The 56676-nt window shown below is 69.1% G+C and carries 53 protein-coding genes, 1 tRNA gene and 1 pseudogene (2 of these 55 running past the window's edge); 32 read left to right on the forward strand and 23 right to left on the reverse strand.

Features of this window, described 5'->3' with window-relative positions; all coding sequences use genetic code 11:
- The 4 genes and pseudogenes from cobF to MTAB308_RS22140 all read left to right on the forward strand — a co-directional run.
- A protein-coding gene (gene cobF, locus MTAB308_RS22130; protein WP_077102178.1) for a precorrin-6A synthase (deacetylating) crosses the window boundary here: on the forward strand, window positions 1-279 show its final stretch. It extends 465 nt beyond the left edge of the window; the window shows 279 of its 744 coding nt (coding positions 466-744); its start codon lies beyond the left edge, outside the window; its stop codon occupies window positions 277-279.
- 5 nt (window positions 280-284) lie between these two features.
- Window positions 285-527, forward strand: a pseudogene (locus MTAB308_RS29945) (DNA-formamidopyrimidine glycosylase family protein); the annotation flags it as partial.
- 150 nt (window positions 528-677) lie between these two features.
- Window positions 678-1148: a zinc finger domain-containing protein gene (locus MTAB308_RS29950; protein WP_245831543.1), complete on the forward strand. Its 471-nt coding sequence runs from the start codon at window positions 678-680 to the stop codon at window positions 1146-1148.
- Window positions 1149-1261: 113 nt separating this feature from the next.
- The gene (locus tag MTAB308_RS22140) at window positions 1262-2035 is read left to right on the forward strand and encodes an SDR family oxidoreductase (RefSeq protein WP_077102182.1); all 774 of its coding nucleotides are present in this window, start codon (window positions 1262-1264) and stop codon (window positions 2033-2035) included.
- A 9-nt stretch (window positions 2036-2044) separates the two neighbouring features.
- Here the strand turns inward: MTAB308_RS22140 and MTAB308_RS22145 are convergent, their stop codons facing one another.
- Window positions 2045-3370, reverse strand: a complete 1326-nt coding sequence (locus MTAB308_RS22145) for an oxygenase MpaB family protein (protein WP_077102183.1) — start codon at window positions 3368-3370, stop codon at window positions 2045-2047.
- Window positions 3371-3484: 114 nt separating this feature from the next.
- On the opposite strand from MTAB308_RS22145, the gene MTAB308_RS22150 reads away from it, so the two are divergent.
- On the forward strand, window positions 3485-4060 hold the full coding sequence (locus MTAB308_RS22150) for a TetR/AcrR family transcriptional regulator (protein ID WP_077104655.1): 576 nt from the start codon (window positions 3485-3487) through the stop codon (window positions 4058-4060).
- Window positions 4061-4076: 16 nt separating this feature from the next.
- On the opposite strand, the gene pgi is transcribed toward MTAB308_RS22150, so the two are convergent.
- Both pgi and MTAB308_RS22160 read right to left on the reverse strand, forming a co-directional pair.
- Window positions 4077-5741 (reverse strand): glucose-6-phosphate isomerase, encoded by a 1665-nt coding sequence (gene pgi / locus MTAB308_RS22155; protein WP_077102185.1) that lies wholly within the window; start codon window positions 5739-5741, stop codon window positions 4077-4079.
- A 164-nt stretch (window positions 5742-5905) separates the two neighbouring features.
- A complete protein-coding gene (locus MTAB308_RS22160; RefSeq protein WP_077102187.1) occupies window positions 5906-6223 on the reverse strand; it encodes a chorismate mutase in 318 nt (105 codons plus the stop codon).
- A gap of 271 nt (window positions 6224-6494) precedes the next feature.
- On the opposite strand from MTAB308_RS22160, the gene pcrA reads away from it, so the two are divergent.
- On the forward strand, window positions 6495-8819 hold the full coding sequence (gene pcrA / locus MTAB308_RS22165) for a DNA helicase PcrA (RefSeq protein WP_077102189.1): 2325 nt from the start codon (window positions 6495-6497) through the stop codon (window positions 8817-8819).
- A 94-nt stretch (window positions 8820-8913) separates the two neighbouring features.
- Here pcrA and MTAB308_RS29370 read toward each other — a convergent pair whose 3' ends face one another.
- Window positions 8914-9495, reverse strand: coding sequence for a hypothetical protein (locus tag MTAB308_RS29370; RefSeq protein ID WP_077102191.1), 582 nt, complete (start codon window positions 9493-9495; stop codon window positions 8914-8916).
- Window position 9496: 1 nt separating this feature from the next.
- Window positions 9497-10603 carry a M23 family metallopeptidase gene (locus MTAB308_RS22175; RefSeq protein WP_077104657.1) on the reverse strand — a complete coding sequence of 369 codons (1107 nt, stop codon included), beginning with the start codon at window positions 10601-10603 and terminating at the stop codon, window positions 9497-9499.
- A gap of 287 nt (window positions 10604-10890) precedes the next feature.
- Here MTAB308_RS22175 and sucC point away from each other — a divergent pair, with 287 nt between their 5' ends.
- The 3 genes from sucC (at window position 10891) to MTAB308_RS22190 (ending at window position 14587) form a co-directional block, all read left to right on the forward strand.
- Window positions 10891-12072 carry an ADP-forming succinate--CoA ligase subunit beta gene (gene sucC, locus MTAB308_RS22180; protein ID WP_077102193.1) on the forward strand — a complete coding sequence of 394 codons (1182 nt, stop codon included), beginning with the start codon at window positions 10891-10893 and terminating at the stop codon, window positions 12070-12072.
- A 16-nt stretch (window positions 12073-12088) separates the two neighbouring features.
- On the forward strand, window positions 12089-12991 hold the full coding sequence (gene sucD, locus MTAB308_RS22185; RefSeq protein ID WP_066915447.1) for a succinate--CoA ligase subunit alpha: 903 nt from the start codon (window positions 12089-12091) through the stop codon (window positions 12989-12991).
- 66 nt (window positions 12992-13057) lie between these two features.
- Window positions 13058-14587: an acetyl-CoA acetyltransferase gene (locus MTAB308_RS22190; RefSeq protein WP_077102195.1), complete on the forward strand. Its 1530-nt coding sequence runs from the start codon at window positions 13058-13060 to the stop codon at window positions 14585-14587.
- A 10-nt stretch (window positions 14588-14597) separates the two neighbouring features.
- Here the strand turns inward: MTAB308_RS22190 and MTAB308_RS22195 are convergent, their stop codons facing one another.
- Window positions 14598-15446: an LLM class F420-dependent oxidoreductase gene (locus MTAB308_RS22195; RefSeq protein ID WP_077102197.1), complete on the reverse strand. Its 849-nt coding sequence runs from the start codon at window positions 15444-15446 to the stop codon at window positions 14598-14600.
- A 222-nt stretch (window positions 15447-15668) separates the two neighbouring features.
- On the opposite strand from MTAB308_RS22195, the gene MTAB308_RS22200 reads away from it, so the two are divergent.
- The 7 genes from MTAB308_RS22200 to MTAB308_RS22230 all read left to right on the forward strand — a co-directional run bounded on the left by MTAB308_RS22200 (window position 15669) and on the right by MTAB308_RS22230 (window position 24687).
- Complete coding sequence (locus MTAB308_RS22200) at window positions 15669-16613, forward strand: DUF5336 domain-containing protein (protein WP_077102199.1); 945 nt, start codon at window positions 15669-15671, stop codon at window positions 16611-16613.
- Window positions 16614-16652: 39 nt separating this feature from the next.
- Window positions 16653-18029, forward strand: a complete 1377-nt coding sequence (locus tag MTAB308_RS22205) for a cell division protein PerM (protein WP_077102201.1) — start codon at window positions 16653-16655, stop codon at window positions 18027-18029.
- 144 nt (window positions 18030-18173) lie between these two features.
- A complete protein-coding gene (purN, locus tag MTAB308_RS22210; RefSeq protein ID WP_077102203.1) occupies window positions 18174-18803 on the forward strand; it encodes a phosphoribosylglycinamide formyltransferase in 630 nt (209 codons plus the stop codon).
- The gene (gene purH / locus MTAB308_RS22215) at window positions 18800-20368 is read left to right on the forward strand and encodes a bifunctional phosphoribosylaminoimidazolecarboxamide formyltransferase/IMP cyclohydrolase (RefSeq protein ID WP_077102205.1); all 1569 of its coding nucleotides are present in this window, start codon (window positions 18800-18802) and stop codon (window positions 20366-20368) included. Before purN ends, purH begins: the two co-directional genes overlap by 4 nt.
- Window positions 20369-20409: 41 nt before the next feature.
- Entirely contained in the window at window positions 20410-21804 is a 1395-nt protein-coding gene (locus MTAB308_RS22220) for a sigma 54-interacting transcriptional regulator (protein WP_077102207.1), read from the forward strand.
- Window positions 21797-23779, forward strand: a complete 1983-nt coding sequence (locus MTAB308_RS22225; RefSeq protein WP_077102209.1) for a vWA domain-containing protein — start codon at window positions 21797-21799, stop codon at window positions 23777-23779. Before MTAB308_RS22220 ends, MTAB308_RS22225 begins: the two co-directional genes overlap by 8 nt.
- A 59-nt stretch (window positions 23780-23838) precedes the next feature.
- Window positions 23839-24687 carry an aldo/keto reductase gene (locus tag MTAB308_RS22230; RefSeq protein WP_077102211.1) on the forward strand — a complete coding sequence of 283 codons (849 nt, stop codon included), beginning with the start codon at window positions 23839-23841 and terminating at the stop codon, window positions 24685-24687.
- A 45-nt stretch (window positions 24688-24732) separates the two neighbouring features.
- Here MTAB308_RS22230 and MTAB308_RS22235 read toward each other — a convergent pair whose 3' ends face one another.
- The 7 genes from MTAB308_RS22235 to MTAB308_RS22265 all read right to left on the reverse strand — a co-directional run bounded on the left by MTAB308_RS22235 (window position 24733) and on the right by MTAB308_RS22265 (window position 34004).
- Window positions 24733-25344, reverse strand: coding sequence for a DUF1707 SHOCT-like domain-containing protein (locus MTAB308_RS22235; protein WP_173842216.1), 612 nt, complete (start codon window positions 25342-25344; stop codon window positions 24733-24735).
- A 113-nt stretch (window positions 25345-25457) separates the two neighbouring features.
- Window positions 25458-26390 (reverse strand): enoyl-CoA hydratase family protein, encoded by a 933-nt coding sequence (locus MTAB308_RS22240; RefSeq protein WP_077102213.1) that lies wholly within the window; start codon window positions 26388-26390, stop codon window positions 25458-25460.
- A gap of 10 nt (window positions 26391-26400) precedes the next feature.
- Entirely contained in the window at window positions 26401-27576 is a 1176-nt protein-coding gene (locus MTAB308_RS22245; RefSeq protein WP_077102215.1) for an acyl-CoA dehydrogenase family protein, read from the reverse strand.
- Complete coding sequence (locus MTAB308_RS22250) at window positions 27573-29552, reverse strand: acetyl/propionyl/methylcrotonyl-CoA carboxylase subunit alpha (RefSeq protein WP_077102218.1); 1980 nt, start codon at window positions 29550-29552, stop codon at window positions 27573-27575. Before MTAB308_RS22250 ends, MTAB308_RS22245 begins: the two co-directional genes overlap by 4 nt.
- A 5-nt stretch (window positions 29553-29557) precedes the next feature.
- Window positions 29558-31153, reverse strand: coding sequence for an acyl-CoA carboxylase subunit beta (locus MTAB308_RS22255; protein ID WP_077102220.1), 1596 nt, complete (start codon window positions 31151-31153; stop codon window positions 29558-29560).
- Window positions 31150-32298: an acyl-CoA dehydrogenase family protein gene (locus tag MTAB308_RS22260; RefSeq protein ID WP_077102222.1), complete on the reverse strand. Its 1149-nt coding sequence runs from the start codon at window positions 32296-32298 to the stop codon at window positions 31150-31152. The genes MTAB308_RS22255 and MTAB308_RS22260 overlap by 4 nt, the downstream gene beginning before the upstream one ends.
- Window positions 32295-34004, reverse strand: a complete 1710-nt coding sequence (locus tag MTAB308_RS22265; protein ID WP_077102224.1) for an acyclic terpene utilization AtuA family protein — start codon at window positions 34002-34004, stop codon at window positions 32295-32297. Before MTAB308_RS22265 ends, MTAB308_RS22260 begins: the two co-directional genes overlap by 4 nt.
- 222 nt (window positions 34005-34226) lie before the next feature.
- Between MTAB308_RS22265 and rpmF the strand changes: the two genes are divergently transcribed.
- The 5 genes from rpmF to MTAB308_RS22295 all read left to right on the forward strand — a co-directional run bounded on the left by rpmF (window position 34227) and on the right by MTAB308_RS22295 (window position 38858).
- Window positions 34227-34400: a 50S ribosomal protein L32 gene (gene rpmF, locus MTAB308_RS22270; protein WP_007168835.1), complete on the forward strand. Its 174-nt coding sequence runs from the start codon at window positions 34227-34229 to the stop codon at window positions 34398-34400.
- 111 nt (window positions 34401-34511) lie between these two features.
- Window positions 34512-35198, forward strand: coding sequence for a two-component system response regulator MprA (gene mprA / locus MTAB308_RS22275; protein ID WP_083746725.1), 687 nt, complete (start codon window positions 34512-34514; stop codon window positions 35196-35198).
- Window positions 35198-36745 (forward strand): HAMP domain-containing sensor histidine kinase, encoded by a 1548-nt coding sequence (locus MTAB308_RS22280; protein WP_077102228.1) that lies wholly within the window; start codon window positions 35198-35200, stop codon window positions 36743-36745. The genes mprA and MTAB308_RS22280 overlap by 1 nt, the downstream gene beginning before the upstream one ends.
- A gap of 71 nt (window positions 36746-36816) precedes the next feature.
- Window positions 36817-38301 carry a S1C family serine protease gene (locus MTAB308_RS22290; RefSeq protein WP_077102230.1) on the forward strand — a complete coding sequence of 495 codons (1485 nt, stop codon included), beginning with the start codon at window positions 36817-36819 and terminating at the stop codon, window positions 38299-38301.
- Complete coding sequence (locus MTAB308_RS22295) at window positions 38301-38858, forward strand: MogA/MoaB family molybdenum cofactor biosynthesis protein (RefSeq protein WP_077102232.1); 558 nt, start codon at window positions 38301-38303, stop codon at window positions 38856-38858. The genes MTAB308_RS22290 and MTAB308_RS22295 overlap by 1 nt, the downstream gene beginning before the upstream one ends.
- 7 nt (window positions 38859-38865) lie before the next feature.
- Here MTAB308_RS22295 and mscL read toward each other — a convergent pair whose 3' ends face one another.
- The 4 genes from mscL to MTAB308_RS22315 form a co-directional block, all read right to left on the reverse strand.
- Window positions 38866-39330 (reverse strand): large-conductance mechanosensitive channel protein MscL, encoded by a 465-nt coding sequence (gene mscL, locus MTAB308_RS22300; RefSeq protein WP_077102234.1) that lies wholly within the window; start codon window positions 39328-39330, stop codon window positions 38866-38868.
- 65 nt (window positions 39331-39395) lie between these two features.
- Complete coding sequence (locus tag MTAB308_RS22305) at window positions 39396-40079, reverse strand: SAF domain-containing protein (RefSeq protein WP_077102236.1); 684 nt, start codon at window positions 40077-40079, stop codon at window positions 39396-39398.
- Window positions 40080-40144: 65 nt separating this feature from the next.
- Window positions 40145-40483, reverse strand: a complete 339-nt coding sequence (locus MTAB308_RS22310) for an FmdB family zinc ribbon protein (RefSeq protein WP_077102238.1) — start codon at window positions 40481-40483, stop codon at window positions 40145-40147.
- Between the two features lie 74 nt (window positions 40484-40557).
- The gene (locus MTAB308_RS22315) at window positions 40558-41151 is read right to left on the reverse strand and encodes a 5-formyltetrahydrofolate cyclo-ligase (RefSeq protein ID WP_077104661.1); all 594 of its coding nucleotides are present in this window, start codon (window positions 41149-41151) and stop codon (window positions 40558-40560) included.
- 77 nt (window positions 41152-41228) lie between these two features.
- Here MTAB308_RS22315 and MTAB308_RS22320 point away from each other — a divergent pair, with 77 nt between their 5' ends.
- The 5 genes from MTAB308_RS22320 (at window position 41229) to MTAB308_RS22340 (ending at window position 45515) form a co-directional block, all read left to right on the forward strand.
- The gene (locus tag MTAB308_RS22320; RefSeq protein WP_077102240.1) at window positions 41229-42140 is read left to right on the forward strand and encodes a UTP--glucose-1-phosphate uridylyltransferase; all 912 of its coding nucleotides are present in this window, start codon (window positions 41229-41231) and stop codon (window positions 42138-42140) included.
- Window positions 42141-42207: 67 nt separating this feature from the next.
- Complete coding sequence (gene glp / locus MTAB308_RS22325) at window positions 42208-43500, forward strand: molybdotransferase-like divisome protein Glp (RefSeq protein WP_077102242.1); 1293 nt, start codon at window positions 42208-42210, stop codon at window positions 43498-43500.
- A 21-nt stretch (window positions 43501-43521) separates the two neighbouring features.
- Window positions 43522-44175, forward strand: a complete 654-nt coding sequence (locus tag MTAB308_RS22330; RefSeq protein ID WP_077104663.1) for a GNAT family N-acetyltransferase — start codon at window positions 43522-43524, stop codon at window positions 44173-44175.
- 174 nt (window positions 44176-44349) lie between these two features.
- A complete protein-coding gene (gene sepX / locus MTAB308_RS22335) occupies window positions 44350-45390 on the forward strand; it encodes a divisome protein SepX/GlpR (protein WP_108637463.1) in 1041 nt (346 codons plus the stop codon).
- A 49-nt stretch (window positions 45391-45439) separates the two neighbouring features.
- Window positions 45440-45515 (forward strand) — tRNA-Ala (locus MTAB308_RS22340).
- 61 nt (window positions 45516-45576) lie between these two features.
- On the opposite strand, the gene MTAB308_RS22345 is transcribed toward MTAB308_RS22340, so the two are convergent.
- Window positions 45577-45951 (reverse strand): DUF732 domain-containing protein, encoded by a 375-nt coding sequence (locus MTAB308_RS22345; protein ID WP_077102246.1) that lies wholly within the window; start codon window positions 45949-45951, stop codon window positions 45577-45579.
- A 379-nt stretch (window positions 45952-46330) separates the two neighbouring features.
- Between MTAB308_RS22345 and MTAB308_RS22350 the strand changes: the two genes are divergently transcribed.
- Window positions 46331-47461: a M42 family metallopeptidase gene (locus MTAB308_RS22350; protein WP_077102247.1), complete on the forward strand. Its 1131-nt coding sequence runs from the start codon at window positions 46331-46333 to the stop codon at window positions 47459-47461.
- A gap of 10 nt (window positions 47462-47471) precedes the next feature.
- Here MTAB308_RS22350 and MTAB308_RS22355 read toward each other — a convergent pair whose 3' ends face one another.
- Window positions 47472-48212 carry a class I SAM-dependent methyltransferase gene (locus tag MTAB308_RS22355; RefSeq protein ID WP_077102249.1) on the reverse strand — a complete coding sequence of 247 codons (741 nt, stop codon included), beginning with the start codon at window positions 48210-48212 and terminating at the stop codon, window positions 47472-47474.
- A gap of 103 nt (window positions 48213-48315) precedes the next feature.
- Here MTAB308_RS22355 and MTAB308_RS22360 point away from each other — a divergent pair, with 103 nt between their 5' ends.
- Genes MTAB308_RS22360 through MTAB308_RS22370 form a run of 3 tightly spaced genes read left to right on the forward strand, consistent with a single transcriptional unit; the run spans window position 48316 to window position 50688 of the window.
- Entirely contained in the window at window positions 48316-49332 is a 1017-nt protein-coding gene (locus tag MTAB308_RS22360; RefSeq protein ID WP_108637381.1) for a GNAT family N-acetyltransferase, read from the forward strand.
- A gap of 6 nt (window positions 49333-49338) precedes the next feature.
- Window positions 49339-50007: a DUF5642 family protein gene (locus tag MTAB308_RS22365; protein ID WP_077102251.1), complete on the forward strand. Its 669-nt coding sequence runs from the start codon at window positions 49339-49341 to the stop codon at window positions 50005-50007.
- 27 nt (window positions 50008-50034) lie between these two features.
- Window positions 50035-50688, forward strand: a complete 654-nt coding sequence (locus tag MTAB308_RS22370) for a DUF5642 family protein (protein WP_077102253.1) — start codon at window positions 50035-50037, stop codon at window positions 50686-50688.
- A 106-nt stretch (window positions 50689-50794) separates the two neighbouring features.
- Here the strand turns inward: MTAB308_RS22370 and MTAB308_RS22375 are convergent, their stop codons facing one another.
- The gene (locus MTAB308_RS22375) at window positions 50795-51391 is read right to left on the reverse strand and encodes an alpha-ketoglutarate-dependent dioxygenase AlkB (RefSeq protein ID WP_216823690.1); all 597 of its coding nucleotides are present in this window, start codon (window positions 51389-51391) and stop codon (window positions 50795-50797) included.
- Between the two features lie 69 nt (window positions 51392-51460).
- Between MTAB308_RS22375 and arcA the strand changes: the two genes are divergently transcribed.
- A complete protein-coding gene (gene arcA, locus MTAB308_RS22380; RefSeq protein WP_077102257.1) occupies window positions 51461-52672 on the forward strand; it encodes an arginine deiminase in 1212 nt (403 codons plus the stop codon).
- A gap of 80 nt (window positions 52673-52752) precedes the next feature.
- Here the strand turns inward: arcA and MTAB308_RS22385 are convergent, their stop codons facing one another.
- Window positions 52753-54318, reverse strand: coding sequence for a dolichyl-phosphate-mannose--protein mannosyltransferase (locus MTAB308_RS22385; RefSeq protein ID WP_077102259.1), 1566 nt, complete (start codon window positions 54316-54318; stop codon window positions 52753-52755).
- Between the two features lie 25 nt (window positions 54319-54343).
- Between MTAB308_RS22385 and rsmI the strand changes: the two genes are divergently transcribed.
- Window positions 54344-55180 carry a 16S rRNA (cytidine(1402)-2'-O)-methyltransferase gene (gene rsmI / locus MTAB308_RS22390; protein ID WP_077102261.1) on the forward strand — a complete coding sequence of 279 codons (837 nt, stop codon included), beginning with the start codon at window positions 54344-54346 and terminating at the stop codon, window positions 55178-55180.
- Between the two features lie 13 nt (window positions 55181-55193).
- Here rsmI and MTAB308_RS29955 read toward each other — a convergent pair whose 3' ends face one another.
- Both MTAB308_RS29955 and MTAB308_RS22400 read right to left on the reverse strand, forming a co-directional pair.
- Window positions 55194-55841 carry a hypothetical protein gene (locus MTAB308_RS29955; RefSeq protein WP_245831472.1) on the reverse strand — a complete coding sequence of 216 codons (648 nt, stop codon included), beginning with the start codon at window positions 55839-55841 and terminating at the stop codon, window positions 55194-55196.
- A gap of 527 nt (window positions 55842-56368) precedes the next feature.
- Window positions 56369-56676 carry the final stretch of an aminodeoxychorismate synthase component I gene (locus MTAB308_RS22400; RefSeq protein ID WP_077102266.1) on the reverse strand. It continues 946 nt past the right edge of the window, so only the last 308 of its 1254 coding nucleotides appear in the window; its start codon lies off the right edge, out of view — the gene reads right to left on this strand; its stop codon occupies window positions 56369-56371.

The raw sequence follows: 56676 nt of genomic DNA on the forward strand, positions 1-56676 counted from the left end.
AACGAGGTGGGCGAGCCGGTCCTGATCACCACCGGCAGGCGGCTGCGCGAGCATGGGTTGGCGGGCTCGGCGGTCGTGATGCTGGACGGGGACTGTTCGTTTCAGGCGTGCCCGCCCGACACGAAGATCTGGTGGGGCGCCTACCTGGGCACCACCGACGAGCTGCTGGTGGCCGGCACCGTCGGCGAGGTCGGGCCGCGCATCGCGGCGCTGCGGGCCGACGCCCGCGCCCGGCACGGCTGGATCATGGACACCTATTTGCTCAGACCGGCAGACTGAAGGGCGTGCCCGAACTGCCCGAGGTCGAAGCGCTGGTCGACCATCTGCGGCGCCGCGCCGTCGGTTCGACGATCGGTCGCGTCGACGTCGGCGCGCTGTCGGTGCTCAAGACCTTCGACCCGCCGACGACCGCGCTGCACGGCCAGCCCGTGACGGGCGCCCAGCGGTGGGGCAAGTACCTGGGATTGCAGGCCGGGCAGCTGTTCCTGATCGCCCACCTGTCGCGCGCGGGCTGGCTGCGGTGGTCCGACAAGCTGGCCGCGGCGCCGCTGCGACCCGGCAAGGGGCCGATCGCGTTGCGCGTGCACCTGGGCACCCCGGGCGAGGCGCCCGGCTTTGACCTCACCGAGGCGGGCACCCAGAAGCGGCTGGCGGTGTGGCTCGTTGACGACCCGAAGGTGGTGCCCGGCATCGCGGCCCTCGGCCCCGACGCGCTGGAGCTCGGACCCGAGGACCTGGCCGGGGTGCTGGCCGGTAACACGGGCCGGATCAAGACCGTCATCACCGACCAGAAGGTGATCGCCGGCATCGGCAACGCCTACAGCGACGAAATCCTGCACGTCGCAAAGATCTCGCCGTTCGCGACCGCGGGCAAGCTGTCCGACGGACAGCTGACCGCCCTGCACGACGCGATGATCTCGGTGCTGACCGACGCGGTGAGCCGCTCCGTCGGCCAGGGGGCCGCGACGCTCAAGGGGGAGAAGCGCTCCGGATTACGGGTTCATGCCCGCACCGGCCTGCCCTGCCCGGTGTGCGGGGACACCGTGCGCGAAGTGTCGTTCGCGGACAAGTCTTTTCAGTATTGCCCGACGTGCCAGACCGGTGGCAAGGTGCTGGCCGACCGGCGCTTGTCGCGGCTGCTCAAGTAGCGCCCACCCCCGGTCGCTGCTCGAATAGCGGTCGAGCGTCGACTTGTTGTGCGGAAAACCGCCTATCGAGCCCAACAACTCGACGTTGGGCGGGCACTAGCTATGCTGCCGGGGTGACTCGTCAGAAGATTCTCATCACTGGCGCGAGTTCCGGCCTGGGTGCCGGGATGGCGCGATCCTTCGCCGCCAAGGGCCGCGACCTGGGGTTGTGCGCCCGTCGCACCGAGCGGCTCGATGAGCTGAAAGCCGAACTGACGCAAAGGTATCCGGGCATCAAAGTCGCCGTCGCCGCGTTGGACGTCAACGACCACGAGCAGGTGCCGAAGGTGTTCGCCGAGCTCAACGACGAACTGGGCGGCATCGACCGCGTCGTCGTCAACGCCGGGATCGGCAAGGGCGCCAAGCTCGGCTCCGGCAAGCTCTGGGCGAACAAGGCGACCATCGAGACCAACCTGGTGGCCGCACTCGTACAGATCGAAGCGGCGCTGGAGATGTTCGCCAAGAGTCCCCCGCAAGCGGGAGGTGCCCCCAGTTCGGGCCACCTGGTGCTCATCTCGTCGGTGCTCGGTAACAAGGGTGTGCCGGGCGTCAAGGCGGCCTACTGCGCGAGCAAGGCCGGGTTGACCTCCCTGGGCGAATCGCTGCGCGCCGAATACCCCAGCGGCCCGATCAAGGTTTCGGTGATCGAGCCGGGCTATATCGAGTCGGAGATGACCGCCAAATCCTCCAGCACAATGTTGATGGTGGACAACGAGACTGGCGTCAAGGCGCTCGTTGCCGCGATCGAGCGCGAGCCGGGCCGGGCGGTGGTGCCCTGGTGGCCCTGGGCGCCGCTGGTGCAGCTCTTGCGGGTCCTGCCGCCCCGGCTGACGAAGCTGTTCGCCTAGCGAGAAGAGTCAGTGGGGGACCGGTGTGTAATGCGCTGAGTCGGTGGTGAATTCGGGTTTGCCGTAGGTCGCTAGCCGGAGCTTCAGCAGCGCGATGACATACGCGTCGGTGACGTCCCTGAGCACCGGGATGCGGCTGGCGTGGCTGACCGCGGTGAAGCGCCCGATGATGAAGGGCGCGGTGAGGGCTACCCGCAAGAGGTCCGTCGAGCCGAGCGAGACGCCCATGGCCTCGGCCACGTCGCGGTCACCACCGCAGAAAGTGCGGACGAAAGTGAGCTTGCTGAAACTCTTTTCGACCGCTTCGGCGCACCGGTCGAACAGGGTGGTGTCGGGGCGCAGATAGGCCGCCATGGTGCCGCGGACGAGTTCGGCACAGATGCTGTCGAACCCGTGTCGCAGCAGTGCCGAGCGCGCGTGCATGACATGGATGATGTCGGCGGGTTCCGCGGGCAGCAGTTCCTCGGGCAGGCCGAGCAGAAAGCAGCGATACCTGGCGAATTCGATGACGGCACGCTCTTCTTTGGTGAACTCCGTCCGCCCCTGTTGGCGCGCCTTGCGAGCCAACAGGTACTGGCCGATCATTCCCGCGGGCATCTGGTCAACCTGTGGCACCGGCATGCCGTAGACGGCCGTGTCCCATTTGTCCGATTTCTTCAAAGCGTTGTAGCGGACCATCGAGTGCATCAGCCGCACCATGGCGGCGGCCTCAAACCCCGGGCCGTACCGGTCCAGCGCCCCGGGCAGCGTCGTGACGGCGAAGAAACTGGCCGTTTCGTTGACGCGCCGGGCGGCCCGCTTGCCCGAGAGCGCGCCGGTCAGAGCCATCGGCAGCGCGGCGTAGGTGTTGGTGAAGGTCGCGATGAAGGCTCCCCGGGTGATGAAAGGGACCAGCAGCGCCGCGGGAATCCGCTCTTGGCGAGCGCCCTCACGCACCAGGTCGAAATCGATCCACTCCGGGGTGGCCTCCATCGCCGCGATGAACGCGACGAGTTCGGGGGGTGCCTCGGGCACGGCCTCGATTCCGTGCCGGCAGGCCCTGGTGAGCATGTCGATCAGCTGCGTGACGCTGTGTGTGGCCATCAGCGCCGCGTAGGGATCGGCGACGACGTCGCCGAGCAGGGTGGCCGTGCTGATCAATTCGAGGACGCGGTCGTCTTCCAGGATCGGCGCGCGGTCGGCGACCCAGGTCGGCAGGGCGGAGTCGACGTCCGGCTCGGTGGCCAGCCGATCCGGCGCCCGGTCGAAGTCGAAGTCCCCGTAGAGATCGGGCTGCAACTCGCGCTGACTGCGGACACGTTGGGCGAGTTCGGGGTAGTACGTGGCCCTGGACATGACAAGCTGCCTCCCGGTAACTAACAGTTCGTGAGTAATACTCACAAGGTGTTAGTTATGCTGTCAAGCGTGACCACGTCATTGCCGTCGATGTCGTCGGGCGCCAAGCGCCGCATGACCGCCGAGGGCCGGCGCGAGCAGATCCTCGACGTCACGCACGCGATCGTCGACGCCGACGGGTTCCACGCGGCAACACCGAACCGCATCGCGGAGCAGGCCGGCATCAATCGGTCGTTGATCTATCAGAAGTTCGGCGACTTGGCGGGACTGTTCGTCGAACTGATCGACCGGGAGGCGGCCCGGGCGGGTGCGCAGTTCGCCGAAGCGATCTCGGGTTTGGATGCCGCCGCGCAAGATCAGTCGCTGGTGCTCGCCTTCGACGGCGTGCTGGCGGCCGTCGATGCCCACCCGGCGACGTGGCGGTTGTTCCTGTTCCCGCCGCAGGGCGCTCCGCCGGAGTTGTATGCCCGCCTGGCTCAATCGGAGGCGGCCGTCATTGACTTCTTCGTCCGTGAGCTACTGCGCACCAATCAGCAGCTGCACGATCCCGAATACACCGCCCGAGTCCTGCACGCCGCCGGTCGCGAGTTGCTGCGGCTGCACCTCAGTGATCCGCAGACCGCGACCGTGGAGCGCTTGCGCACGTTTGTGCGGCGATTCGGCTCCGAACCCGTGGTTCCGACCGGCTGAGGGTCGCCGTGAAACGTCAGCTGGTGCGCCCTCTTTCGGTGCGGTAGCGACGCACCAGCGCGTCGGTCGAGCTGTCCGACTGTGGCGCGGGCGAGGAGTCGGCGGTGATCACCGGCAGCAGCGCCTTGGCTTGCGTTTTGCCCAGTTCCACGCCCCACTGGTCGAAGGAGTCGATGCCCCAGATCACGCCCTCGGTGAAGACCTGGTGCTCGTAGAGCGCGATCAGCTGGCCCAGCACCGACGGCGTGAGCCGGTCGGCCAGGATCGAGGTGGACGGCCGGTTGCCCGGCATCACCTTGTGCGGTACGACGTGGGCGGGCGTGCCCTCGGCGGCGATCTCCTCGGCCGTCTTGCCGAACGCCAGCACCTGCGTCTGGGCGAAGAAGTTGCTCATCAGCAGGTCGTGCATGCTGCCGGTGCCGTCGGCGGTGGCGAGGTCGTCGAGGGGTTGGCTGAAGCCGATGAAATCGGCCGGCACCAGCCGGGTGCCCTGATGCAGCAGTTGGTAGAAGGCGTGCTGGCCATTGGTTCCCGGTTCGCCCCAAAAGATTTCGCCCGTGTCGGTGGTGACGGGTGTGCCGTCGGCGCGCGTCGACTTGCCGTTGGATTCCATAGTCAGCTGTTGCAGGTACGCCGCAAAGCGGGACAGGTCGTTCGAATACGGCAGCACCGCGCGCGATTGCGCGCCCATGAAGTTGGAGTACCACAGCCCGATCAGGCCGAGCAGGACGGGCGCGTTGGACTCCAGCGGGGCCGTCTTGAAATGCCGGTCAACGATGTGGAATCCGGACAGAAAGTCGGCGAATGCTTCCTTGCCGACGGCGGCCATCACCGACAGGCCGATCGCCGAATCGACCGAGTAACGCCCGCCCACCCAATCCCAGAACCCGAACATGTTGTCGGTGTTGATGCCGAAGTCGTCGACCAGGCGTTTGTTGGTGGAGACGGCGACGAAATGCTTGGCCACCGCGGAGTCCCCGAGCGCGTCGGTCAACCAGCGGCGCGCGGCGGTCGCGTTGGTCAGCGTCTCCAGCGTGGAGAAGGTCTTCGACGCCACGATGAAAAGCGTTGTGGCCGGGTCCAAGTCGGCCAGCTTCGCGATCAGATCGGCGGGGTCGACGTTGGAGACGAAGCGTGCCGATATTCCCGCGTCGGCGTAGTGGCGCAGCGCCTGGTACACCATGACCGGTCCGAGGTCCGACCCCCCGATGCCGATGTTGACCACGGTGCTGATTCTTTTCCCGGTGGCCCCGACCCATTCACCGCTGCGTAACCGGTCGGTGAACTCTCCCATCGCATCCAGCACGGCGTGCACGTCCTCGACGACGTTCTGGCCGTCGACGGTTAGCTCGGCGTCCCGGGGCAGCCGTAGCGCGGTGTGCAACACGGCGCGGTCCTCAGAGGTGTTGATGTGCACGCCGGAGAACATCTGGTCGCGCCGCTCTTCGAGGTTAGCCGTCCGGGCCAAGTCGATCAGCAGCCGCAGCGTCTCTCGGGTGACGCGGTGTTTGCTGTAGTCGATGTAGAGGTCGCCGACCGTGACGGTCAGCTCGCGGCCGCGGTCGGGATCGTCGTCGAAGAACTTGCGTAGATGGGTATCGCCGATTTGTTCGTGATGACTGCGCAGGGCGTCCCACGCCGGGGTGGCGGTGATGTCGGGGATGGTGTGCACGGAGGTCATGATTCGACCCTAGTGACGGTCGCAAGCGCGGCGTAGCCGGGCGCGGCGGGCCGTCACGGTGGCTAATGCTGTGACGGTCGCAAGCGCGGCGTAGCCGGGCGCGGCGGGCCGTCACCATGCGTATGCGGTCGGACAGCGCCGGGCCGGGCCGGGATGCGGGGCTGTCAGTGCCCGAGCCGGCCCCGGCCCAGCCGCAACAGCAACATCGCCAGGTCCTTACCCTCGGGACCGAGCTCGCTGTAGCGTTCGATGACCTTCATCTCGCGGCTGTGCACCAGCCGGGTGCCGCCGGACGCCATGCGCACCTTGCCGATCGCCTGGGACACCTCGGCGCGCCGCTTTACCGCGGCGAGGATCTCGGCGTCCAATCGGTCGATCTCTTGGCGCAACTGCTCAATGTCGGTGGCCTCTGGGGACTCGACGGTCTCGATGTTCATTTCGGCTAACTCCGCGTTCTCTTGATGTGGGGGGTCTGGTCTCATCCGTTATCGGGCCTCACAAAAGAGACGAGCCCCGAATCCGGAAGCGGACCACGGGGCTCTGCGAAAGCAGCTACACCACGGGCACCGCTGGCCGGTACCCGTAGAAAAATCGGCCGATCCACTCCCGGGTCGGGAGCTGCCGATGTTGCCGCGCGTTGAGCACTCACCGAGTGTGCCACTAAGGGGCGTGACCACGCAAAAATGATTGGGCGTCGGTCCCCAGTGCCGGGCCGGCGAAGTAGTCGGCGGTCGGCGGTAAGTTTGGACCGACATGAGTGTGCACGCGACCAGTAACTCCGATGCCAAGTCCGCCTCCGAAGCACAGGAGCTGCTCGACGGGCTCAACCCGCAACAACGCCAGGCGGTGGTGCACGAGGGCTCGCCGCTGCTGATCGTCGCGGGCGCGGGCTCGGGCAAGACGGCGGTCCTGACGCGGCGCATCGCCTATCTGATCGCGGCGCGCGGCGTCGGCGTCGGACAGATCCTGGCGATCACGTTCACCAACAAGGCCGCCGCGGAGATGCGCGAACGCGTGGTGCGCCTGGTGGGCAATCGCGCCCGCGCGATGTGGGTGTCCACGTTCCACTCGACCTGCGTGCGCATCCTGCGCAACCAGGCATCGCTGATCGAGGGGCTCAATTCCAACTTCTCGATCTACGACGCCGACGATTCGCGACGCCTGCTGCAGATGATCGGCCGCGACATGGGGCTGGACATCAAGCGCTACTCGCCGCGCCTGCTGGCCAACGCCATCTCCAACCTGAAGAACGAGTTGATAGATCCCGGCGAGGCGGTGGCCAACCTGTCGGACGACTCCGATGAGTTGAGCCGGACGGTGGCCTCCGTCTACGGCGAATACCAGCGGCGGCTGCGCGCGGCCAACGCGTTGGACTTCGACGACCTGATCGGCGAGACCGTCGCGGTGCTGCAGACGTTCCCCCAAATCGCGCAGTATTACCGCCGGCGGTTCCGGCATGTGCTGGTCGACGAATACCAGGACACCAACCACGCCCAGTACGTGCTGGTGCGCGAACTGGTGGGCACCGACACCGAGGGCGACGTGCCGCCGGCGGAATTGTGCGTGGTCGGTGACGCCGATCAATCGATTTATGCGTTCCGCGGCGCGACCATCCGCAACATCGAGGACTTCGAGCGCGACTATCCCGACGCGAGAACCATTCTGCTGGAACAGAATTACCGCTCCACGCAGAACATCCTGTCGGCGGCCAACTCGGTGATCGCCCGCAACACGGGACGCCGTGAGAAGCGCCTGTGGACCGACGCCGGCGCGGGCGAGCTGATCGTCGGCTACGTCGCCGACAACGAGCACGACGAGGCCCGGTTCGTGGCCGAGGAGATCGACGCGCTCGCCGAGCGGGGCGAGATCACCTACAACGACGTGGCGGTGTTCTATCGCACCAACAACTCGTCGCGGTCCCTGGAAGAGGTCTTCATCCGCGCCGGCATCCCCTACAAGGTCGTTGGGGGAGTGCGCTTCTACGAGCGCAAGGAGATCCGCGACATCGTCGCCTACCTACGGGTGCTGGACAATCCCGGTGACGCGGTCAGCATGCGGCGCATCCTCAACACGCCGCGCCGGGGCATCGGGGATCGCGCCGAGGCGTGCGTGGCGGTGTACGCCGAGAACACCGGCGCCAGCTTCGCCGACGCGCTGGTGGCAGCCGCCGAAGGCCGGGTGCCGATGCTGAATACCCGCGCGGAGAAGGCGATCGCGGGCTTCGTCGAGCTGCTGGACGACCTGAGGGGCCACCTCGACGACGACCTCGGCGAATTGGTCGAGTTGGTGCTCGAACGCAGCGGCTACCGCAGCGAGCTGGAGTCCTCCACCGATCCGCAGGAGCTGGCCAGGCTGGACAACCTGAACGAATTGGTCAGCGTCGCACACGAATTCAGCATCGACCAAGCCAATGCGGCCGCGCTGGAGGCTCCCGAGGACGAGGATGTGCCCGATACCGGCGCCCTGGCGGCGTTTCTGGAGCGGGTGTCGCTGGTCGCCGACGCCGACGAAATCCCCGAGCACGGAGCCGGTTTGGTCACGCTGATGACGCTGCACACGGCGAAGGGGCTGGAGTTCCCGGTGGTGTTCGTCACCGGCTGGGAGGACGGGATGTTCCCCCACATGCGGTCGCTGGACGACCCGACCGAACTGTCCGAGGAGCGGCGGCTGGCCTACGTCGGCATCACGCGGGCCCGCCAGCGACTGTACGTCTCCCGGGCCATCGTGCGGTCCTCCTGGGGGCAGCCGATGCTCAACCCGGAATCGCGCTTCCTGCAGGAGATTCCGCAGGAGCTCATCGACTGGCGGCGCAGCGCGCCGCCGCCGTCGTCGTTCAGTGCCCCGGTGAGCGGTGCCGGACGGTTCGGCGCGCCGCGTCCGTCGCCGACCCGGTCGGGGGCCAACAAGCGCCCGCTGCTGGTGCTGCAGCCCGGCGACCGGGTGACTCACGACAAATACGGGCTGGGCCGGGTCGAGGAGGTGTCCGGGGTCGGTGAATCGGCCATGTCGCTGATCGACTTCGGCAGCTCGGGGCGGGTGAAGCTGATGCACAACCACGCCCCCGTCAGCAAGCTCTGACTCGCCGAACGTGACGTCAGGGCGAGATTTTCGCCAATTCTTCGCCGCCAGAACACGTTCGGCGCAAAGGGCGCGAGCGGCGTAAGGAAGCCCGCTACGCGTGCAGCCAGCGTTTGGTTTGCGGGTGAAACGCCAGCGCCACGCTGGCGACCGGCAGCAACCACAGGGTGTAGACGATCCACGCCACGCGCGCGCCCGCGATGAACACGCCGCCGTAGGTCAGCACCGCCACCACGGCGCCGGCCGCGATGAGGTAACGACCAAGCGGTCGATGCTGCAGCAGCATGATCACCCCGGAGATCGTGGTGATCGCGAACACCAGCGCGAGGAAGGCGACCGCGATGCAGAAGAGGCGGTCGGTCCGCCACCACCCCGCGATCAGGTCGGTGGCCACCACCGATGTGGCCCATCCGCTGACGATGGCGACGGCGCTGGCGGCGACGGCGGTCCGCCCGCTCGGCTCGTGGCCGGGCGGGGCCGCAAGCCCGTGCCGGACCGCGGACGTGGCGCCCTGATCGGGAGCCGACTGCCGGGGAAGCTGCGTCGTTGGGGACTCCGGGACCACGGGCATCGGCCCGGTCGGTGCCCGCCGGATGATCCGCGTCTGCGATTCCGAGGGTGGTGCGGCGGCCTCCGGTGTGGGCGCAGGAGCAGCGGGGTCGTTGGGCGCGGTCACCTCAGCCAGCGTAGTTGCCGACGTTAAGACCCCGCTTTGCAAGCCATGGGACTGGGTCGATCCTTTCGGTGCCGCCCTGGAGCACCTCAAAGTGCAGGTGTGGCCCGGTGGAATTGCCGCGGTTGCCCATGGTGGCGATCTGGTCGCCGGCCATCACGCGCTGGCCGACGCTGACCAGCGTCGTGTTGACGTGCCCGTAGAGCGTGACGGTGCCGTCGGCGTGGCGGAGCTTGACCAGCGCCCCATAGCCGGCGGCGGGGCCGGAGTCGATGACGACGCCGTCGGACACCGCATAGATCGGCGTTCCGATCGAGTTGGCGAGGTCGATGCCCGCGTGCAGCACGCCCCACCGGTACCCGAAGTTGGAGGTGAAGATGCCCTTGGTCGGCATGACATAGAGCGGCTGCTGCAGCCGGGCCTCGCGCTGAGCGCGATCGTTGGCGAAGGCCAGGCCCTTGGCGAGCTCCTCGTTGTGCACCGCGGCGTTCGCCGCGGGCTGGACAGCGATCACCTGGGCGCCGCGGATCGTGTTGCTACCCGCCCCGCCGGTGAGGGCCGACGCGTTGGCGGTCAGCACGGCCTCCGTCTTGGGCGTATCGGCGTGGCTGGTCGCCGTGTGGGCCGCGGCGGCCGCGGCCCCGGCCGCCATCGCCGAGATCAGCAGGCGCCCCCGGGCCGCGCTGGTCGGCTGCTTACGGTGTTGCCCGCCGCGGCGTATGACGGGAATGACGTCGGTGATGTCCGAGTAGTTGGAACGGCGCGCTTCGGTGGCGGCGGTACGGGGCTGGAACCGTGCCGGGACCGGCACGGCCGCGGGAGCGGCCAGCAGCAGCGGGCCCAAATCGTCCGTGTCGTGCAGGTCGTCGAGCTCGGGAGCCAGCAGCACGCGGGCTTCGTTGTCGAAGGCCGAGTCGTTGCTGAAGTCCAGATCATCGAGATCGGCGGCCTCGTCGACGAAATCCCAGTCGTCGAAGTCGAACCCGTCGAGGGGCAGGATTTCGGTGACCTCGTTGCGGTGAGCTTCCGTCCACCGGCCGCCTGCTGCGCGACCTACCCTCACCACGCCTGTTGTTTCGGCAGAAGGACGAGTCAAACGGTGCTGGGACAAGCTGAAATGTCCTCGTATCGTGACCATAACGTTATCTGGACCCTAGGAAGGTATCCGCTAACCGACGGGGCTGGCAACCTCGGGCCAAGAACCCGGCCAAGATTGTGATTCGCATCACCTTTGCGGGGTACCGGTATGCCGTGAGCTGCGCCACATCGGCGGACGCGACGGTAGCACGCGTTCGACGGGTGGATACAGTGCCACCGTGCGAGTCGCCGATTCCGGCTGCCCCCATCGCGGGGCCCACGTACAGGCCTAGCAGCAAGTCGAGCGAAGACAGTGAGCCCATGGACCTTTTCGAGTATCAAGCAAAAGAATTGTTCGCCAAGCACAACGTACCGAGCACGCCCGGTCGGGTGACCGACACCGCCGACGGTGCCCGGGCCATCGCCGAGGAGATCGGTCGCCCCGTGATGGTGAAGGCCCAGGTCAAGGTCGGCGGCCGCGGTAAGGCCGGCGGCGTCAAATACGCCGCGACACCCGAAGACGCCTACCAGCACGCCAAGAACATCCTCGGCCTGGACATCAAGGGCCACGTCGTGAAGAAGCTGCTTGTCGCCGAGGCCAGCGACATCGCCGAGGAGTACTACATCTCCTTCCTGCTCGACCGCGCCAACCGCACCTACCTGGCCATGTGCTCGGTCGAGGGCGGCATGGAGATCGAGGAAGTCGCCGCCACCAAGCCCGACCGGCTCGCCAAGGTCCCCGTCAGCGCCGTCAAGGGCGTCGACGAGGCGACCGCCCGGTCCATCGCCGAGCAGGGTCACCTGCCCGCCGAGGTGCTCGACGCCGCCGCGGTCACCATCTCCAAGTTGTGGGAGCTTTTCGTCGCGGAGGACGCGACGCTGGTCGAGGTCAACCCGCTGGTGCGCACGCCCTCACTCGGTGAGGACGACCCAGGCCGCATCCTGGCGCTGGACGGCAAGGTCACGCTCGACGCCAACGCCGATTTCCGCCACCCCGATCACACCGAGTTCGAGGACCGCGAGGCCACCGATCCGCTGGAGCTCAAGGCCAAGGAACACCACCTCAACTACGTCAAGCTCGACGGCGCCGTCGGCATCATCGGCAACGGCGCGGGCCTGGTCATGTCGACCCTCGACGTCGTCGCGTACGCGGGGGAGAAGCACGGGGGAGTCAAGCCGGCCAACTTCCTGGACATCGGCGGCGGCGCCTCGGCGGAGGTGATGGCCGCCGGGTTGGACGTGATCCTGGGCGACCAACAGGTCAAGAGCGTGTTCGTCAACGTCTTCGGCGGCATCACCTCCTGCGACGCGGTGGCCACCGGCATCGTCAAGGCGCTGGAAATCCTCGGCGACGAGGCCAACAAGCCGCTGGTGGTGCGCCTCGACGGCAACAACGTCGACGAGGGCCGTCGCATCCTGACCGAGGCCAACCACCCGCTGGTGACGCTGGTGGCCACGATGGACGAGGCCGCCGACAAGGCCGCCGAGCTGGCGAGCGCCTGAGAAAGGACTTCTGAAAATGTCGATCTTCCTGAATAAGGACAACAAGGTCATCGTCCAGGGCATCACCGGCAGCGAGGCCACCGTGCACACGGCCCGAATGCTCAAGGCGGGCACCCAGATCGTGGGCGGTGTGAACGCCCGCAAGGCGGGGACCACGGTCACGCACGAGGACAAGGGCGGGCGGATCGTCAAGCTGCCGGTGTTCGGCGGTGTCGCCGAGGCGATGGAAAAGACCGGCGCCGACGTGTCGATCATCTTCGTGCCGCCGAAGTTCGCCAAGGACGCCATCATCGAGGCCGTCGACGCCGAGATCCCGCTGCTGGTGGTCATCACCGAGGGAATCCCGGTGCAGGACAGCGCGTTTGCGTGGGCGTACAACGTCGAGAAGGGCGGCAAGACCCGCATCATCGGGCCGAACTGCCCCGGCATCATCACCCCGGGCGAGGCGCTGGTGGGCATCACCCCCGCCAACATCACCGGCTCGGGACCGGTCGGGCTGGTGTCCAAGTCCGGCACGCTGACCTACCAAATGATGTACGAGCTGCGCGATTTCGGCTTCTCGACCTCTATTGGCATCGGTGGGGACCCGGTGATCGGCACCACCCACATCGACGCCATCGAGGCCTTCGAGAAGGACCCCGACACCAAGGTCATCGTGATGATCGGCGAGATCGGCGGCGACGCCGAGGAGCGCGCCGCCGACTACATCAGGGCCCACGTCTCCAAGCCGGTCGTCGGGTATGTCGCCGGATTCACCGCCCCCGAGGGCAAGACGATGGGCCACGCCGGCGCCATCGTGTCCGGCTCGTCGGGCACCGCGGCCGCCAAGAAGGAAGCCCTGGAGGCGGCCGGCGTCAAAGTGGGCAAGACCCCGTCGGAGACGGCGGCGCTGGCCCGGGAGATTCTCAAGGCGCTGTAGCGGTTGCCGCCGCGTGACGGACCCCGGTGGGCGGGCCGCAGTTCCGCTGCGGTAGATAGTGGAGCTATGAATCTTGACGAGCGCACGCCCGTCGTCGTCGGTGTCGGGCAGGCCGCCGAGCGCATCGACGACCCCGCTTACCGGGCGATGTCACCCGTCGAGTTGGCCGCCGCCGCCGCCTCGGCCGCCTTGGCCGACTGTGGGGCCGACGTCGGGTCGGCTGCCGCGGCCGTCGACACCGTGGCCGGTGTCAGGCAATTCGAGATCTCCGGGCCCGTCGCCTCGGCCGTGCTGGGCCGGTCGAACAACTACCCGCGCTCGGTGGCCAAGCGGGTGGGGGCCAAGCCCGCGCGCGCGATCCTCGAGATCGTCGGGGGCCAGGGGCCGCAGCATTTGATCAGCGAGCTGGCCGCGGAGATCGCGGCCGGCCGGTCGCAGGTGGCGCTCATCTTCGGGTCCGACGCGACCTCGACGCTGCGGCACTTCGCGAAGGCCGAACGCAAGCCCGACTTCACGGAGACCGTCGACGGCGACCTGGAGGACCGCGGTCACGGCATCGAGAAACTCATCTCGCGCTACACGGTCATTCACGGGCTCACCAGCGCGCCGATCCAATACGGGCTGCTGGAAAACGCCCGGCGGGCCTCAACGGGGCTGGGTCCGTCGGAATATCGGCGGGCGATGGCCGAGCTGTTCGCGCCCTTCACCAAGATCGCCGCCAGCAATCCGTTCGCCGCCGCGCCGGTCGAGCGCACCGTCGACGAACTGATCACCGTGACCGAGGCCAACCGGATGATCGCGGAGCCCTACCCGCGGCTGATGGTGGCGCGTGACCAGGTCAACCAGGGCGCGGCCGCGCTGCTGATGTCGGTCGGGGCCGCCCGTTCTTTGGGGGTGCCCGAGGAGAACTGGGTGTACCTGCATGGCCACGTTGACCTCGAGGAGCAGCCGCTGCTGGAGCGCCCGGATCTCGGGCACTCCCCGTCGGCCGTCATGGCGGTGCGCGAGGCGCTGGGCATGGCCGGCATCGGAGTCGACGACGTCGCCACCTTCGACCTCTACAGCTGCTTTCCGGTGCCGGTGTTCAACATCTGCGACGGCTTGGGAATTGCGCCCGACGACCCGCGGGGCCTGACGTTGACCGGCGGGCTGCCGTTCTTCGGCGGGGCGGGCAACAACTACTCCATGCATGCGGTTGCCGAGACTGTCGCCCAAATGCGAAGCATGCCAGGGCAATTCGGCCTCGTCGGCGCCAACGGTGGCATCCTGAGCAAGTACTCGGTGGGGGTTTACTCCACCGCTCCGGTGGAATGGAAGGCGGATCGCAACGCGGAGCTGCAAGCCCGGGTCGCCGACTGGCCGACCCAGGCCGTGACCGAGTCCGCCGACGGTCGCGGGACCGTCGAGACGTATACGGTGCGGCGCGACGACGGACGCCCGACCGGCATCATCATCGGCAAGCTCGACGACGGCAGCCGGTTCCTCTCGACCACCGAAGACGACGAACTGCTCGCGCTGCTGATCGACGGCGACCCCCTGGGGCGCACCGTCCGGGTGCGCTCCTTCGACTACGGCAACCGCTGCTTCATCAACTGACCCGCTCGCGCTAGACCAGGGCGGCCAGCTTGCCGGCCAACCGCTCCACGTAGGCGGCGATCTCGTCCTCGGGGCGGTCCGGCAGCCCGAACAGCACCTCGGTCACCCCCAGCTCGGCCCAGCGCGCCAACTTCTCGGGGATCGGCTTGAAATCCAGGGCGACGATCTGCGGGGCCCCATCACGGCCGGCCGCCGCCCAGGTGTCCTGCAGCAACTTGACCGGTTCGTCGATGTCGAAGTCGCGCGGGGTGGTGATCCAGCCGTCGGCGCTGCGGGCGATCCACTTGAAGTTCTTCTCGTTGCCGGCCGCGCCCACGAGCACCGGAATGTGTGACTGCACCGGCTTCGGCCAGGCCCAGCTGGGCCCGAACTTGACGAACTCGCCGTCGTAGGCGGCTTCTTCGTCCGTCCACAGGGCCCGCATCGCCTCGATGTACTCGCGCAACATGGTCCGGCGCCGCCCGGGCGGCACCCCGTGGTCGGCCAGCTCGTCGGTGTTCCACCCGAAGCCGACGCCGAGGCTCACCCGGCCGCCCGACAGGTGGTCAAGCGTCGCAATGCTTTTCGCCAACGTGATCGGGTCGTGCTCGACGGGCAGCGCCACCGCCGTCGAGAGGCGCACCCGCGACGTGACGGCGCATGCGGCGCCCAGACTTACCCACGGGTCTAGCGTGCGCATGTAGCGGTCGTCGGGCAGCGACGCGTCGCCGGTCGTGGGATGGGCGGCCTCGCGCTTGACCGGGATGTGGGTGTGTTCGGGCACGTAGAACGTCTGGAAACCGTGGTCGTCGGCGAGCTTGGCCGCTGTCGCCGGGGAAATGCCGCGGTCACTGGTGAAAAGCACGAGGCCGTAATCCATGCACAGGATTAGAACGTGTTCTACCTGTGCTCGGCAAGCGGCGCCTGTCGGCGCTGGTCGCGCCGACAGGCCGGTGGCTCCGGCACCGCCGCCCCAAGGTGCGCTAGCGTGGTTGGTCGATCGCGCCGCAACGCAACATGGGGAAGGTGTTCCGCTGGGGCGCGCCTGGAAGCACAGCGTCGCACTGCAATGTGGCGCCGCTAAGAAGCAACAGGAGGAGTCATGACGTATTCGCCCGGTGGTCCCGGATATCAACCCGCGCAGCCCGGCGGCTCCTACGCAGGCGCCACACCGTCCTTCGCCAAGACCGACGACGGCGACAGCAAGCTTCCGCTGGTGTTGAACATCGCGGTCGTGGTCCTCGGGATCGCGGTCTATTTGCTCAATTTCGGGCCGACGTTCGTCATCGGCGCCGACCTCGGCCCCGGCGGCGGACGGGCCGGTGACGCCGGCACCGCGGTCATCGTCGCGGTGCTGGCCGCCCTGCTGGCGGCGATCGGCTTGCTGCCCAAGGCCAAGAGTTATGTGGGAATCGTCGCGGTGGTCGCCGTGTTGGGCGCGCTGCTGGCCATCACCGAGACCGTCAACACGCCCGCCGGATTCGGCATCGGGTGGGCGATGTGGCCGTTGGTCGGTTGCAGCATTATTCAGGCCTTCGCCGCCGTGGGCACGTTGCTGCTGGACGCCGGGGTCATCACGGCGCCCGCGCCGCGGCCCAAGTACGACCCGTACGCGCAATACGGGCAGTACGGGCAGTACGGCCAGTACGGTCAGTACGGGCAGCAGCAGCCGTCGTACTACGGTCAGCCGGGTGCCCAGCAGCACGCCGGGCACCAGTCCCACCAGCAGGAGACACCGCAGCCTTCCTCGTATGGCTCGCAGTACGGCGGCTATCCGCAGAGCCAGGCCCCGACGCAGGCGGCGATCCCCACGTCGACCGGTGGGTTCGGCGCCCAGCCGCAGCCGGGCGCCCAGCAGCACGGGCCCTCGACGCCGCCCACCGGCTTCCCCAGCTTCAGCCCGCCGCCCTCCTCCGCCGCGAGCGGCACGGAGTCCCAGGCCGGTTCGGGTCCGGCCGACCAGGCGAGCCACACCGGCGGCCAGTCGGCCCCCGGTCAGGAACAGCAACAGTCGCCGTCATCACCGTCTGGGCCGGCGCCCTCCTAAGCCTGCGCCCTCGCGCGTAGTCGGGCACGTGCGCCAAGAGTGACAAGGGTGTCAGCAAGCGGGGACGACCGGGCAGCCAGCGCTCGCCAGGCGCGCGATCTTGTCCGGGTGGCATTCGGCCCGGCCGTGGTGGCGTTGGGCGTCGTCGCCGCCGTTACCCTGCTGCAGCTGCTGATCGCCAACAGCGACATGACCGGCGCGTTGGGCGCCATCGCCAGCATGTGGCTGGCGGTGCACCAGGTGCCGATCTCGATCGGTGGCCGCGAACTGGGCGTGCTGCCGCTGCTGCCCGTCTTGCTGATGGTGTGGGGGACCGCGCGCAGCAGCGCCCGGGCCACCTCCGCGTCTTCGTCGTGGCTGGTGGTCCGCTGGGTGATCGCCTCGGCGCTGGGCGGCCCCCTGTTGCTGACGGCGATCGCGCTGGCGGTCATCCACGACGCGTCGTCGGTGATTACCGAGCTGCAGACGCCCAGCGCCCTGCGCGCGTTCGCGAGCGTGCTGGTGGTGCACGCCATCGGCGCCGCGATCGGCGTCTGGTCCCGGGTGGGGCGGCGGGCGCTGGCGGCGTCCCCGCTGCCCAATTGGCTCGGTGACTCGCTGCGCGCCGCGGTGGCCGGTGTGCTGGCGTTGGTCGGCCTCTCCGGGCTGGTGACCGCGGGCTCGCTGATCGTGCACTGGTCGACGATGCAGGAGCTCTACGGGATCACCGATTCGATCTTCGGCCAGTTCAGCCTCACCGTGCTGTCCGTGTTGTACGCGCCCAACGTCATCGTCGGCACGTCGGCGGTCGCCGTCGGATCCAGCGCCCACCTCGGCTTCGCGACGTTCAGTTCCTTTACCGTCTTCGGCGGTGACATCCCGGCACTGCCGATCCTGGCCGCGGTCCCCACCCCGCCGCTGGGGCCGGTGTGGGTCGCGCTGCTCATCGTCGGCGCGTCCTCGGGCGTAGCGGTCGGGCAGCAATGCGCCCGGCGCGCGCTGCCGCTGTTCCCGGCGATGGCCAAACTGCTGGTCGCCTCCGTTGTCGGTGCGTTGGCGATGTCCCTGCTCGCCTACGGCGGCAGCGGACGGCTCGGCAATTTCGGCCATGTCGGCGTCGACCAGGCGACCTTGCTGGGCGGCGTGTTCTTCTGGTTCGCGGTCGTCGGCGGCGTCACGGTCGTGATGACCGGCGGGATCCGGCCCGTGCGACTCAGGCGGACCAGGCGACGCGCACCCGTCCCGGCGGCCGAGGAGCCGGCGGATTTTGCGGCGGTCTTCGATGAGCCCGAAGGCGAGCCGGAAGACGAACCGGGTGATGCGCCGCACGACGAGCCGGCCGGCGACTCCGCCGACCAGTCGGTCGGCGACCCCGTCGACGAGGACGAGATGGCCCCCGAGGAGCCCGCCGCCGACGACGAACCGCCGCCGGCATGATCGAGCCTGCGCTGCGCGCGCGGACACGCCGGGCGATTTCGCGCTGGCCGCAGGCTCGACGCATCGTCGCCTGACCAGATCGGGTTGTCGGGCCCCACCGCGTGCCGTGCCGGCGCGCATCGTCGCCCGACTAGGCTCGCCGTTGTGCCCCAACCGCTCCACGTGCCCCCGAGCGCGCCGGCGCGGGTGGTGGTGCTCGCCTCGGGCACCGGTTCGCTGCTGGGCTCCCTGATCGAAGCGGCCGCAGGTGACTACCCGGCGCGAGTGGTCGCCGTCGGCGTGGATCGCGAATGCCGGGCCACCGAGGTCGCGGCGGCGGCATCCCTGCCGACGTTCACCGCTCGCCTCGGCGATTACGCCGACCGCGCGGCGTGGGACGCGGCCATCACCGAAGCCACCACCGCCCACTCGCCCGATCTCATCGTCTCCGCTGGTTTTATGAAAATACTTGGGCCGCAATTCCTTTCACGATTCTACGGGCGCACCCTCAACACGCATCCGGCGCTGCTGCCGGCGTTCGCCGGGGCGCATGCCGTCCCCGACGCGCTGGCTTACGGTGTGAAGGTCACCGGCTGTACGGTGCACCTGGTAGACGCCGGCATGGACACCGGGCCGATATTGGCCCAGGAGCCCATCCCGGTGCTCGACGGCGACACGGAAGAGACCCTGCATGAACGCATCAAGGTCGTCGAGCGGCGACTGTTGGTGGACGTAGTGGCCGCGATCGCGACGCGCGGCGTGACCTGGACCGGACGAAAGGCGACCATAGGATGAGCGACGAGTCAAGAAGGGCGATTCGCCGCGCGTTGATCAGCGTGTACGACAAGTCCGGGCTGATCGAACTCGCCCAGGGACTGGCCGCGGCGGGCGTGGAGATCGTGTCGACCGGCTCGACCGCGAAGACCATTGCGGACAAAGGGATTCCGGTTACCCGCGTCGAGGAATTGACCGGCTTCCCCGAAGTGCTCGATGGCCGGGTCAAGACGCTGCACCCGCGGGTGCACGCCGGCCTGCTGGCCGACCTGCGCAAACCCGAGCACCAAGCGGCGCTCGAACAGCTCGGGATCGCGGCGTTCGAGCTCGTCGTGGTCAACCTGTATCCGTTCAGCGAGACGGTCGACTCCGGCGCGGGCATCGACGAGTGCGTCGAACAGATCGACATCGGTGGACCATCGATGGTCCGGGCGGCCGCGAAGAATCACCCCAGCGTGGCGGTGGTCACCGACCCGCTCGGCTATGACGGCGTGCTCGCCGCGGTGCGCAGCGGCGGATTCACCCTCGCCGAGCGGAAGAGGCTGGCCGCGTTGGCGTTTCAGCACACCGCCGACTACGACATCGCGGTGGCGGGCTGGATGGAGTCGACGCTGGCGCCCGAGCATCCGCCCACGAACTTTCCCCAGTGGTTGGCGGGCAGCTGGCGGCGCACGGCGACGCTGCGCTACGGCGAGAACCCGCACCAGCAGGCGGCGCTCTACAGCGACCCCGGCGCGTGGCCGGGCCTGGCGCAGGCCGAGCAGCTGCACGGAAAAGAGATGTCCTACAACAACTTCACCGACGCGGACGCGGCCTGGCGGGCCGCCTTCGACCACGAAGAGATCTGCGTGGCGATCATCAAGCACGCCAACCCCTGTGGCATCGCGATCTCCTCGGTCTCGGTCGCCGACGCGCACCGCAAGGCCCACGAATGCGATCCGCTGAGCGCCTTCGGCGGGGTGATCGCGGCCAACACCGAAGTCAGCGTCGAGATGGCGGAGTACGTGAGCACCATCTTCACCGAGGTGATCGTCGCGCCCGCGTACGCGCCGGGCGCCGTCGACGCGTTGACGCGCAAGAAGAACATCCGCGTGCTGGTGGCTTCCGAGCCGCTGGCCGGCGGCACCGAGCTGCGCCCGATCAGCGGGGGGCTGCTGGTCCAGCAGCGCGACCAGCTCGACGCGCACGGCGATAACCCGGCCAACTGGACGCTGGCGACGGGAGCGCCGGCCGACCCGAACACGCTGGCCGACCTGGTCTTTGCGTGGCGCGCCTGCCGGGCGGTCAAGTCGAACGCGATCGTGATCGCGGCCGACGGCGCGACCATCGGCGTGGGCATGGGCCAGGTCAACCGGGTGGACGCCGCCCGGTTGGCCGTCGAACGCGGGGGCGACCGGGTCCGCGGCGCCGTCGCGGCTTCCGATGCGTTCTTCCCATTCCCCGACGGGCTCGAGACGCTGACCGCCGCCGGGGTGAAGGCGGTGGTGCATCCGGGCGGATCGGTGCGCGACGACGAGGTGACCGCGGCAGCGGCCAACGCCGGCGTCACCGTGTACCTCACCGGAGCCCGCCACTTCGCTCACTGAGCGTTCGGCGCGTGAGGCTTGGAGGCAACGCGTAGCGTGGAGTGGTGCCATCACCGAGTAACCTGCCCCGCACCGTCGGCGAACTGCGTGCCGCCGGTCATCGCGAACGGGGAGTTAAACAGGAAATCCGAGAAAACCTGCTGACGCGGCTCGCCGACGGCGCGGATAGTGAAGCCGTCTGGCCCGGGATCCTGGGTTTCGAGGACACCGTGTTGCCTCAGCTGGAGCGGGCGCTGATCGCGGGCCACGACTTCGTTTTGCTGGGCGAACGCGGCCAAGGCAAGACCCGGCTGCTGCGCGCGCTGACCGGGCTGCTCGACGAGTGGACCCCAGTGATCGACGGGGCCGAACTGGGTGAGCACCCGTACCGGCCGATCACGCCGGAGTCGATTCGCCGCGCCGCCACGCTGGGCGACGACATGCCGGTGGCGTGGAAGCACCGCAGCGAGCGCTACACCGAGAAGCTGGCCACTCCCGACACCAGCGTCGCCGACCTGGTCGGTGACGTCGACCCGATCAAGGTCGCCGAGGGCCGCAGCCTTGGTGACCCCGAGACCATCGCCTACGGGCTGATCCCGCGCGCGCACCGCGGCATCGTCGCGGTCAACGAGCTGCCCGACCTGGCCGAGCGCATCCAGGTGTCGATGCTCAACGTCATGGAGGAGCGCGACATCCAGGTCCGCGGTTACACCCTGCGCCTGCCGCTGGACGTGTTGGTGGTCGCCAGCGCCAACCCGGAGGACTACACCAACCGGGGCCGCATCATCACGCCGCTCAAAGACCGCTTCGGCGCCGAAATCCGCACCCACTACCCGCTGGAGCTCGAGGCCGAGGTGGGCGTGATCGCGCAGGAAGCCCACCTGAGCGCCCAGGTGCCCGACTACCTCATGCAGGTGATCGCGCGGTTCGCCCGCTACCTGCGGGAGTCCAACTCGATCGATCAGCGCTCCGGGGTGTCGGCGCGGTTCGCGATCGCCGCCGCTGAGACCGTCGCAGCCGCCGCCCGCCACCGCGGCGCGGTGCTGGGAGAGACGGATCCGGTGGCCCGGGTGGTCGACCTGGACACGGTGATCGACGTCCTGCGCGGCAAGCTGGAATTCGAGTCCGGCGAAGAGGGCCGCGAACAGGCCGTGCTGGAGCACCTGCTGCGGCGCGCGACGGCCGACACCGCGGCCAGGGTGCTCGGCGGAATCGACGTCGGCGCCTTGGTGGCCGCGGTCGAGGGCGGTTCGGCGGTCACGACGGGCGAACGGGTGTCGGCCAAGGACGTGCTGGCCGCGGTGCCGAACCTGCCGGTCGTCGACAAGATCGCGGCCAAGCTGCACGCCGAATCCGAAGGCGAGCGCGCCGCGGCGCTGGAACTGGCGCTGGAGGCGCTGTATCTGGCGAAGCGGATCGACAAGGTGTCCGGGGAGGGCCAAACCGTCTATGGCTAGGGGGCATTCGTCGCGGTACTCGGCCTACACCGGCGGGCCCGACCCGCTGGCGCCGCCGGTGGATCTGCGCGAGGCGCTCGAACAGATCGGTCAGGACGTGATGGCCGGCACCTCACCACGGCGTGCGCTGTCCGAGTTGCTGCGCCGCGGCACCAAGAACATGCCCGGGGCCGACCGGCTGGCGGCCGAGGCGAACAAGCGGCGACGGGACCTGTTGCGCCGCAACAACTTGGACGGCACCCTGCAAGAGATCAAGAAGCTGCTCGACGAGGCCGTGCTGGCCGAGCGCAAGGAGTTGGCCCGCGCGCTGGACGACGACGCCCGCTTCGGCGAGCTGCAACTGGACGCGTTGCCCGCCTCGCCGGCGAAGGCCGTGCAGGAGCTGTCCGACTACGACTGGCGCAGCGACGAGGCCCGCGAAAAGTACGAGCAGATCAGGGATTTGCTCGGCCGCGAGATGCTGGACCAACGCTTCGCCGGCATGAAGCAGGCGCTGGAGGGCGCCACCGACGAGGATCGCCAGCGGGTCAACGAGATGCTGGACGACCTCAACCAGCTGCTGGACAAGCACGCCCGCGGCCAGGACTCGCAACAGGACTTCGAAGAATTCATGGACAAGCACGGCGAGTTCTTCCCGGAGAACCCGCGCAATGTCGAGGAGCTGCTCGACTCGCTGGCCAAGCGCGCGGCCGCGGCACAGCGCTTCCGCAACAGCCTGAGCCCCGATCAGCGCGCCGAGCTGGATGCCTTGGCGCAGCAGGCATTTGGGTCACCGGCGTTGATGGAAGCATTGGGACGCCTCGATGCGCACCTGCAGGCGGCGCGGCCCGGTGAAGACTGGACCGGGTCCGAGCAATTCTCCGGAGACAACCCGTTCGGCATGGGCGAGGGCACGCAGGCGATCTCGGACATCGCCGAGCTGGAGCAGCTGGCCGAGCAGCTGTCGCAGAGCTATCCCGGCGCCACCATGGACGACGTCGACCTCGACGCGCTGGCACGCCAACTCGGCGACCAGGCGGCCATCGATGCCCGCACCCTCGCCGAACTCGAACGGGCGCTGGTCAATCAGGGGTTCCTGGACCGCGGTTCCGACGGACAGTGGCGCCTCTCCCCCAAAGCGATGCGCAGGCTGGGCGAGACGGCGTTACGCGATGTGGTGCAACAGCTTTCCGGGCGCCGCGGCGAGCGGGATCACCGGCGCGCCGGGGCCGCCGGTGAGCTGACCGGTGCCACCCGGCCCTGGCAATTCGGTGACACCGAGCCGTGGAACATCTCCCGCACGCTGACGAACGCGGTGCTGCGGCAGTCGGGGACGGCGACCGTCAAAGATCCTGTCGGTCCCATCCGGATCACCGTCGACGACGTCGAGGTCTCCGAGACCGAAACGCGCACGCAGGCCGCCGTGGCGTTGTTGGTGGACACCTCGTTTTCGATGGTGATGGAGAATCGCTGGCTGCCGATGAAGCAGACGGCGCTCGCACTCAACCACCTGGTGTGCACCCGTTTTCGTTCGGATGCCTTGCAGATCATCGCCTTTGGCCGATACGCCCGGACCGTGACGGCCGCCGAGCTCACCGGCCTGGAAGGTGTCTACGAGCAGGGCACCAACCTGCATCATGCGCTGGCGCTCGCGGGTCGCCACCTGCGCCGGCACCCCAACGCGCAGCCCGTCGTGCTGGTGGTGACCGACGGCGAGCCGACCGCGCACCTGGAGGATTTCGACGGTGATGGCTCCGCGGTTTTCTTCGACTACCCGCCGCACCCGCGGACCATCGCCCACACCGTGCGGGGATTCGACGACATGGCAAGGCTCGGCGCGCAGGTGACGATCTTCCGGCTCGGCGACGACCCCGGCCTGGCCCGGTTTATCGACCAGGTCGCCCGGCGCGTGGAGGGGCGCGTCGTGGTCCCCGATGTCGACGGACTGGGCGCCGCCGTGGTGGGTGACTATCTGCGGTCTCGGCGCCGCCGCTAATCCCTCAGTGGAATAGATGCTTCCCCGACCGGGTTGTCGGGCGAAGAAGGAGGAGATGCATGAGCAAGGTTCCAACGATCGAACTCAACGATGGTGTGAGCATCCCGCAACTGGGCTTCGGCGTGTTCCAGATCAAGCCCGAGGAGACCGCGGCGGCCGTCAAGCGCGCCCTCGAGATCGGGTACCGGCACATCGACACCGCGGAGATGTATGGAAACGAGAAGGAAGTGGCCCAGGGCATCCGCGACGCCGGGCTCGACCGCTCCGAGGTGTTCGTTACCAGCAAGCTGAACAACGGCTTTCACAAGCCCGACGATGCGCGCCGCGCCTTCGACACGACCCTCGAGGCCTTACAGTCCGATTACGTCGACCTGTTCCTCATTCACTGGCCACTGCCCACGCTCTATGGCGGCGACTTCGTCTCCACCTGGAAAGTCCTCGAAGAGTTCGCCAAGGACGGCCGCGCCCGCAGCATCGGAGTTTCGAACTTCCAGACCGCGCATCTGGAAAGGCTCGCCGCGGAAACCGAGACCGTCCCGGCGGTCAACCAGATCGAGGTGCATCCGTACTTCGGCAATGAGCAGGTGCGCACCTACGGCCGCGATCATGGCATCGTCACCGAGGCGTGGTCGCCGATCGCCCAAGGCAAGGTGCTCGGCGATCCCGAGATCAACCGCATCGCCGACGCCCGCGGCAAATCGCCGGCGCAGGTGGTGTTGCGCTGGCACATCCAGCGCGGCGACGTCGTCTTTCCCAAATCGGTGACGCCGGAACGCATCCAGGCCAACTTCGAGCTATTCGACTTCGAACTGGACGATTCGGACATGGCGGCGATCTCGGCGCTGGACAAGGGCGAAGCGGGCAGGCGGGGCCCCAACCCCGACAAGTTCGACTACGTGCCGGGCTGAGCAACGCCCGGCGGAGCGCCTGCGCCGCAAGGCTTCCGGAAGAAGCTACCCGCGGGGGCGCCGCGCCTTGCGCTTGATGCCCACACCGCCCCACAACGAGAATCCGTAAATGTTGACCTTCGGCGCGCCGGGCGTCCCCTCGCCGAGCACGCTGTGGTCAAAGCCGCCCATCACGCCGTGCCCGTGGATCTCGACATTGACCTCGGGCGGCAGCAGGATGTTCTGCGCGCCCATGATCGAGATCGCGTGGATGTCGACCTCGGTGGAGGTGAAGTCGGCGTAACGCAGGTCCACCACTCCGGTTCCCCAGAAGGTGAAGGTGGTGAGCTTCTTCGGGACGTTCCACCGGCCGCGCCGCTCGAAATTGCTCATCAACGCCAGCAGCAACATCGACGGCGCCGGATTGGGTTTGCCGCCCCTGCGCGGGCTCAGCATCGCGCCGGGCAGATCGGCCCGCAGCTCGTCGAGTTCCTCGTAGGTGGTCGCGGCGTACGCCCGCGTCAGGCGGTCCTCGTAATCCTTCAGCTGCAACCGGCCCTGCTCGGCCGCATACGCCAGCAGCTGCGCGACCTGAATGCGATCCGTATCGGCCGCGCGCGACGATTCGTCACGCGTGTCCTGGGGATCGCGGGTATCGCGCTGCGCGGAGTTGCTCATCATCCACGAGCGTACGACGTAGAAGTTTTGCTGCAAGTGGGTTGGCTAAACTGCAACGTTCTTCCCACGTCGGGCCCCTGCCTCGGGGTCTTTTGCGCAGGTCGCGCGGCCCGTTAGACGTTTGCCCAACTAGGCGGGCGCTTCTGCAGGAACGCCAGCATGCCTTCGCGGGCTTCGTCGGACGCGAACAGCCTGGCCGACTCCTCGGTGAGCCGTTCGGCGTCGCGGTCGAAGCCCTCCAGCACGGCGGCGGTGGTCAGCGCCTTCGACGCGGCAAGCCCCTGCGGCGAACCGCGGCTCACGTCGGCTACCAACTTCTCCACCGCGGCGTCGACGTCGTCGACCGCCATCGTGATGAGGCCAATCTCCGCGGCTTCCACCGCACCGAACGTCTCGCCAGTGAGGTAGTAGCGCGCCGCGGCCCGCGCCGAGATCTTCGGCAGCAGCGTCAGCGAGATGATCGACGGGGCGACGCCGATCCGGGCCTCGGTCAGCGCGAAGGTGCAGCGCGGGCCGCCGACCACGATGTCGCAGGCGCCGACCAACCCGAAGCCGCCGGCCCGGACATGCCCGTTGACGGCTGCGATCACCGGCAGCGGCGCGGAGACGATGGCGCGCAGCAGCGCGGTCATTTCGCGGGCCCGGGCCACGGCCATGTCGAATGCAGATGGTGGCGACCCGCTTCGCCCGGCTTCGCCGCCCTCGCGATCGCCACGGGCAGATGGTGGCGACCCGCTTCGCCCGGCTTCGCCGCCCTCGCGATCGCCACGGGCAGATGGTGGCGACCCGCTTCGCCCGGCTTCGCCGCCCTCGCGATCGCCACGGGCGGCCTCACTGAGGTCCGCCCCGGCGCAGAAGGTGCCGCCGGTGTGGCCCAACACCACGACCCGCACCGCGGGATCGGCCGCGGCGTCACGCAGGCCCTGGTGCAGTTGGCTGACCAGGGCGGTGGAAAGGGCGTTGCGGTTGTGCGGTGAGTTCAGCGTCAGCCGCGCGAAGGGGCCGCCGGTGTCGGCCGGGCCGGCGTATTCGACAAGCGTGTCCATCGGCGGGGCTTCAGTAGCTTCGGGGCAGGCCCAGCGAAGTCTGCGCGACGAAGTTCAGCACCATCTCGCGACTGATCGGGGCGATGCGCCCGAGCCGGGCCGAGGCGAGCATGGCCGCCACGCCGTACTCCTTGGTCAGCCCGTTGCCGCCCATCGATTGAACGGCCTGGTCGACCGAGCGGGTGGCCGCCTCGGCCGCCGCGTACTTGGCCATGTTCGCCGCCTCGGCAGCGCCCGCGTCGTCGCCGTTGTCGTAGAGCGTCGCGGCCTTCTGCATCATCAGTTTGGCGAGTTCGACCTCAATGTGGCACTGCGCCAACGGGTGTGACAAGCCCTGGTGCGCGCCGATGGGAGTGGACCAGACCTGGCGGGTCTTGACGTAGTCGACGGCCTTGTTCAGGGCGAAGCGTCCCATACCCACCGAGCTGGCCGCTCCCATGATGCGTTCGGGATTCAGGCCGGCGAAAAGCTGTGCGATGGCGGCGTCTTGGGCCCCGACCAGAGCATCGCTGGGCAGCCGGACGTCGTCGAGGAAGACCTGGAATTGGCGTTCGGGGCTGATCAGCTCCATCTCGATCGGGGTGTAGGTGAAGCCGGGCGCGTCGGTGGGCACCACGAACAGCGCCGGGCGGAGAGATTCGGACTTGGCCCCTCCCTCTTTGAAGGCGCGTGCCACCACCAGCACCGCCTGCGCCTGGTCGATGCCGGAGATGTAGACCTTCTGCCCCTTGAGGATCCAGTCGCCGCCGTCGCGGCGGGCGGTCGTGGTGATCTTGTGCGAGTTGGAGCCGGCGTCGGGCTCGGTGATGGCGAACGCCATCGTCAGCGAGCCATCGGCGATGGCGGGGATCCAGCGCTTCTTCTGCTCCTCGGTGCCGAACTTGCTGATAATGGTGCCGTTGATGGCGGGCGACACCACCATCAGGAGCAGCGCGCTGCCCGCGGCCGCCATCTCTTCCATCACCAGCGACAGCTCGTACATTCCGGCGCCGCCGCCGCCGTACTCCTCGGGAAGGTTCACTCCGAGGAAGCCGAGTTTGCCTGCCTCCGACCACAATTCGGTGGTGTGCTCGTGCGCGCGGGCCTTCTCGAGGTAGTACTCGCTGCCGTAGTTAGCCGCCCACTCGGACACCGCCTTGCGCAGCGCCCGGCGCTCCTCGTTCTCGATGAAGCTGCTGTCGGTCACTGTCCATCTCCTTCTGGTTGGGGCGCTTCCACTCGCGCCAGGACGGCGCCCACTTCGACTTGCTGACCGGTTTCGACGTTGAGCTCGGCGAGCACGCCGTCGGAGGGCGCGGTGATGGTGTGTTCCATCTTCATCGCCTCCAACCAGATCAGTGGCTGCCCGGCGGTGACGGTGTCGCCGATCGCGGCGCCGAGGCGAATGACGTTGCCGGGCATGGGCGCCACCAGGGAACCCTTTTCCACGGTCGAACCCGGCTCCGGGAACCGGGGCAGCGCGATTAGGTGAACGGGTCCGCGTGCCGAGTCGACATAGACGTCGTCACCGTGTCGGGCGACCGCGAAGGTGTGCTCCACCCCGTCGTCGGCGAGGGTGACCCGGTCCGCCGTAGCGGAAACCAGCCGCACCGTCGCGTCGCCCGGCAGCGTCAATCCGGTCCTGGTGAACCGGTATTCGACATGCTGCTCGGTGTCGCTGTCGTCGCGATAGGTCTTGACCTGACACCCCGAGGCGAGGTTTCGCCAGCCGCTGGGGACCGGGCCGAGGACGGGGGCGACAGCGCGATTGTGGGCGGCGTCGGCCAGGGCGGCGGCGATTGCGGACAACCGTACGCCCGCGGCGTCGGCCAGGGGCGCCGACAACTTGTCCAGGCCGTGCGTGTCGAAAAACGCTGTGTCGGTGGCGCCGTCGAGGAACGCGGGGTGGCGCAGCACGTTGACCAGGAGCTCGCGGTTGGTGCGCACGCCGTGCAGGCGGGCGCGGGCCAGCGCGTCGGCGAGGACCAGCGCCGACTGCCGGCGCGTCGGGGCGTAGGAGATGACCTTGGCCAGCATCGGGTCGTAGTGGATCGACACGGTGACTCCGTCCACGATCCCGGAGTCCAGGCGGATGCCGGTCCGGTGACCCAACGAGGTGAACTCGGTTCGCACTGCCGGTACGTCGATCGCGTGCATGACGCCGGCCTGGGGCTGCCAGCCGCGGGCGGGGTCCTCGGCGTAGAGCCGGGCCTCGATCGAATGCCCCCGGGCGGTAGGGGGTTCGGCATCGAGCCGGCCACCTTCGGCGATCGTGAGCTGCAGCTCGACCAGGTCGAGCCCGGTGGTCTCTTCGGTCACCGGGTGCTCGACCTGCAGGCGGGTGTTCATCTCCAGGAAGTAGAACTCCCCGTCATCGTCGGCGAGGAACTCCACCGTCCCGGCGCCCGTGTAGCCGATCGCGGAGGCGGCCAGCCGGGCCGCGTCGAACAGCTTGGCCCGCATCCCGGGAACGCGCTCGACCAGCGGCGAGGGGGCCTCCTCGATGATCTTTTGGTGGCGGCGCTGAATCGAGCACTCCCGCTCCCCGACGGCCCAGACGGTGCCGTGGGTGTCGGCCATGACCTGGACCTCGATGTGATGACCGGTGGGCAGGTAACGCTCGCAGAAGACGGTCGGGTCGCCGAATGCCGACTGCGCCTCACGCCGGGCGGCCTCGACTTCGCCGGCGAGCGAAGACAATTCGTGGACTACCCGCATCCCGCGGCCGCCGCCGCCCGCCGAGGCCTTGACCAGTACCGGCAGCTGCGCCTCGGTGATGGCGTCAGGGTCGAGTTCGTCGAGTACCGGAACCCCGGCGGCGGCCATCAGTTTCTTGGACTCGATCTTGGAGCCCATCGCCCGCACCGCATCCACCGGCGGCCCCACCCAGGTCAGGCCCGCCTGCAGCACGGCGGCCGCGAAATGGGCGTTCTCGGAAAGGAACCCGTAGCCGGGATGCACCGCGTCGGCACCCGCGGCGCGGGCGGCGGCGATGATCGCCTCGGCGTTGAGATAGTCGTTCGTCTTTTCCAGCCGCACCCGCGCGTCGGCCTCGGCCACGTGCGGCGCGGCGGCGTCGGGGTCGGTGTAGACGGCGACGGTGCCCAGGCCCAGCCGGCGGCAGGTGGCGAACACGCGCCGGGCGATCTCGCCGCGGTTGGCGACCAGCACTCGAGTAACCATCGGGCTCACATCCGGAAGACGCCGAAGTTCGACGTCCCCTTGATCGGGCCATTGGCAATGGCGGACAGACACATTCCCAGCACCGTGCGGGTGTCGCGCGGGTCGATCACCCCGTCGTCGTAGAGCATTCCGGACAACACCAGCGGTAGCGACTCGGCTTCGATCTGCCCCTCGACGGCGGCGCGCATCGCGGCGTCGGCGTCCTCGTCGACCTGCTGGCCGCGCGCCTCGGCGGCCGCGCGGGCCACGATCGACAAGACGCCCGCCAGCTGGGCGCCACCCATCACCGCGGATTTGGCGCTGGGCCAGGCGAACAGGAACCTCGGGTCGTAGGCGCGCCCGCACATGCCGTAGTGGCCGGCGCCGTAGGAGGCGCCGATCAGCAGCGAGATGTGCGGGACGGTCGAGTTCGAGACGGCGTTGATCATCATCGACCCGTGCTTGATCATCCCGCCCTCTTCGTAGTCCTTGCCCACCATGTAGCCGGTGGTGTTGTGCAGGAACAACAGTGGCGTGTTCGAGCGATTGGCCAGCTGAATGAACTGGGTCGCCTTTTGCGACTCCTCGCTGAACAGCACGCCGCGCGCGTTGGCCAGAATGCCCAGGGGGTAACCGTGCAGCCGAGCCCAGCCGGTGACCAGCGACGAGCCATACATGGCCTTGAATTCGTCGAATTCGGAGCCATCCACGATGCGGGCGATCACCTCGCGCGGGTCGAACGGGACGCGCAGGTCCGCGGGCACGATGCCGATGAGCTCCTCGGTGTCGAACAGCGGCTCGGTCACCGGCCCCGGGGCCGGTCCCCGCTTGACCCAGTTCAGCCGGGCCACGATGCGGCGCCCGATGCGGATGGCGTCGAGCTCGTCGGCGGCGAAGTAGTCGGCCAAACCCGAGATGCGCGCGTGCATTTCGGCGCCGCCCAGCGACTCGTCATCGGATTCCTCGCCGGTGGCCATCTTCACCAGCGGGGGACCTGCCAGGAATACCTTCGAGCGTTCCTTGATCATCACGACGTGGTCGGACATGCCGGGAATGTAGGCGCCGCCGGCGGTGGAGTTGCCGAAAACCAGGGCAATGGTGGGAATCCCGGCCGCCGACAGGCGGGTCAGGTCGCGGAACATCTGCCCGCCGGGGATGAAGATCTCCTTCTGGGTGGGCAGGTCTGCCCCACCGGACTCCACCAGCGAAATGACGGGCAGCCGGTTTTCGAAGGCGATCTGGTTGGCGCGCAGTATCTTTTTCAGGGTCCACGGATTGCTGGTGCCGCCCTTGACCGTCGGGTCGTTGGCGACGATCAGGCATTCCACACCCGACACCACGCCAATCCCGGTGACCGTGCTGGCGCCGACGGTAAACGCGCTGCCGTAGGCCGCCAGCGGGCTGAGCTCGAGGAACGGCGAGTCTGGGTCGACGAGCAGCTCGATGCGTTCCCGCGCGGTCAGCTTGCCGCGGGCGTGGTGGCGCTCCACGTACTTGGTCCCGCCGCCCGCAAGCGCTTTGGCGAGTTCGGCGCCGATCTCGTCGAGCCGCGAGGCCGCCGTCGAAGCCGCGTCGGTGAATGCGGCGGAGTTCGGGTCGAGCGTGGACTTCAGCGCGGTCATGATTGGAATCCCAGGGTTTTGGCGGCCAGCGCGGTCAGGATCTCGGTGGTGCCGCCGCCGATGCCTAGGATCCGCATGTCCCGGTATTGGCGTTCGACTTCGGATTCGGCCATGTAGCCCATCCCGCCGAACAACTGGACGGCTTGGTTGGCCACCCATTCCCCGGCCTCGACGGCGGTGTTCTTGGCAAAACACACCTGCGCGATCAGGTTGGTCTCGCCGGCGAGCTGGCGCTCGACCACGTTGCGGGAGTAGACGCGGGCGACATCGATGCGCCGGGCCATCTCGGCCAGCGTGTTCTGCACCGACTGGCGCGAGATCAGCGGGCGCCCGAACGTCTCCCGGTCGCGGCACCACTGCGCCGTCAGGTCAAGGCAGCGCTGCGCGCTCGAATAGGCCTGCGCGGCAAGGCCGATCCGCTCGGACACGAAAGCCTGCGCGATCTGGGCAAAGCCGGTGTTCTCGGCGCCGACGAGATTGGCGGCCGGCACCCGCGCGTCGGTGTAGGACAGCTCGGCGGTATCGGAGGATCGCCAGCCCATCTTGTCCAGCTTGCGGGTGACCTCGAAGCCGGGCGTGCCCTTCTCGACCACCAGCAGCGAAACCCCCGCGGCGCCGGGGCCTCCCGTGCGCACCGCGGTCACGACGTAGTCGGCGCGTACCCCGGAGGTGATGTAGGTCTTGGCGCCGTTGACGACGTAGTGATCGCCGTCTCGGACCGCCGCCGTGCGCAGGTGCCCGACGTCGGAACCGCCGCCGGGCTCGGTGATGGCCAGCGCGCCGATCTTCTCGCCGGCCAGCGTCGGCCGCACGAACTCGTCGATCAGCCGGGCTTCGCCGGAGGCGGCCATGTGCGGCACCGCGATGCCGGAGGTGAACAGCGATGCGAAGACGCCTCCGGGGGCACCGGATTGGTGCACCTCCTCGCAGATGACCACCGCGTCGGCGCCGTCGCCGCCACCGCCGCCGACCGATTCGGGAAAGCTCGCGCCGAGCAGCCCGGCCGCCCCGGCGCGGCGGTGCAGGTCGCGCGGCAGTTCGCCGGCGCGTTCCCACTCGTCGGCGTGCGGCAGGATCTCGCGTTCGGTGAAGGAGCGCACCGTCTTTCGCAGCTGTTCGCGCTCGGGGGTGGTCCAGATATTCACAGCAGGCGCTCCGGGATGTCCACGTGGCGGCCACGCAGCCATTCGCCCAGCCCCTTGGCCTGGGGGTCGAATCGCGCGTTATACGCGACGCCCTGACCGAGGATGCCGTCGACGACGAAGTTCACCGCGCGCAGGTTGGGCAGCAGATGGCGGGTGACGTCGAAGTCGGCCGCCTCGGGCAGCAGTTCGGTGAACAACTCGATCGTCAGCGTGTTGGCCAGCCAGCGCCACTGTTCGTCGCCGCGCACCCAGACCCCGACGTTGGCCGACCCGCCCTTGTCGCCGCTGCGGGCCCCGGCGATCCGTCCCAGCGGCACCTTGCGCGTCGGACCGGCCGGCAACGGCTCGGGCAGCGGCGGGGGATCGGCGGGCGCCAACTCCAAAGTGTCAATAGCGCAGGGGATTTCGGTCCGGGTGCCGTCGGCGTGCACCGCGACGTGCGGCACCTCCTTGGCGTCGACGTACCCCGCGGTGAACACACCGTAGACCTGGCCGTCCCCGGGCGGGGCGGTCACGTGAAAGCCGGGATAGCTGGCAAGAGCCAATTCGACTGCCGCCGAGGAGAACTGGCGCCCGACGTTGGCGGGGTCGGGGTCGCGGACCACACAGTGCAGCAACGCGCTGGCGGCTTCCTCGGTGTCGGCGTCGGAGTGGTCGGTGCGGGCCAGCGACCACTGCAGCTCCGCGGGCTTCACCGACAACGCGGCCTCCAGCTGGCGGCGCACCAGGTCGGCCTTGGCCTCGATGTCCAGGCCGGTCAGTACGAACGTCATCGCGTTGCGAAACCCGCCGATGCTGTTGAGCGACACCTTGAGAGTGGGTGGGGGCGCTTCGCCACGCACGCCGCTGATACGCACCCGGTCGGGGCCGTCGGGGGACAGCGCGACGGTGTCCATCCGGGCGGTCACGTCGGGGTTGGCGTAGCGCGCGCCGGTGATCTCGTACAGCAGCTGCGCGGTGACGGTGTCGACGCTGACCAGGCCGCCGGTGCCGGGATGTTTGGTGATCACCGACGAGCCGTCGGCGAAGACCTCGGCCAGGGGGAAACCGGCGTGGGTCAGGTCGGCAACCTCGGTAAAGAAGGAATAGTTGCCGCCGGTGGCCTGGACGCCGCATTCGATGACGTGCCCGGCCACCACGGCGCCCGCGAGCTGGTCGTAGTCGGTCGCGCTCCAGCCGAAGTGCGCCGCCGCCGCACCCACGATCACCGAGGCGTCGGTGACCCGGCCGGTGACGACGACGTCGGCGCCGGCGCCCAGGCAATCGACGATGCCCCACGCACCCAGGTAGGCGTTCGCGGTGAGCGGCGCGCCCAACCCCAGCTCGGCAGCGCGCGGCTGCAGGTCGTCGCCCTCCACATGCGCGACGCGGGCGGGCACGCCCAGGCGCTCGGCGAGGGCGCGGATCGCGTCGGCCAGCCCTGCCGGGTTGAGGCCGCCGGCGTTGGCAACGATGCGCACCCCGCGGTCGCGGGCCTCGCCCAGGCAATCCTCGAGCTGGGTCAGGAAGGTCTTGGCGTAACCGCGCTCGGGGTGCTTCATCCGGTCGCGGCCGAGGATCAGCATGGTGAGTTCGGCCAGGTAGTCCCCGGTGAGGTAGTCGACGTCCCCGCCGGTCAGCATCTCGCGCATCGCCGACAGGCGGTCGCCGTAGAACCCGGAACAGTTCGCGATCCGGACGGCATCGCGACCAGGAGCAGAGGCCACGGGAGTCCTCCAATCTGCGATGCACCGGTGAGCGAACCAACCAACCAACCGGTAGGTTAGCGGGTCGCGCCGGTGCCGCGTCAAGGACGTCCGCTCGGCCGGTGCGCCGTCATTTTGGCGGCGAGCAGGTCACCCACTATCCTGATAGGCAATCGTCGCACGTTCGGCCCGACCGGCCACGCCGCGCGGCATACCCCCCGACCCGAGGAGTTAGGCCCGACCATGGCCGTACCCAAGCGCAGAATGTCGCGCGCGAACACCCGAAGCCGTCGCGCGCAGTGGAAGGCCACCAAGACCGAGCTCGTCGGCGTCACGGTGGCAGGCCAAAAGCACAAGGTGCCCCGCCGGCTGCTCAAGGCGGCCCGCCTCGGTCTCATCGACCTCGACCGGCGTTAGCCACCACCGCGGTGGGCCGTGCCGGCCCGCATCGCCGTCGGGCAGACATCTCGGGAAATACGCGGCGCGCCTCTCAGGCGGCTCTCAGGCGCTAGGACGAAACTAATGGCCGTGCGCATACTAGTCGTCGACGACGATCGCGCGGTCCGCGAGTCACTGCGCCGGTCGCTTTCGTTCAACGGGTACTCGGTCGAGCTGGCCCATGACGGGCTCGAGGCCCTGGACATGATCGCCAGCGACCGGCCCGACGCGCTCGTCCTGGATGTGATGATGCCGCGCCTGGACGGCCTGGAGGTGTGCCGCCAGCTGCGCAGCACGGGCGACGACCTGCCGATCCTGGTGCTGACGGCCCGCGATTCGGTGTCGGAGCGGGTCGCCGGGCTGGACGCCGGCGCCGACGACTACCTGCCCAAGCCGTTCGCCCTCGAAGAGCTGTTGGCCCGGATGCGGGCGCTGCTGCGGCGCACCAAGCCCGACGACGACGCCGAGTCGGTGGCCATGAGCTTTTCCGACCTGAGCCTGGACCCGGTGACGCGCGAAGTCACCCGCGGACAACGCCGGATCAGCTTGACCCGCACCGAGTTCGCGCTGCTGGAAATGCTGATCGCCAACCCCCGCCGGGTGCTGACCCGCAGCCGCATCCTCGAGGAGGTGTGGGGATTCGACTTTCCCACCTCGGGCAATGCGCTGGAGGTCTACGTCGGCTACCTGCGTCGCAAGACCGAAGCCGAAGGTGAGCCGCGGCTGATCCACACGGTGCGCGGGGTGGGCTACGTCCTTCGGGAGACTCCGCCCTGATGATCCGGTCGCAGCGGCACCGGCGCGCACCGCTTCGAGCCACCAGCTCGCTGTCCCTGCGATGGCGGGTGATGCTGCTGGCGATGTCGATGGTCGCGATGGTCGTCGTGTTGATGTCCTTCGCCGTCTACGCCGTGATTTCGGCCGCCCTCTACAGCGATATCGACAACCAGTTGCAGAGCCGGGCGCAGCTGCTCATCGCCAGCGGTTCGCTGGCCGCGGACCCGGGGAAGGCCATCGAGGGCACCGCTTACTCCGACGTCAACGCCATGCTGGTGAACCCGGGCCACTCCAGCTACAGCGCCAACCAGCCCGGCCAGACGCTGCCCGTCGGGGCCACCGAGAAGGCCGTCATCAGCGGCGATTTGTTCATGTCGCGTCGCACGGCGTCGGATCAACGCATATTGGCCATCCACCTGCCCAACGGCAGTTCATTGCTGATCTCCAAGAGCCTCAAGCCCACCGAGGCGGTCATGACCAAGCTGCGCTGGGTGCTGCTCATCGTCGGCGGCATCGGCGTCGCGGTGGCCGCGGTGGCCGGCGGAATGGTCACCCGGGCGGGGTTGCGGCCGGTGGCCCGCCTCACCCAGGCCGCCGAGCGGGTGGCGCGCACCGACGACCTGCGCCCTATCCCGGTGTTCGGCAGCGACGAATTGGCAAGGCTGACTGAGGCTTTCAATTTGATGCTGCGGGCGTTGGCCGAATCCCGAGAGCGACAGGCGCGGCTGGTCACCGATGCGGGGCACGAACTGCGCACGCCGCTGACGTCGCTGCGCACCAACGTCGAACTCTTGATGGCCTCGATGGAGCCGGGGGCGCCGCGGCTGCCCGAACAGGAAATGGTCGACCTGCGCGCCGATGTGCTGGCCCAAATCGAGGAATTGTCCACGCTGGTGGGCGATTTGGTGGACCTTACCCGCGACGACGCCGGTCAAGTCGTGCACGAGACGGTCGACATGCCCGAGGTGATTGATCGGAGCCTGGAGCGAGTAAGGCGGCGGCGCAACGACATTCACTTCGACGTCGACGTGATCCCCTGGCAGGTCTACGGTGACGCCGCCGGGCTTTCGCGCGCCGTGCTGAACCTGATGGACAACGCGGCCAAGTGGAGCCCGCCGGGCGCCCACGTCGGCATCACGATGAGGCAACTCGACGCCACACACGCCGAGCTGGTGGTGTCCGACCATGGCCCCGGCATCCCACTGCACGAGCGCCGCTTGGTGTTCGAGCGCTTCTACCGGTCGACGACCGCGCGGGCGATGCCGGGTTCGGGGCTCGGACTGGCGATCGTCAAAAAGGTGGTGCTCAACCACGGTGGGCTGCTTCGGGTCGAGGACACCGTGCCGGGCGGCCAGCCGCCGGGCACCTCCATCTACGTGCTGCTTCCCGGCCGCCGGGGGCCGGCCCAGACGGCTGTGGCCGACACTGATGTCCTGACGACGGATACCGAAACCGATCCTTACGTGCCCGTGACGGACCGCGCGGCGAACTCTCGGGATTCGGCGAACGTTATCTCAGTGGACTCTCAGTCCGCGCGGGCAAGGTAGGTCTGCAGCTAGTGTTGGACTCGAGCGAAGTCGAGCCCAAAGCCGGAAAATAGGAAGAGCGACGTAGCGACATGACGAATGACCCGAGGTATTCGCCACCGCCGCAGCAGCCGGGATACCGTAACGGGCCTGATCAGCCTGTGCCCCCCGCGTATGCGCAGGGGCGCCAGCAGCCGTACAACCCGCAGTACGACTGGCGCTATCAGCGGCCGGCCCAGCCCTCGCAGCCCTCGCAGACGAGCCAGTACCGGCGGCCTTACGAGCCCTACGAGCCTTTCAGTGGCACCGGGCCGGGCCGGATACCCGGCGGCACCGGACCGGGTCCCGTGCCCGGGGGAACCGGGACGGGCCCCATCCATATGCTGCCGCCGATGCCACCGGGGCCCGCGCCCCAGAAGCGTTCGCGCGCAGGACTTTTGACTGCGGGCGCGCTGGCCATCGCGGTCGTGTCGGCCGGGATCGGCGGCGCCGCGGCAACGGCCGTCGAACTGGGCACCCACTCCGCGACCAGCAACGGCCGTGGGATAATTCCGGGGGCCGCCCCCAGCGTCCCGGCCGCGAACATGCCGCCGGGCAGCGTCGAACAGGTGGCCGCCAAGGTGGTGCCCAGCGTCGTCATGCTGGAGACGGACCTGGGCCGCCAGTCCGAAGAGGGGTCCGGCATCGTCCTATCGACCGACGGACTCATCCTGACCAACAACCACGTGATTGCCGCGGCGGCGGCCAAGCCCGGCGGCCCGGGTGGGCCCGGCCCAGCTGGGCCCGGCGGGCCGGGCGGTCCTGCCGGTCCGGCACCGAAAACGACGGTGACCTTCTCCGACGGCCGTACCGCGCCGTTCACGGTGGTCGGTGCGGACCCCACCAGCGACATCGCCGTGATCCGCGTGCAGGGCGTGTCCGGGCTGAACCCCATCACGCTGGGCTCCTCGTCGGATTTGCGAGTGGGGCAGCCGGTGGTGGCGATCGGTTCGCCCCTGGGCCTGTCGGGCACGGTGACCACCGGAATCATCAGCGCAATGAACCGGCCGGTGTCCACCACCGGCGAGTCGGGGAACCAGAACACCGTGCTGGACGCGATTCAGACCGATGCCGCGATCAACCCGGGCAACTCCGGTGGTGCGCTGGTCAACATGAGCGGCCAGTTGGTGGGCGTCAACTCAGCGATCGCCACCCTGGGCGCCGATTCGCCGGACGCGCAGAGCGGCTCTATCGGCCTCGGCTTCGCGATTCCCGTCGACCAGGCCAAGCGCATCGCCGACGAGCTGATCGCGACCGGCAAAGCGACGCACGCCTCGCTCGGTGTGCAGGTGACCAGCGACAAGGGCACCCCTGGCGCCAAGGTCGTCGACGTCGTGCCGAACGGCGCGGCGGCGAGCGCCGGAGTGCCCAAGGGAGTCGTCGTCACCAAGGTCGACGACCGCCCGATCAACAGCGCCGACGCGCTGGTGGCCGCCGTCCGCTCGAAAGCGCCCGGCGACAAGGTGTCGCTGACGTTCCAGGATCCCGGCGGGGGAAGCCGCACCGTGCAGGTCACCCTGGGTAAGGCGGATCAGTGATGAGAGTCGAAGAGCCCTCGGCGGCGGGATTGTCGGACCTCGGATATACGGTGGCACCCATGGAATCGGGTGCCGAGTTGGTGGTCGGCCGGGCGCTGGTCGTGGTGGTCGACGATCGCACTGCGCATGGGGACGAAGACCATAGCGGACCGCTGGTCACCGAGCTGTTGACCGAGGCGGGGTTTGTGGTCGACGGCGTGGTTGCGGTCGCGGCCGACGAGGTCGAGATCCGCAACGCGCTCAATACCGCGGTGATCGGCGGGGTGGACCTGGTGGTTTCGGTCGGCGGGACGGGCGTCACCCCCCGCGACGTCACGCCGGAGGCCACCCGCGAGATCCTGGATCGGGAAATCCTCGGCATCGCCGAAGCGATTCGCGCCTCGGGGCTGTCCGCGGGCATCATCGACGCCGGTTTGTCGCGCGGTCTGGCCGGGGTATCGGGCAGCACGCTGGTGGTCAACCTCGCGGGTTCCCGCTACGCGGTGCGCGACGGGATGGCGACGCTGAATCCGCTTGCCGCCCAGATCATCGGGCAGCTGTCCAGCCTCGAGATCTAGGCGCCCCTCACTGCGATTCGGCGTCCGCGCGGGGCCCGTGCTCGGGCGGCGGCTTACTTGCGACCGTCCCGCCGTGCCGGCCGGACGAATCCCCGTTGGTGGTCTGTGACAGCAGGTCGCGGATCTCGGTGAGCAGCACGATCTGCGCGTCGTCCGCCTGCTCGACCTCACCGCGCTTGCGCAGCGTCGTGTACGGAAGCACGACCAGGAAGTACACCACCGCGGCGATGATGATGAAGTTGATGGCGGCCGACAGGACGTTGTTCAGGTCGATGGTCTGGCCGCCGCCGATGCTGATGCGCAGGACACCGAGATCGGATTTCTGGTTGACTCCGATCCGGTTGATCAGCGGCTTGATGATGCTGTCGGTGAACTGCGTGACCAGCGCGGTGAACGCGGTACCGATGACCACCGCGGTCGACAGGTCGATGATGTTGCCCCGTGAGAGAAACTCCTTGAACCCTTTGAGCATGGGCAGGTCCTTTCTGGACTGGACAGAGTTTGCTATCGATCACGTGCCCAACAGCTGGCAGGTGCTCAATGCAGGGTGAGCGTTACGGTCTGACCCAGCGCCGTACCCGCCACCGTGTTCGCCACGCGAGCCGGCAGCGCAACCAACACTACGCGGTCGCTATCGGCAGCCTGGACCTTCTGTTTGGGCGAAACAAGCACGACAACGGCGTCAGTTGCTACCACTTTGGTCACGGGCGGGGTCCCCGGCGCCGGGGCGTCGGTGGCCGGGGCGGCCAACACGTCCACCACATCCCCGACCCGAATCAGGTCGATCAGGGCGGCGTCGGCCAGGTGCAGCGGCACGATGCGGGCGCCGGGCCCGGCCTTTGATCCGATCGCGGCCTCGGCCAGCCGGCTCCCGAGTAGGCGGACGTCGGTGAGCACCTCGCCGCGCCTGGCGGGACCGGCCAGCATCGACCCGGCGACCGTGGCCACGTCCCGCTGTGCGCCCTCGGGAACCGTTGTGGCCGAACGCTTTTCAAGGCGCAGATCGTCTGAGGTCAGCGCCGCACCCGGGCGCAGGTCGTGCGTCGCGACCACCACCTCGGCGTCATCGGCGTGGGGGTCCGAGCGCAGCGTCGCGACGCCGGCCAGCACGACGAGCGCGCCCGCGGCCACTCGCCGGGCCAGCACCGTGCGAGTCCAGTCGGGGCGCAGCGACGCCGAGATCCGCCCGAACAGGCTCGGGTTCAGCGAAGATTCGCCCACTCCGCAACGGTAGGCGCGAGAGGATGCCGGCGGTGCCGGTCAGGAACTGCCTTGTGGATAACCGCTCAGCTCGAGGCGGCCGCGGTGGCCGGCGTCGCACTGCCGGCCGACTTGTCGCCCGAGCCGCTCTTGTCACCGGAGGCGCTCTTGTCGGCGGAACCGGTTTTTTCGCTCGACCCGGTGTCTCCGGACGATCCGTTGGTCGAGCTCTTCGACTTCGTGCCGTCCGAACGGCTGTCGGTGCGGTAGAAGCCGCTGCCCTTGAACACGACGCCGACGGAATTGAACAACTTGCGCAGCCGGCCGGAGCACTTCTCGCACGTGGTCAGCGCGTCGTCGGTGAAGGCCTGGACAGCGTCGAAGCGGTCGCCGCATTCGGTGCACGCGTAGCTGTAAGTCGGCACAAAAACCTCCGAATCGTCTCGGGCTGCATTAGCACTCTACCGTGTCAAGTGCTAGAACCGCCACGTGATCGGGATCATTCCCGGCTTGGAAGGGTGATCAGGCCCCGGTTGGGCGTGAGCGCGTGCGTCATCGGCACGTCGTGCGGTTCGGTGGGCAGCTCGGCCACGAATTCCGCGTCGCGCACCACCGCGATGAGGTGCGCGTGCGGGTTGCGCCCGCCCAGCGAGCGGTCATAAAAGCCGCGCCCGCGGCCAAGCCGTACGCCCCGGCGATCGACCGCCAGCGCCGGCACCAGCACCAGACCCGCCTCGGCCAGGGCCGTCTCCGGCAGCGGCGGCCCGGGCGGCTCGAGCAGCCCCCACGGGCCGGGGACGAGTGTGCCCGGCCCGTATTCGCCCCACCGCAGCGGCAGGGGCTCGTCCTCGGCCGTGGTGCGCGCGATCGGCAGCAGCACCCGTGCCGACCGGCGCAGCAACATGTCCAGCAGGTCGGGCGAACCCGGCTCGGTGCCCACCGGCACGTAGGCACAGACCGTGATCCCGCCGGTGATCAGCGGCTCCAGCCGGTCACTGAGCAGGCGCGCCTCGGCGCCGCGAACGTCGTCGGCAACGCAACGCCGCGCCGCCAGCAGCTGCCGGCGCAACGCGTCCTTGCTTGCGGTTTCCACGGTCTCAACCATGACAGGCCCGGATTTGGTGCCGCCAGACGGCGTCGGCGCACCTGACGAGGTTTATCGTTTGAACAATGTCACGCCCAGAAGTTCCGGTCCCCTTTACGGCGATCGTTCCCGCGGCCGGCCTGGGTACGCGTTTCCTGCCGGTGACCAAGACGGTTCCCAAGGAGCTGCTACCGGTCGTCGACACCCCGGGCATCGAGCTGGTCGCCGAGGAGGCCGCCGCCGCCGGCGCGGAACGTCTGGTGATCGTCACGTCCGAGGGCAAGGACGGGGTTGTCGCGCATTTCGTCGAGGACCTGGTGCTGGAGGGCACGCTCGAGGCGCGCGGCAAGAAGGCGATGCTCGACAAGGTGCGGCGCGCGCCGCAGCTGATCAAGGTGGAGTCCGTCGTGCAGGCCGAACCGCTCGGCCTGGGACACGCCATCGGCTGCGTCGAACCCACGCTGGCGGCCGACGAGGACGCCGTCATGGTGCTGCTGCCCGACGACCTGGTGTTGCCGACGGGCGTCCTGGAGACGATGGCCAAGGTGCGCGCCGACCACGGCGGCACGGTGTTGTGCGCGATCGAGGTGACGCCCGAAGAGATCAGCGCCTACGGCGTTTTCGACGTCGAGCCGGTCCCCGGCGGTGACAACCCGGACGTCCTGGAGGTCAAGGGCATGGTCGAAAAGCCCAAGGCCGAAGACGCCCCGTCGATGTATGCCGCGGCCGGCCGCTACGTGCTCGATCGCGCCATCTTCGACGCGTTGCGCCGCATCGAGCGGGGCGCCGGCGGCGAAGTGCAGCTCACCGACGGCATCGCGCTGCTGATCAAAGAGGGCCACCCGGTCCATGTCGTGGTGCATCGCGGATCTCGACACGACTTGGGAAATCCCGGCGGCTACCTGAAGGCTGCGGTTGACTTTGCATTGGATCGTGACGACTATGGCCCGGATTTGCGGCGATGGTTGGTGGCGCGATTGGGCCTGACCGAGAACTAGCCGGGCGACAACGCCGGGCCGGCGGGACAAGGCGGGCCGAAAGGTCTCGACGGCAGAGAGGCACGCTGTGCGTTCTGTGGAGGAGCAGCAGGCCCGGATAACGGCGGCCGCGGTGGCCCCGCGGCCGATTCGGGTCGCCATCGCCGAGGCACAGGGATTGATGTGCGCCGAGGAAGTGGTCACCGAGCGGCCCATGCCCGGCTTCGATCAGGCGGCGATCGACGGCTACGCGGTGCGCAGCGTCGACGTGCTGGGCGTCGGTGAGGTGGGCGCCGAGGGCCTCGGCGAGCCGCCCGACGAATCCGGCGGCGACGAGGACACGCGCGACGGCCTGGTCCTGCCGGTGATGGGCACCATCGAGGCCGGCTCGCGCACACCGAGCCGGCTGCAGCCGCGGCAGGCCGTCCGGGTGCAGACCGGGGCCCCGCTGCCCACCCTGGCCGACGCCGTCCTGCCGGTGCGCTGGACGGACGGCGGGAGATCGCACGTGCGGATCCTGCGCGGGGCGCCTTCGGGCGCCTACGTCCGCCGCGCCGGCGACGACGTCCAGCCCGGTGATGTCGCGGTGCGCGCCGGAACGATCATCGGCGCCGCACAGGTCGGGCTGCTGGCCGCGGTGGGCCGGGACCGGGTGTTGGTGCACCCGCGCCCCCGGGTGTCGGTGATGGCCGTGGGCGGCGAGCTCGTCGACATCTCGCGCACCCCCGGCAACGGCCAGGTCTATGACGTCAACTCCTATGCGCTGGCGGCGGCGGCCCGCGACGCCGGCGCGGAGGTCAACCGCATCGGCATCGTGCCCAACAACCCCAACGAGCTGCGTGAGGTCGTCGAGGGCCAGATCAACCGCGCCGAGGTCGTCGTGCTCGCCGGTGCGGTCGGGGGCGCGGCCGCCGAGGCGGTGCGGCTGGTGCTCTCCGAGCTCGGCGATATGGAGGTCGTGCGGGTCGGCATGCATCCGGGCTCGGTCCAGGGCTTCGGGCAGCTCGGGCGCGAGGGCGTTCCGACGTTTCTGCTGCCCGCCAACCCGGTCAGCGCGCTGGTGGTGTTCGAGGTGATGGTCCGGCCGCTGATCCGGCTGTCGCTCGGCAAGCGGCAGCCGATGCGCCGGATGGTGCAGGCCCGTGCCCTGTCGCCGATCACGTCCGTCGCCGGGCGCAAGGGCTACCTGCGCGGCCAGCTGATGCGCGATCAGGACACCGGTGAGTACCTGGTGCAGGCGCTGGGCGGGGCCCCGGGGGCGTCGTCGCACCTGCTGGCCACCCTGGCCGAGGCGAACTGCCTGGTGGTGGTGCCCAGCGGGGCCGAGCAGATTCGCACCGGTGAGATCGTCGACGTCGCCTTCCTGGCCCAGCGCGGCTAGGCGAGACGACCGCACATGCTGGTGAACCTGTTGCGCGCCAATTCCCGTCATCCGGGTTGGCCGTTGGACGTGGGGCCGCTGCGGGTCCCCGGCGGGGTCGTCCGGCTGCGGGCGGTGCGGATGCGCGACGGCGCCCAATGGAGCCGCATCCGGCTGGCCGACCGCGCCCATCTCGAGCCGTGGGAGCCCAGCACCGACGGCGATTGGACCATCCGGCACACGGTCGCCGCGTGGCCGGCGCTGTGCTCGGGCCTGCGCGCGGAGGCCCGCAAGGGCCGCATGCTGCCCTACGTCATCGAGCTCGACGGCCGGTTCTGCGGCCAGCTGACCATCGGCAACGTCACCCACGGGGCGTTGCGCTCGGCGTGGATCGGCTACTGGGTGCCCCGCTCGGCCACCGGCGGCGGGGTCGCGACAGCCGCGCTGGCACTCGGCCTCGATCACTGCTTCGGCCCGGTCATGCTGCACCGCGTGGAGGCCACCGTGCGCCCGGAGAACGCCGCGAGCCGCGCCGTGCTCGCCAAAGTCGGGTTCCGGGAGGAGGGCCTGCTGCGCCGGTACCTCGAGGTCGACCGGGCGTGGCGCGACCATCTGCTGATGGCCATCACGGTCGAGGAAGTGCAGGGATCGGTGGCCTCGACCCTGGTCCGCGCCGGCCACGCCAGCTGGGCGTGAGCCGCTGATACAGGCGGCCACCTTGCCGCGAGCTGTGGCTAGCGCGACACGAGTGACGTTTGGTGCTTGTGAGAGGCAAATTACAGGTGTGTAATTGTGCTGGTCACCCTGCCCCGGCCGCGCCGGCCACCGATGAGCCTCGCGGGGGTCAGGGCCAGTGAGGAGCACGTCATCATGCCAAGCATCCCGCAGTCGCTGTTGTGGATCTCGCTCGTGGTGCTGTGGCTGTTTGTGCTGGTCCCGATGCTTATCAGCAAACGCGACGCGGTGCGTCGGACCAGCGATGTGGCGCTGGCGACGCGGGTGCTCAACGGCGCCGGATCCCGGCTGCTCAAGCGCGGCGGGCCCGCCGCCGGTCATCGCAGCGACCCGCACTGGAAGCCGGAGGAGGACGCGACCGACGACGAGCTGGCCCAGGACGACTACGAGGAGCGCGAGGAGGAAGCCGACACCGACGTGCATCCGGCGCGTCCGGTCGTGGTGAAGGTCGCGGACGTCGAGCACACCGAGCCCGACTACCTCGATGTCGACGTCGTCGAGGATTCCGGCGCGCTGCCGGCGGGCGCCGGCGCCGAGCTGGCCGAGCCCGGTGAGGCCGACGATGAGGCCGCCGTCGAGACCGAGCCCCAGACCGTCGCCGAACACACCGAGGCCGACGACGAAGACGCGGACCTAGAGGACCGGTACGAATATGTCGAGGACTCTTCGGGTTTGGAGCCCGAGGCGGACCGCGAGGAGGACGAGGATCCGCGGGCGTTCGTCGCACCGGGGGCCTCCCGGCGGCGCCGGTTCGACCCCAAGACCGCCGCCGCGGTCAGCGCCCGCAAGTACGCCTTCCGCAAGCGGGTGCTGATGGTGATGGCGGTCTTCCTGGTCGGCTCGGCCACGGCCGCCTTCGAGGTGTCGCCGACGGCCTGGTGGGTGTGCGGGACCGCGACCGCGGTGACCCTGCTGTACCTGGCCTACCTGCGCAGGCAGACCCGCATCGAGGAGCGGGTGCGCCGCCGCCGGATGCAGCGGATGGCTCGCGCGCGGCTTGGCGTGGAGAACGCCTACGACCGCGAGTACGACGTGGTGCCCTCGCGGCTGCGGCGCCCCGGCGCGGTGGTGCTGGAAATCGACGACGAGGACCCGATCTTCGAGCACCTCGACTACGCGATGCCGATGCGGAACTACGGGTGGCCCAGGGACCTGCCGCGCGCGGTCGGCGAGTAACGCCGGAGTTCGGCGGTTCGCGGCACGGCTGGTAGCCTGCTAGCGGTCAGGGGCTATGGCGCAGTTGGTAGCGCGACTCGTTCGCATCGAGTAGGTCAGGGGTTCGAATCCCCTTAGCTCCACCAGGTTTGAGCAGGTCAGGGCGCTCCTCGCCAATGATGCGTCCGCAGTCGCGTCCTCGCCGGGTCACATCATTGGGGGAAACGGCAGCAGCCAGATCACCGACGGATCGACGGAGCCCCGGTATTGCGGGCAATACGATGCCACCGAATCGCCGACGAAGAAGCCGGCTTGCCGCTTTGTCGAGATGTTCAGCTGCGGGTCCTTCATCACCTTCAATGCGATCAGGCTCGAGTCTTGGCCCTTGTCAAACAAAGCGCATACCGTGCGGCCGTGCGCAATTGTGGTGTCGCGGTCACCGATGTCGATCCCGTAATTCTGCAGCGCCGCAATGAACGCATCATCGGTCGGGTCTGCCGCTGCTGAGGCTGGGGGAAGCAGCGTGGCGGCGCCCAGCAGGAGAGCGCAGACTCTCGACCAGCTCCTTGGACCGACGTTCATAGAGTCGCGGCATCCTCTCCATAGCGCGCACACCAGCCGGCGATGCGATCACTTCGATGTTGACAGAACCGCCCGCGTCGCGGTCGCGCCCTCGTCGCTTTGTCCAACGGCCTCAGTCCCACCTGAACTCGTCGCCCCCCTTCTCCTCTCGCGATCGCCAACAAGCCGTGGCATCTCACTGTCGGCGCTGCGGTGCGAAGGGAGGTAGGGGCCAAAGTCCTCCGGGGGGCGCCGCCCCTTCGTCGCGTGGCCTCGCCCGGCGTCCGCGGTGGATGCCGGATAGTGGATCCCGGATGTGGGTACTGATCCAGGTGTCACCCACGAGGCCGAAATCTCGACCACACGCGTCGCCCCGCGGGTATCGGCGAGAAAGGACTCAATGGCGGAGCCTGACGCGACCGACGCGCTGCTACAAGAACTTCTGTGGACCTACGGGCCGTGCGGCCAGGAGGACGAGGTTCGCGCCGTGTGCGCGCGCGAGCTGCAACCCGTCGTCGACGACATGTGGACCGACGACGCGGGCAACCTCGTCGGCTACATCGCCGCGGGCGGCCCGCCCAAGAGCACGGACCACCGGCACCGAGCCACCGCCGGCCGGAGCGCCGCGACGCGGGTCATGGCCCACATGGACGAACTCTCCATGCTGGTCAAGCGCATCGAGCCCGACGGATCGCTGCACCTGACGCAGTTGGGGACGATGTACCCGGGGAACTTCGGGCTGGGTCCCGTCGCCGTGCTCGGCGAGCACGAGACGTTCACCGCGGTGCTGACGCTGGGCTCCGAGCACACCACCAAGGAGAGCCCGCGGATCTGGCAGACCAAACCGGACAAGGGCGACCAGGCGCTGGACTGGCACCACGTCTACGTCTTCACCGGCCGCACCGATGACGAACTCGCCGCCGCGGGCGTGCACCCCGGCACGCGGGTATGCGTCGAGCGGAGCAAAAGGACGCTGGTCGAGGTCGGCGACTACGTCGGGTGTTACTTCCTCGACGACCGAGCCGCCGTGACCGCGCTGCTGAAGGCGGCTCGCGTGCTGCGGGAGCGCGGACGACGGCCTGCCGATGACGTCTACGTCGTGTTCACCACCAACGAGGAGATCGGTGGCGTGGGCGGTTCCTACGCGAGCGCCAGCCTGCCCGGCACGCTCACCCTCGCCCTGGAGGTCGGGCCCACCGAGCGGGAGTACGGGACCACCGTCGGCGGCGGTCCCATCGTCGGCTACAGCGACGCCTTATGCGTCTACGACAAGGACGTCGCCGACCGCCTGATGGAGATCGCCGACGACCACGGGTTTGAGCCCCAGGCGGCGGTCCTGGGCGCGTTCATGTCGGACGCCTCCCATTCCAAGGCCAATGGGGTGACCCCCCGGGCGGGCCTGCTGTGCCTGCCCACGCTGAGCACCCACGGCTACGAGGTGATGCCGCGGCGCTCCATCGATGCCGTGGCCGAGATCGTCGTCGACTTCGTGGTGCAGCCCGACGAGACCCGCTCGGGCGCAACGCGTTAGCGCGCGTCTATCAGCCGGGCTTGGTGGCGACGATGAACTGCAACGCGCGCTGCGTCTGTTGCTCGACGTCGACCAGGCCGGCTGACGAGAACAGGTCCACGAAGGCGTGGCGGTCGAACATGGTGAGGCCGATCAGGTGGGCGCCGCCGGTCAGGACGTGGCGAAGCGGTGGCGGTCCGGCGGCGTAGCTGGTGAGGACGGCAATCCGGCCGCCCGGCGCGAGCACCCGCACCATCTCGTGGGCCACCAGGAACGGCTCGGGCATCAAATACAGGGCGCCGAAACAGCAGACGGCGTCGAATGTTTCGTCGGCGAACGGCAACGTCCGGGCATCGCCGCGGACATAACAGGTGCGCGCGCCGCCGTTGTCCAGCACGGCGCGGGTCAGCATCGGCTCGGAAATGTCGAAACCGACCGCAAGGCCACCGTCCGGCAGTTCAGATGCCAGCGGCCCGGTGAAATTGCCTGGCCCGCAAGCCACGTCGAGCAACCGCGACGCGGTGGCCAGCCGCAGGGCCGACGCCGCGCGGCGCCGCTCGGCGCGGGCGGTGACGCCGCTGGCCACGTAGAAGGACGTGGGCCGCCACAGCCGCTCGTACACGGTCGCGACGAAGGGGCTGTTCATCGCGCGCTGCGCAAACGTCGGGGCCGGAGAAGCCGTCGATTCGCCCAACACGTCGAGGAAACCGTTGCGCAGCACGGCGGTCGTCTCGAGGAGACCGCGGGTCAGCTCGATCGGATCCTGGGTCATGGGTTTGCTTTCGTGGAGTTTTCGCTGGGACGGCCGCGCCCCCAGGGTAGTGGCGGCCCTTGCCGCGTCCCGAACACACCCATAACGTGGGCAAGGTCCGAAGATGGCGACACCGATCGGCGGGGACATCGCAGTGGCCGAATTGACCGGCGCGCGGGCAGAGGAGCTCGCGACGATGGACGTCTTCGCGGGCTGTCCCACCGAGGACCTGGTGCCGCTGGCCGCCCGCCTGCAACCGCTGCGGGCCGCGGCCGGCCAGGTGCTGATGCAGCAGGGTGAGCAGGCCGTTTCGTTCTTGCTCATCTCGTCGGGCACCGCCGAAATTCAGCGCGTCGACAGCGACGGCATGGTCATCGGCGGACAGGTATCGCCCGGCACGATCGTGGGGGAGATCGCCCTGCTGCGCGACATCCCGCGCATCGCGACGGTCACCACCACCGAACCGCTGACCGGATGGATCGGCGACAACGACGCCTTCACCCGGATGCTGCACCTGCCCGGCGTGATGCCGCGGCTGCTGCGCACGGTGCGCCAGCGTATGGCCGCGTTCATCTCGCCGATCCCGATACGGGTCCGCGACGGAACCCAGCTGATGCTGCGGCCGGTGTTGCCGGGCGACGACGAGCGGACCGTTCGGGGCCACATCCAATTCTCCAGCGAGACGCTGTATCGGCGGTTCATGACGGCGCGGGTTCCGACCCCGGCGTTGCTGCACTACCTGTCCGAGGTCGACTACGTGGACCACTTCGTGTGGGTGGTCACCGACGGGGACGACCCGGTGGCCGACGCCCGCTTCGTTCGTGACGAGCGCGATCCGACCGTCGCCGAGATCGCGTTCACCGTCGCGGACGCCTATCAGGGCCGGGGAATCGGCAGCTTTCTGATCAGCGCGCTCTCGATCGCGGCCCGGGTGGACGGCGTCGAAAGATTCTCCGCGCGAATGCTTTCCGATAACCTACCGATGCGCACGATCATGGACCACTACGGCGCGATCTGGCAGCGCGAGGACGTCGGCGTCATCACCACCGTCATCGACGTGCCGCGCCGGTTGGCCTTCGGGCGCCACCTGGCCGACCAGATCAGACGCGTCGCCCGCCAGGTGATCGAAGCGGTTAGCTGAACGGGCATGCGGCCCTTCTGGATTGGTGTGCCGCTGGTCCTGCTGGCGGCGTGCGCGCAGTCACCCGCGCCCACGCCGTCGACGACCACCAGCACGACTGCCCACAGCGCCGCGGTCAACCCCGCCAACATCAAGCGGGTTGTGCGAGACCTACCGCCCAACTACGAAGTGACTACCGGCATCCCCAGTGGGGTTTCGCCCAGGGTGATCTGGAGCCTGGAGGCCGACGCGCGCGCCGTTCCGCCGCAGTGCGCCGCGCTGGCCGACCCCGGCAACGGACGCGACCAAACCGCGCAGGGCTTTTCCGCCTCGGGCGCCGGCGGGATCGTCAACGCGGTGGTGGTGGCCTTGCCCGGCCCGGTGGACCTCGACCGGGGTGTGGTGGGGGCGTGTGGTCGGTGGACGATGAGCGACGGGCACACTACGGCCACCGTCAACCGGGTCGACGCCCCGCACATAGAGGGCGCCGAAACCCTCGGCATGGTGGCCGACACCAAATCATCGGTCGAATCCGGAACCGAAATCGATTCGCGCGCATACGCCTTCACCGCATACCTGGGCAACTACTACGCCTTCACGACGCTGACGACCGACCCAGGTTCGGCCCTCCCGGCGCTGCCGCCCCAATTCGTCGCCGATCTGCTCGTCAAAACGGTGTCCACGTTGCGCAGCTGAGCGTCTGCTTTGGGTAGATTGGCCACGGTGTTCAAGCTGTTGCTCGCGACCGCATCCGTGTGCGCGCTCGCCGGCTGCTCATCGGGTGGCGATCCCGCTGTCAAGGCCGACATCGGCAAGGTCGCCGACGTGAAGTCGAGCTTCGGGCCCGAGTACAAGGTGACCGACATCTCCGAACGGGCGATCGACCCCAAGCTGCTCTCGGCCCGCAAGCTGCCCGAAGGCCTGACGTTCGACCCTGCGAACTGCGCGAAAGTGGCCGTGGGACCGGACATGCCGCCCGACCTGCAGGGCAACATGGCCGCCGTCTCCGCCGAGGGCAACGGAAACCGCTTCGTCGTCATCGCCATCGAGACCTCAAAAGCCCTGCCGTTCAACGACCCCGGAAAAGACTGCGCCAAGGTCGCATTCGCCGGGTCCGGCGTTCGGGGCGGCATCGAAGTGATCGACGCGCCACACATCGACGGCGTACGCACGACGGGCGTGCACCGTGTGCTGCAGGCCCTGGTGGCCGGGGGTGCGCGCACCGGCGAGCTGTACGACTATTCGGCTCAATTCGGCGAGTACCAGGTGATCGTCATCGCCAACCCACTGGTCATCCCCGACCAGCCCGTCGCCAAGATCGACACGCAGCGGGCGCGCGACCTGCTGGTCAAGGCCGTGGCCGCGGTCCGCAGCTAGGTCGATGGTGGCGACCCACGGCGCCCGGCAACGCCGCGCTGGTGATCGCCACTAGGTCGATGGTGGCGACCCACGGCGCCCGGCCAGGCCGCGCTTGTGATCGCCACTAACGCACGTCGCGGGGGCGGAACTGGATGCTGACCCGCGGGCCGGTCGGCGCCGACGTCTTGGGCACCGCGTGCTCCCAGGTGCGCTGGCACGACCCGCCCATCACCAGCAGATCGCCATGCGCCTGGGGCAGCCGCAGCGACGGGCCCCCGCCGCGGCGGCGCATCGCGAAGGTGCGCGTGGCGCCGAGGCTGACGATCGCCACCATGGTGTCCTGCGAGCTGCTGCGACCGATGGTGTCGCCGTGCCAGGCGACGCTGTCGGAGCCGTCACGGTAACAACACAATCCGACGGTGGTGAACGGCTCACCGAGCTCGCCGGCGTAGATGTCGTTCAGCCGCCTGCGCAGCCGCCCCACCATCGGGTGCGGCGGCTCCTCGACCGTCAGGTCGTGGAAGCTGACCAGCCGCGGCACATCGACCACCCGGTCGTACATGTGGCGGCGCTCGGCCCGCCACGGCACCGCCGACAGCAGCTCGACGAGCAGGCCATCGGCATCGGTCAGCCAGCCGGCGCGGATCTCGATGAACGCGCCGTCGCCGAGCTCCCTGCGCTCGGTGTGCTCGAACAGCGAGCCCTGTACCGCGATGCCCACGCCCCCCAGTTTATCGCACACCCGTTCGATCGAGAGCTGACCGGGTGGGCGACCGGCTACCGTTCCACCGTGGGTGTTGTCGAGCTGGGCACCAATTCCGAGGTGGGCGCGCTGCGGGTCGTCATCCTGCATCGCCCCGGTGGCGAGCTGCTGCGGCTCAACCCCCGCAACAACGACCAGCTGCTGTTCGACGGGCTGCCCTGGGTGGCGCGGGCCCAGGAGGAGCACGACCGGTTTGCCGAACTGCTGCGCTCCCGCGGCGTCGAGGTGCTGCTGTTGTCCGACCTGCTGACCGAGGCGCTCAACCACAGCGGGGCCGCCCGAATGCAGGGCGTCGCGGCCGCGGTGGACGCGCGCCGGCTCGGAGTTCCCTTGGCGCAAGGGCTTTCGGCCTATCTGCGGGGCCTGGAACCGGTCCGGTTGGCCAACGTGTTGATGGCCGGCATGACGTTCAACGAGCTGCCGCCGGACATCCGCTCCGACGTCTCGCTGGTCCTCCGGATGCACCACGGGGCGGATTTCGTCATCGAGCCGCTGCCGAACCTGGTGTTCACCCGCGACTCGGCGATCTGGATCGGGCCGCGCGTGGTGATCCCCACCCTCGCCCTGCCGGCCCGCGTGCGCGAGGCCTCGTTGAGCGACCTGATCTATGCCCATCACCCGCGGTTCACCGGGGTGCGGCGCGCCTACGAGTCGCGCACCGCGCCCGTCGAGGGTGGCGACGTGCTGTTGCTCGCACCCGGTGTGGTCGCCGTCGGGGTCGGTGAACGGACCACCCCCGCCGGCGCGGAAGCGTTGGCGCGCAGCCTGTTTGACGACAACCTCGCGCACACGGTGCTGGCGGTGCCGATCGCGCAGCGGCGCGCCCAGATGCACCTGGACACGGTGTGCACGATGGTCGACACCGACACCGTGCTGATGTATGCCAACATCGTCGACTCACTGGCGGCGTTCATGATCCAGCCGGCGCCCGGCGGCATCACGATCAGCGACGAGGCGCCGTTCTTGGAGGCCGCCGCCAAGGCGATGGGGATCGACAAGCTGCGGGTGATCGACACCGGGCTGGACCCCCTCGTCGCCGAACGCGAGCAGTGGGACGACGGCAACAACACGCTGGCGCTGGCGCCCGGCGTGGTGGTCGCCTACGAGCGCAACGCGCAGACCAACGCCCGCCTGCAGGACGCCGGCATCGAGGTACTGACTATCGCCGGCTCCGAACTGGGCACCGGCCGCGGCGGCCCCCGCTGCATGTCCTGCCCCGTCGCGCGCGACCCGGTGTGAGTACTCCGCGAAAGTGCAATACCGACGCGTTTCCCGAGTACCGCTGTCGCCAGCCGCACTTTCGCGGTGCGCAAGACAAGCTAGCGCCAGCTGGGCAGCCAGATCTCCATGTTCCAGGTCTGCTGGGAGATGGGCAGGCCGGTGAGCACCGGGAACAGCCAGGCGAAGTTGGTGACCACCAAGGCCACGTAGCACGACACCGCGATCAGCCCCAGCGTGCGCCGCTCGGAGGTTTGACGGCGCGCGTAGAGGATGTCCCCGCAGATCAGCGCGATGCCCATGGCCAGAAACGGCGCCATCGTGGAGGCGTAGAAGAAGTACATCTGCCGGTCGATGTCGGCGAACCAGGGCAGCCACCCCGCGCAGTAGCCCGTCAACACGGCCGCGTAGCGCCAGTCGCGGCGAATCAGCGTGCGCCACAGCGCATAGACCAGCACCGGCACGGCCAGCCACCACATGGCGGGGGTGCCGACGAGCATCTCCGCCTTGACGCATGACTGCGGGCCGCAGCCGGGCACGTTCTGCTGGTCGATGGCGTACAGCACCGGCCGCAACGACATCGGCCAGCTCCAGGGTTTGGATTCCCACGGGTGGTAGTTGCCGGCGGAGTTCGTCAGGCCCGCGTGAAACTGGAAGGCCTTGGCCGTGTAATGCCACAGCGAGCGAAGCGCGTCGGGCATCGGGACCACGGAGTGCGGTCCGATCGACTGGCCCACCTCGTGGCGGTCGATCGCGGTCTCGGAGGCGAACCACGGCGCGTAGCTGGCCAGGTAGACCCCGAACGGGATGAGCGCCAACGCGTAGGCCGTGGGGATCAGGTCGCGCCGGAGCACGCCCAGCCACGGCCTGGTGACCTGGTACTGGCGCCGCGCGGCCACGTCGAACGCCAGCGACATCGCCCCGAAGAACAGCACGAAGTACAAACCGGACCACTTTGTCCCGCAAGCCAATCCGAGCAGGATGCCCGCCGAGAACCGCCACCAGCGCACGCCCAGCCGGGGTCCCCAGAGGGTCTGGGCGCTGCGGCCCTCCATCAGCGCGACGTGCAGGCGTTCGCGCACCTGGTCGCGGTCGACGACGAGCGCGCCGAACGCCGCGACCACGAAGAACGTGAGGATGCCGTCGAGCAACGCCGTGCGGGCGGTGACGAAGCTGACGCCGTCGCAGATCACCAGCACGCCGGCGATCGCGCCGACCAGCGTCGAGCGGCTGATCCGCCGGACGATCCGCATGACCAGCACCGCCATGACCACGCCGAGCAGGGCACCGGTGAACCGCCAGCCCACCCCGCTGTAGCCGAAAAACGCCTCGCCGATGGCGATGAGTTGCTTGCCGACGGGCGGGTGCACCACCAGCCCGAACCCGGGGTTGTCCTCCACCCCATGGTTGTGCAGCACCTGCCAGGCCTGCGGCGCGTAGTGCTTCTCGTCGAAGACGGGCGTGCCGGCGTCGGTCGGGGAGCCCAGGTTGAGGAACCGGGTCACCGCGGCCAGCACCGCGATCACGCCGGTCACGACCCAGCCGCGGATGTGGTCGGTGGGCCCGAAGTCCGCGACCGGGGCCAGCGGCCCCGGGCTGACGACGGGCACGACGCGCTCGTCGCGGTCTCCCAAGACGACGGGGCTTTCGCGGGGCGGGGCGGACATCGGTGTCGATCGTAGGCTGTCCGTCATGACCTCCGGCCGCCTATTGCTGGGCGCGACCCCCCTGGGCCAGCCGTCGGATGCCTCGCCGCGCCTGGTCGACGCGCTGGCCCGCGCCGATGTGGTGGCCGCCGAGGACACCCGGCGGCTGCGCGTCCTGGCCAAGGCGCTCGGCGTCGCGATCACCGGCCGGCTGGTCAGCTTGTACGACCGGGTCGAGGCCGCCCGGGTGCCCGGCCTCGTCGACGCGATGAACGCCGGCGCGACGGTGCTGGTGGTCAGCGACGCCGGAATGCCGCTGATCAACGACCCCGGCTACCGGCTGGTCGCGGCGTGCGTGGAGGCGGGGATTCCGGTGACCTGCCTGCCAGGGCCGTCGGCGGTGACGACCGCGCTCGCCGTGTCGGGGCTGCCGTCGGAGCGGTTCTGCTTCGAGGGTTTCCCCCCGCGCAAGAAGTCGGCGCGCCGAACGTGGTTCGCCTCGCTGGCCGACGAGCGGCGCACCTGTGTGTTCTTCGAATCCCCGCGCCGGTTGGCCGCGTGCCTGCGCGACGCGGTGGAGGAGCTCGGCGGGGCGCGCCGGGCGGTGGTGTGCCGGGAGCTGACCAAGGTGCACGAGGAGGTGGTGCGCGGGACGCTCGACGAGTTGGCGGCGTGGGCGGACGACGGGGTGCTCGGCGAGATCACCGTCGTGTTGGCCGGCGCGACCCCGCGCGCCGACCTAAAATCCCTGGTGGCCGAGGTGCAGACCCTGGTTGCCGCAGGGGTGCGCGTCAAGGACGCGTGCAGCGAGGTGGCCGCCGGTCATCCGGACGTGCGCACGCGCCAGCTGTACGACGCGGTCCTGCAATTACGCCGCGACTGAATTGCTGATCAGGTCAGGGCGTGCAGGCCTTGAGGACACCGATTCCCGGCGTGCACACGTGCGGATGCGGCGGGATGGCCGGTACGGGCAGCGGGGGAGGAGCCGGCAGGGGCGGCAGCGCGGGTGCAGCCGGTAGCGCGGGCAGGGCCGGCAGCGCGGGTGGCGCCGCCGGAAGGGCCGGCAGGGCCCCGGGAAGCGGGGGCAGCGCCGGCAGCGCGGGCGCCCCCGGCAGCGCGGGCGCCGCCGGAAGCGCCGGGAGACCCGCGGCGACCGCGGGAAGGCCCGCCGGGACCGACGCCAATACGGCCGGGATGGCCGCGGCCGCGCCGGGTACGGCCGCCGCCGTGGCGGGCAGGCCAAGGCCGGGAAGGGCCGGGAGACCTACGCTGGGGACGCCCAGGGTGAAGTTGGCGGGCAGCAGGCCGGCGTTCTTGAGATAGACCAGCGCGATCGCGGCGGTGCTGAAGGCGCCGACAGCGCCGGTGCCGATGCCCACGACGCTGCCGCCCACGCCCACGACGCCCTGGACGACGGACAGCGCGACGGCCGCGCTGTTCGGTATGGCCGCGGCGGCCGGCAGCCCGGCCAGGGCGGGCAGCACGAGGTTGGGGTCCGGAAGCCCGGCCAGGTCACCCATCCCGGGCGCGCCCACATCGGGCACGCCGGCCCCCGGGAGGCCCGCGCCCGGGATGCATCGGGCACGCCGGCCCCCGGGAGGCCCGCGCCCGGCGCCCCGCCGCCGCCGATTCCCGCTGAGCTGACGCCAGGTACCGCGGCGGCCGCGGGGCCGCCGGGGGCGGGCGGTGCGCCGGGGCCCGTCACGTTGGCCGCCTGCTGGAACGGCGTGGGCGGGCCCGCCTCCGCGGGTTCGGCGCCCGGCCCCGACGGCTTCGGCGTCTCGGGCATGAGGACCGACGCCACTTTCTGGCATCCGGCGCCGCCCGTGGTGCAGGGCCCGGCGGCCGGCAGCGGCGTGCTGACCGAGGTCAGAGGCGTAACCGCGAGCGTCCCACCCATCAGGGCGGACGCTACGGCGCCCAGGACGGCGATTCTCATGACGGCCCCCTAAAGCTGTCGACTCGCGATCGGCGCGATCAATCCCTGAAGCTTAGGACGACCCGGCTCGCGGCGTGGGGCATTATCCGAAATTCATGGTCGGGGCGCTGAGGTTTCACCCAACCGATCTCTTTAGCCCACCGATGCCGCCGTCGCGACCGACGGCAGCCCGACGATCGGGGCGGCCTTGTGCAGGCACTCCTCCCATTCGGCGTCGGGGTTGGAGTCGGCGGTGATCCCGCCGCCGACGCCCAGCACGGCGCCGCCCCGGGCGTCGAACTCGACGGTTCGGATCGCGACGTTCAGCTCGCAGCCGGCGACCGGTGAGGCGAGACCAATTGTGCCGCAGTAAATTCCGCGACGATTGTGCTCCCACTTCGAAATCAGTTGTCGCGCACGGTGTTTCGGTGTTCCGGTGACGGATGCGGGGGGAAAGACGG

Source organism: Mycobacterium terramassiliense, from assembly GCF_900157385.1.
Classification (GTDB): domain Bacteria; phylum Actinomycetota; class Actinomycetes; order Mycobacteriales; family Mycobacteriaceae; genus Mycobacterium; species Mycobacterium terramassiliense.

Coding starts and splice junctions, on each gene's coding strand:
- MTAB308_RS22145 (WP_077102183.1), bottom strand. CDS start 3,370: ATGTCCAGGGCCACGTACTACCCCGAACTCGCCCAACGTGTCCGCAGT.
- MTAB308_RS22150 (WP_077104655.1), top strand. CDS start 3,485: ATGACCGCCGAGGGCCGGCGCGAGCAGATCCTCGACGTCACGCACGCG.
- pgi (WP_077102185.1), bottom strand. CDS start 5,741: ATGACCTCCGTGCACACCATCCCCGACATCACCGCCACCCCGGCGTGG.
- MTAB308_RS22160 (WP_077102187.1), bottom strand. CDS start 6,223: ATGAGACCAGACCCCCCACATCAAGAGAACGCGGAGTTAGCCGAAATG.
- pcrA (WP_077102189.1), top strand. CDS start 6,495: ATGAGTGTGCACGCGACCAGTAACTCCGATGCCAAGTCCGCCTCCGAA.
- sucC (WP_077102193.1), top strand. CDS start 10,891: ATGGACCTTTTCGAGTATCAAGCAAAAGAATTGTTCGCCAAGCACAAC.
- sucD (WP_066915447.1), top strand. CDS start 12,089: ATGTCGATCTTCCTGAATAAGGACAACAAGGTCATCGTCCAGGGCATC.
- MTAB308_RS22190 (WP_077102195.1), top strand. CDS start 13,058: ATGAATCTTGACGAGCGCACGCCCGTCGTCGTCGGTGTCGGGCAGGCC.
- MTAB308_RS22195 (WP_077102197.1), bottom strand. CDS start 15,446: ATGGATTACGGCCTCGTGCTTTTCACCAGTGACCGCGGCATTTCCCCG.
- MTAB308_RS22200 (WP_077102199.1), top strand. CDS start 15,669: ATGACGTATTCGCCCGGTGGTCCCGGATATCAACCCGCGCAGCCCGGC.
- purH (WP_077102205.1), top strand. CDS start 18,800: ATGAGCGACGAGTCAAGAAGGGCGATTCGCCGCGCGTTGATCAGCGTG.
- MTAB308_RS22225 (WP_077102209.1), top strand. CDS start 21,797: ATGGCTAGGGGGCATTCGTCGCGGTACTCGGCCTACACCGGCGGGCCC.
- MTAB308_RS22230 (WP_077102211.1), top strand. CDS start 23,839: ATGAGCAAGGTTCCAACGATCGAACTCAACGATGGTGTGAGCATCCCG.
- MTAB308_RS22235 (WP_173842216.1), bottom strand. CDS start 25,344: ATGAGCAACTCCGCGCAGCGCGATACCCGCGATCCCCAGGACACGCGT.
- MTAB308_RS22240 (WP_077102213.1), bottom strand. CDS start 26,390: ATGGACACGCTTGTCGAATACGCCGGCCCGGCCGACACCGGCGGCCCC.
- MTAB308_RS22250 (WP_077102218.1), bottom strand. CDS start 29,552: ATGGTTACTCGAGTGCTGGTCGCCAACCGCGGCGAGATCGCCCGGCGC.
- MTAB308_RS22255 (WP_077102220.1), bottom strand. CDS start 31,153: ATGACCGCGCTGAAGTCCACGCTCGACCCGAACTCCGCCGCATTCACC.
- rpmF (WP_007168835.1), top strand. CDS start 34,227: ATGGCCGTACCCAAGCGCAGAATGTCGCGCGCGAACACCCGAAGCCGT.
- MTAB308_RS22280 (WP_077102228.1), top strand. CDS start 35,198: ATGATCCGGTCGCAGCGGCACCGGCGCGCACCGCTTCGAGCCACCAGC.
- MTAB308_RS22290 (WP_077102230.1), top strand. CDS start 36,817: ATGACGAATGACCCGAGGTATTCGCCACCGCCGCAGCAGCCGGGATAC.
- MTAB308_RS22295 (WP_077102232.1), top strand. CDS start 38,301: ATGAGAGTCGAAGAGCCCTCGGCGGCGGGATTGTCGGACCTCGGATAT.
- mscL (WP_077102234.1), bottom strand. CDS start 39,330: ATGCTCAAAGGGTTCAAGGAGTTTCTCTCACGGGGCAACATCATCGAC.
- MTAB308_RS22320 (WP_077102240.1), top strand. CDS start 41,229: ATGTCACGCCCAGAAGTTCCGGTCCCCTTTACGGCGATCGTTCCCGCG.
- sepX (WP_108637463.1), top strand. CDS start 44,350: ATGCCAAGCATCCCGCAGTCGCTGTTGTGGATCTCGCTCGTGGTGCTG.
- MTAB308_RS22345 (WP_077102246.1), bottom strand. CDS start 45,951: ATGAACGTCGGTCCAAGGAGCTGGTCGAGAGTCTGCGCTCTCCTGCTG.
- MTAB308_RS22350 (WP_077102247.1), top strand. CDS start 46,331: ATGGCGGAGCCTGACGCGACCGACGCGCTGCTACAAGAACTTCTGTGG.
- MTAB308_RS22355 (WP_077102249.1), bottom strand. CDS start 48,212: ATGACCCAGGATCCGATCGAGCTGACCCGCGGTCTCCTCGAGACGACC.
- MTAB308_RS22360 (WP_108637381.1), top strand. CDS start 48,316: ATGGCGACACCGATCGGCGGGGACATCGCAGTGGCCGAATTGACCGGC.
- MTAB308_RS22365 (WP_077102251.1), top strand. CDS start 49,339: ATGCGGCCCTTCTGGATTGGTGTGCCGCTGGTCCTGCTGGCGGCGTGC.
- MTAB308_RS22385 (WP_077102259.1), bottom strand. CDS start 54,318: ATGTCCGCCCCGCCCCGCGAAAGCCCCGTCGTCTTGGGAGACCGCGAC.
- rsmI (WP_077102261.1), top strand. CDS start 54,344: ATGACCTCCGGCCGCCTATTGCTGGGCGCGACCCCCCTGGGCCAGCCG.